At 32.7% G+C, this 57,671-nt stretch carries 59 protein-coding genes and 1 tRNA gene (2 of these 60 cut by a window edge); 34 read left to right on the top strand and 26 right to left on the bottom strand.

Annotated elements, in window-relative coordinates; genetic code table 11:
• On the bottom strand, positions 1 to 300 hold the 5' portion of the coding sequence (locus tag K7G76_RS10140) for a hypothetical protein (RefSeq protein WP_223034082.1). Its footprint begins 18 nt before the window's first position; 300 of the gene's 318 nt are visible here — the first part of the coding sequence; the start codon lies at positions 298 to 300; the stop codon falls past the left edge of the window.
• 189 nt (positions 301 to 489) lie between these two features.
• On the opposite strand from K7G76_RS10140, the gene K7G76_RS10135 reads away from it, so the two are divergent.
• The 7 genes from K7G76_RS10135 (at position 490) to K7G76_RS10105 (ending at position 6,736) form a co-directional block, all read left to right on the top strand.
• Positions 490 to 1,020, top strand: a complete 531-nt coding sequence (locus K7G76_RS10135; RefSeq protein ID WP_223034081.1) for a DUF1579 domain-containing protein — start codon at positions 490 to 492, stop codon at positions 1,018 to 1,020.
• 28 nt (positions 1,021 to 1,048) lie between these two features.
• Positions 1,049 to 2,692 carry a T9SS type A sorting domain-containing protein gene (locus K7G76_RS10130; protein WP_223034080.1) on the top strand — a complete coding sequence of 548 codons (1,644 nt, stop codon included), beginning with the start codon at positions 1,049 to 1,051 and terminating at the stop codon, positions 2,690 to 2,692.
• A 4-nt stretch (positions 2,693 to 2,696) separates the two neighbouring features.
• Positions 2,697 to 3,704 carry a family 43 glycosylhydrolase gene (locus tag K7G76_RS10125; RefSeq protein WP_223034079.1) on the top strand — a complete coding sequence of 336 codons (1,008 nt, stop codon included), beginning with the start codon at positions 2,697 to 2,699 and terminating at the stop codon, positions 3,702 to 3,704.
• A gap of 4 nt (positions 3,705 to 3,708) precedes the next feature.
• The gene (locus tag K7G76_RS10120) at positions 3,709 to 4,398 is read left to right on the top strand and encodes a TlpA family protein disulfide reductase (RefSeq protein WP_223034078.1); all 690 of its coding nucleotides are present in this window, start codon (positions 3,709 to 3,711) and stop codon (positions 4,396 to 4,398) included.
• 103 nt (positions 4,399 to 4,501) lie between these two features.
• Positions 4,502 to 5,185 (top strand): LolA-like protein, encoded by a 684-nt coding sequence (locus K7G76_RS10115; protein WP_223034077.1) that lies wholly within the window; start codon positions 4,502 to 4,504, stop codon positions 5,183 to 5,185.
• Positions 5,178 to 5,810, top strand: coding sequence for a TlpA family protein disulfide reductase (locus K7G76_RS10110; protein ID WP_223034076.1), 633 nt, complete (start codon positions 5,178 to 5,180; stop codon positions 5,808 to 5,810). The genes K7G76_RS10115 and K7G76_RS10110 overlap by 8 nt, the downstream gene beginning before the upstream one ends.
• Before the next feature lie 185 nt (positions 5,811 to 5,995).
• Positions 5,996 to 6,736, top strand: a complete 741-nt coding sequence (locus K7G76_RS10105) for a DUF1330 domain-containing protein (protein ID WP_223034075.1) — start codon at positions 5,996 to 5,998, stop codon at positions 6,734 to 6,736.
• A 217-nt stretch (positions 6,737 to 6,953) separates the two neighbouring features.
• Here K7G76_RS10105 and K7G76_RS10100 read toward each other — a convergent pair whose 3' ends face one another.
• The 13 genes from K7G76_RS10100 to K7G76_RS10045 form a co-directional block, all read right to left on the bottom strand.
• Positions 6,954 to 8,072 (bottom strand): helix-turn-helix domain-containing protein, encoded by a 1,119-nt coding sequence (locus K7G76_RS10100; RefSeq protein ID WP_223034074.1) that lies wholly within the window; start codon positions 8,070 to 8,072, stop codon positions 6,954 to 6,956.
• 77 nt (positions 8,073 to 8,149) lie between these two features.
• Positions 8,150 to 9,076 carry a S41 family peptidase gene (locus K7G76_RS10095; RefSeq protein ID WP_223034073.1) on the bottom strand — a complete coding sequence of 309 codons (927 nt, stop codon included), beginning with the start codon at positions 9,074 to 9,076 and terminating at the stop codon, positions 8,150 to 8,152.
• A complete protein-coding gene (locus K7G76_RS10090) occupies positions 9,070 to 9,747 on the bottom strand; it encodes a hypothetical protein (RefSeq protein WP_223034072.1) in 678 nt (225 codons plus the stop codon). The genes K7G76_RS10095 and K7G76_RS10090 overlap by 7 nt, the downstream gene beginning before the upstream one ends.
• Before the next feature lie 145 nt (positions 9,748 to 9,892).
• Positions 9,893 to 10,222: a hypothetical protein gene (locus K7G76_RS10085; RefSeq protein WP_223034071.1), complete on the bottom strand. Its 330-nt coding sequence runs from the start codon at positions 10,220 to 10,222 to the stop codon at positions 9,893 to 9,895.
• A gap of 11 nt (positions 10,223 to 10,233) precedes the next feature.
• A complete protein-coding gene (locus K7G76_RS10080; protein WP_223034070.1) occupies positions 10,234 to 11,244 on the bottom strand; it encodes an alpha/beta fold hydrolase in 1,011 nt (336 codons plus the stop codon).
• A 78-nt stretch (positions 11,245 to 11,322) separates the two neighbouring features.
• Positions 11,323 to 12,762, bottom strand: coding sequence for a hypothetical protein (locus K7G76_RS10075; RefSeq protein WP_223034069.1), 1,440 nt, complete (start codon positions 12,760 to 12,762; stop codon positions 11,323 to 11,325).
• A gap of 65 nt (positions 12,763 to 12,827) precedes the next feature.
• A complete protein-coding gene (locus K7G76_RS10070) occupies positions 12,828 to 13,673 on the bottom strand; it encodes a hypothetical protein (protein ID WP_223034068.1) in 846 nt (281 codons plus the stop codon).
• An 8-nt stretch (positions 13,674 to 13,681) separates the two neighbouring features.
• The gene (locus K7G76_RS10065; RefSeq protein ID WP_223034067.1) at positions 13,682 to 14,455 is read right to left on the bottom strand and encodes a GLPGLI family protein; all 774 of its coding nucleotides are present in this window, start codon (positions 14,453 to 14,455) and stop codon (positions 13,682 to 13,684) included.
• 25 nt (positions 14,456 to 14,480) lie between these two features.
• Positions 14,481 to 14,615: a VOC family protein gene (locus K7G76_RS15495; RefSeq protein ID WP_369412203.1), complete on the bottom strand. Its 135-nt coding sequence runs from the start codon at positions 14,613 to 14,615 to the stop codon at positions 14,481 to 14,483.
• 11 nt (positions 14,616 to 14,626) lie between these two features.
• Positions 14,627 to 15,487, bottom strand: a complete 861-nt coding sequence (locus K7G76_RS10060; protein WP_223034066.1) for a DPP IV N-terminal domain-containing protein — start codon at positions 15,485 to 15,487, stop codon at positions 14,627 to 14,629.
• A 247-nt stretch (positions 15,488 to 15,734) separates the two neighbouring features.
• Positions 15,735 to 17,192, bottom strand: a complete 1,458-nt coding sequence (locus K7G76_RS10055) for a serine hydrolase (protein ID WP_223034065.1) — start codon at positions 17,190 to 17,192, stop codon at positions 15,735 to 15,737.
• A 473-nt stretch (positions 17,193 to 17,665) separates the two neighbouring features.
• Positions 17,666 to 18,919, bottom strand: a complete 1,254-nt coding sequence (locus K7G76_RS10050; RefSeq protein WP_223034064.1) for a site-specific integrase — start codon at positions 18,917 to 18,919, stop codon at positions 17,666 to 17,668.
• Between the two features lie 203 nt (positions 18,920 to 19,122).
• A tRNA-Pro gene (locus K7G76_RS10045) sits at positions 19,123 to 19,197 on the bottom strand.
• A 142-nt stretch (positions 19,198 to 19,339) separates the two neighbouring features.
• Between K7G76_RS10045 and udk the strand changes: the two genes are divergently transcribed.
• From udk to K7G76_RS09995, 10 genes are all read left to right on the top strand, one after another.
• On the top strand, positions 19,340 to 19,948 hold the full coding sequence (gene udk, locus K7G76_RS10040; RefSeq protein WP_223034063.1) for a uridine kinase: 609 nt from the start codon (positions 19,340 to 19,342) through the stop codon (positions 19,946 to 19,948).
• Positions 19,949 to 20,275 (top strand): FtsB family cell division protein, encoded by a 327-nt coding sequence (locus K7G76_RS10035; protein ID WP_223034062.1) that lies wholly within the window; start codon positions 19,949 to 19,951, stop codon positions 20,273 to 20,275.
• Complete coding sequence (locus K7G76_RS10030) at positions 20,268 to 21,629, top strand: methylmalonyl-CoA mutase subunit beta (RefSeq protein ID WP_223034061.1); 1,362 nt, start codon at positions 20,268 to 20,270, stop codon at positions 21,627 to 21,629. Before K7G76_RS10035 ends, K7G76_RS10030 begins: the two co-directional genes overlap by 8 nt.
• Positions 21,630 to 21,697: 68 nt before the next feature.
• Positions 21,698 to 22,393, top strand: coding sequence for a hypothetical protein (locus tag K7G76_RS10025; RefSeq protein WP_223034060.1), 696 nt, complete (start codon positions 21,698 to 21,700; stop codon positions 22,391 to 22,393).
• 12 nt (positions 22,394 to 22,405) lie between these two features.
• Entirely contained in the window at positions 22,406 to 24,529 is a 2,124-nt protein-coding gene (scpA, locus tag K7G76_RS10020; protein ID WP_223034059.1) for a methylmalonyl-CoA mutase, read from the top strand.
• Positions 24,530 to 24,630: 101 nt separating this feature from the next.
• Positions 24,631 to 25,344, top strand: a complete 714-nt coding sequence (locus K7G76_RS10015; protein ID WP_223034058.1) for a class I SAM-dependent methyltransferase — start codon at positions 24,631 to 24,633, stop codon at positions 25,342 to 25,344.
• Positions 25,345 to 25,456: 112 nt separating this feature from the next.
• Positions 25,457 to 25,729, top strand: coding sequence for a hypothetical protein (locus tag K7G76_RS10010; RefSeq protein WP_223034057.1), 273 nt, complete (start codon positions 25,457 to 25,459; stop codon positions 25,727 to 25,729).
• Positions 25,730 to 25,877: 148 nt separating this feature from the next.
• Entirely contained in the window at positions 25,878 to 26,615 is a 738-nt protein-coding gene (locus tag K7G76_RS10005; protein ID WP_255572986.1) for an acetolactate decarboxylase, read from the top strand.
• Positions 26,616 to 26,706: 91 nt separating this feature from the next.
• Positions 26,707 to 27,213 (top strand): hypothetical protein, encoded by a 507-nt coding sequence (locus K7G76_RS10000; protein ID WP_223034056.1) that lies wholly within the window; start codon positions 26,707 to 26,709, stop codon positions 27,211 to 27,213.
• A 61-nt stretch (positions 27,214 to 27,274) separates the two neighbouring features.
• Positions 27,275 to 27,916 (top strand): YIP1 family protein, encoded by a 642-nt coding sequence (locus K7G76_RS09995; protein WP_223034055.1) that lies wholly within the window; start codon positions 27,275 to 27,277, stop codon positions 27,914 to 27,916.
• 87 nt (positions 27,917 to 28,003) lie between these two features.
• Here K7G76_RS09995 and K7G76_RS09990 read toward each other — a convergent pair whose 3' ends face one another.
• Positions 28,004 to 30,772: a M16 family metallopeptidase gene (locus K7G76_RS09990; protein WP_223034054.1), complete on the bottom strand. Its 2,769-nt coding sequence runs from the start codon at positions 30,770 to 30,772 to the stop codon at positions 28,004 to 28,006.
• 113 nt (positions 30,773 to 30,885) lie between these two features.
• Here K7G76_RS09990 and K7G76_RS09985 point away from each other — a divergent pair, with 113 nt between their 5' ends.
• The 8 genes from K7G76_RS09985 to K7G76_RS09950 all read left to right on the top strand — a co-directional run bounded on the left by K7G76_RS09985 (position 30,886) and on the right by K7G76_RS09950 (position 37,437).
• Positions 30,886 to 31,770 carry an SDR family oxidoreductase gene (locus tag K7G76_RS09985; protein WP_223034053.1) on the top strand — a complete coding sequence of 295 codons (885 nt, stop codon included), beginning with the start codon at positions 30,886 to 30,888 and terminating at the stop codon, positions 31,768 to 31,770.
• Between the two features lie 111 nt (positions 31,771 to 31,881).
• Positions 31,882 to 32,646, top strand: a complete 765-nt coding sequence (locus tag K7G76_RS09980; protein ID WP_223034052.1) for a ParA family protein — start codon at positions 31,882 to 31,884, stop codon at positions 32,644 to 32,646.
• 2 nt (positions 32,647 to 32,648) lie between these two features.
• Positions 32,649 to 33,554: a ParB/RepB/Spo0J family partition protein gene (locus K7G76_RS09975; RefSeq protein WP_223034051.1), complete on the top strand. Its 906-nt coding sequence runs from the start codon at positions 32,649 to 32,651 to the stop codon at positions 33,552 to 33,554.
• On the top strand, positions 33,544 to 34,134 hold the full coding sequence (locus K7G76_RS09970; RefSeq protein WP_369412200.1) for a DUF5683 domain-containing protein: 591 nt from the start codon (positions 33,544 to 33,546) through the stop codon (positions 34,132 to 34,134). Before K7G76_RS09975 ends, K7G76_RS09970 begins: the two co-directional genes overlap by 11 nt.
• Positions 34,135 to 34,136: 2 nt before the next feature.
• On the top strand, positions 34,137 to 34,838 hold the full coding sequence (dapB, locus tag K7G76_RS09965) for a 4-hydroxy-tetrahydrodipicolinate reductase (RefSeq protein WP_223034050.1): 702 nt from the start codon (positions 34,137 to 34,139) through the stop codon (positions 34,836 to 34,838).
• A 66-nt stretch (positions 34,839 to 34,904) separates the two neighbouring features.
• Positions 34,905 to 36,500 (top strand): signal peptidase I, encoded by a 1,596-nt coding sequence (gene lepB / locus K7G76_RS09960; protein WP_223034049.1) that lies wholly within the window; start codon positions 34,905 to 34,907, stop codon positions 36,498 to 36,500.
• An 8-nt stretch (positions 36,501 to 36,508) separates the two neighbouring features.
• Positions 36,509 to 37,132, top strand: a complete 624-nt coding sequence (locus K7G76_RS09955) for a WbqC family protein (RefSeq protein WP_223034048.1) — start codon at positions 36,509 to 36,511, stop codon at positions 37,130 to 37,132.
• The gene (locus K7G76_RS09950) at positions 37,129 to 37,437 is read left to right on the top strand and encodes a DUF6122 family protein (RefSeq protein ID WP_223034047.1); all 309 of its coding nucleotides are present in this window, start codon (positions 37,129 to 37,131) and stop codon (positions 37,435 to 37,437) included. Before K7G76_RS09955 ends, K7G76_RS09950 begins: the two co-directional genes overlap by 4 nt.
• Here K7G76_RS09950 and K7G76_RS09945 read toward each other — a convergent pair.
• The 8 genes from K7G76_RS09945 to K7G76_RS09910 form a co-directional block, all read right to left on the bottom strand.
• On the bottom strand, positions 37,426 to 38,451 hold the full coding sequence (locus K7G76_RS09945) for an endonuclease/exonuclease/phosphatase family protein (RefSeq protein WP_223034046.1): 1,026 nt from the start codon (positions 38,449 to 38,451) through the stop codon (positions 37,426 to 37,428). The genes K7G76_RS09950 and K7G76_RS09945 overlap by 12 nt on opposite strands.
• A gap of 2 nt (positions 38,452 to 38,453) precedes the next feature.
• Positions 38,454 to 39,338, bottom strand: coding sequence for a rhomboid family protein (locus K7G76_RS09940; RefSeq protein ID WP_223034045.1), 885 nt, complete (start codon positions 39,336 to 39,338; stop codon positions 38,454 to 38,456).
• A 1-nt stretch (position 39,339) separates the two neighbouring features.
• Entirely contained in the window at positions 39,340 to 40,113 is a 774-nt protein-coding gene (locus K7G76_RS09935; RefSeq protein ID WP_223034163.1) for a rhomboid family intramembrane serine protease, read from the bottom strand.
• Positions 40,114 to 40,124: 11 nt separating this feature from the next.
• Positions 40,125 to 41,978 carry a DNA mismatch repair endonuclease MutL gene (gene mutL, locus K7G76_RS09930; RefSeq protein ID WP_223034044.1) on the bottom strand — a complete coding sequence of 618 codons (1,854 nt, stop codon included), beginning with the start codon at positions 41,976 to 41,978 and terminating at the stop codon, positions 40,125 to 40,127.
• Positions 41,978 to 42,262 (bottom strand): riboflavin synthase subunit beta, encoded by a 285-nt coding sequence (locus K7G76_RS09925; protein ID WP_223034043.1) that lies wholly within the window; start codon positions 42,260 to 42,262, stop codon positions 41,978 to 41,980. The genes mutL and K7G76_RS09925 overlap by 1 nt, the downstream gene beginning before the upstream one ends.
• Positions 42,263 to 42,272: 10 nt before the next feature.
• Complete coding sequence (locus tag K7G76_RS09920) at positions 42,273 to 42,479, bottom strand: hypothetical protein (protein ID WP_223034042.1); 207 nt, start codon at positions 42,477 to 42,479, stop codon at positions 42,273 to 42,275.
• 130 nt (positions 42,480 to 42,609) lie between these two features.
• Complete coding sequence (ribH, locus tag K7G76_RS09915) at positions 42,610 to 43,095, bottom strand: 6,7-dimethyl-8-ribityllumazine synthase (protein WP_223034041.1); 486 nt, start codon at positions 43,093 to 43,095, stop codon at positions 42,610 to 42,612.
• A 25-nt stretch (positions 43,096 to 43,120) separates the two neighbouring features.
• On the bottom strand, positions 43,121 to 43,894 hold the full coding sequence (locus K7G76_RS09910) for a tetratricopeptide repeat protein (protein ID WP_223034040.1): 774 nt from the start codon (positions 43,892 to 43,894) through the stop codon (positions 43,121 to 43,123).
• A 133-nt stretch (positions 43,895 to 44,027) separates the two neighbouring features.
• On the opposite strand from K7G76_RS09910, the gene recF reads away from it, so the two are divergent.
• The 3 genes from recF to K7G76_RS09895 are packed head-to-tail and all read left to right on the top strand — an operon-like array spanning position 44,028 to position 45,830.
• Positions 44,028 to 45,107 (top strand): DNA replication/repair protein RecF, encoded by a 1,080-nt coding sequence (gene recF, locus K7G76_RS09905; protein WP_223034039.1) that lies wholly within the window; start codon positions 44,028 to 44,030, stop codon positions 45,105 to 45,107.
• Positions 45,088 to 45,519, top strand: a complete 432-nt coding sequence (locus tag K7G76_RS09900; RefSeq protein ID WP_223034038.1) for a hypothetical protein — start codon at positions 45,088 to 45,090, stop codon at positions 45,517 to 45,519. The genes recF and K7G76_RS09900 overlap by 20 nt, the downstream gene beginning before the upstream one ends.
• Positions 45,520 to 45,533: 14 nt before the next feature.
• Positions 45,534 to 45,830, top strand: a complete 297-nt coding sequence (locus K7G76_RS09895) for a DUF721 domain-containing protein (protein WP_223034037.1) — start codon at positions 45,534 to 45,536, stop codon at positions 45,828 to 45,830.
• Positions 45,831 to 45,886: 56 nt separating this feature from the next.
• Here K7G76_RS09895 and K7G76_RS09890 read toward each other — a convergent pair whose 3' ends face one another.
• On the bottom strand, positions 45,887 to 46,306 hold the full coding sequence (locus K7G76_RS09890) for a nucleoside-diphosphate kinase (protein WP_223034036.1): 420 nt from the start codon (positions 46,304 to 46,306) through the stop codon (positions 45,887 to 45,889).
• An 87-nt stretch (positions 46,307 to 46,393) separates the two neighbouring features.
• Between K7G76_RS09890 and K7G76_RS09885 the strand changes: the two genes are divergently transcribed.
• Genes K7G76_RS09885 through K7G76_RS09875 form a run of 3 tightly spaced genes read left to right on the top strand, consistent with a single transcriptional unit; the run spans position 46,394 to position 49,176 of the window.
• Positions 46,394 to 47,410 carry a DHH family phosphoesterase gene (locus tag K7G76_RS09885; RefSeq protein ID WP_223034035.1) on the top strand — a complete coding sequence of 339 codons (1,017 nt, stop codon included), beginning with the start codon at positions 46,394 to 46,396 and terminating at the stop codon, positions 47,408 to 47,410.
• Positions 47,407 to 47,946 carry a gliding motility-associated peptidyl-prolyl isomerase GldI gene (gene gldI / locus K7G76_RS09880; protein ID WP_223034034.1) on the top strand — a complete coding sequence of 180 codons (540 nt, stop codon included), beginning with the start codon at positions 47,407 to 47,409 and terminating at the stop codon, positions 47,944 to 47,946. The genes K7G76_RS09885 and gldI overlap by 4 nt, the downstream gene beginning before the upstream one ends.
• A gap of 48 nt (positions 47,947 to 47,994) precedes the next feature.
• Entirely contained in the window at positions 47,995 to 49,176 is a 1,182-nt protein-coding gene (locus tag K7G76_RS09875; RefSeq protein WP_223034033.1) for a peptidylprolyl isomerase, read from the top strand.
• A gap of 61 nt (positions 49,177 to 49,237) precedes the next feature.
• On the opposite strand, the gene K7G76_RS09870 is transcribed toward K7G76_RS09875, so the two are convergent.
• Entirely contained in the window at positions 49,238 to 50,698 is a 1,461-nt protein-coding gene (locus tag K7G76_RS09870) for an aminoacyl-histidine dipeptidase (RefSeq protein WP_223034032.1), read from the bottom strand.
• A 73-nt stretch (positions 50,699 to 50,771) separates the two neighbouring features.
• Between K7G76_RS09870 and K7G76_RS09865 the strand changes: the two genes are divergently transcribed.
• From K7G76_RS09865 to K7G76_RS09855, 3 genes are all read left to right on the top strand, one after another.
• On the top strand, positions 50,772 to 51,836 hold the full coding sequence (locus K7G76_RS09865) for a DUF3810 domain-containing protein (protein WP_223034031.1): 1,065 nt from the start codon (positions 50,772 to 50,774) through the stop codon (positions 51,834 to 51,836).
• Between the two features lie 81 nt (positions 51,837 to 51,917).
• Entirely contained in the window at positions 51,918 to 54,893 is a 2,976-nt protein-coding gene (locus K7G76_RS09860) for an amidohydrolase family protein (protein ID WP_223034030.1), read from the top strand.
• Positions 54,894 to 54,897: 4 nt separating this feature from the next.
• On the top strand, positions 54,898 to 56,202 hold the full coding sequence (locus K7G76_RS09855) for an amidohydrolase family protein (RefSeq protein ID WP_223034029.1): 1,305 nt from the start codon (positions 54,898 to 54,900) through the stop codon (positions 56,200 to 56,202).
• Positions 56,203 to 56,238: 36 nt separating this feature from the next.
• On the opposite strand, the gene K7G76_RS09850 is transcribed toward K7G76_RS09855, so the two are convergent.
• Positions 56,239 to 57,671: the 3' portion of a T9SS type A sorting domain-containing protein gene (locus K7G76_RS09850; protein ID WP_223034028.1), read on the bottom strand. Its footprint extends 46 nt past the window's final position; 1,433 of the gene's 1,479 nt are visible here — the last part of the coding sequence; its start codon lies beyond the right edge, outside the window — the gene reads right to left on this strand; the stop codon is at positions 56,239 to 56,241.

Genomic DNA, 57,671 nt, shown 5'->3' with positions numbered 1-57,671 from the left:
ATTTATGCCTATTTCAGTTGAGCTTTCGGTTTTCATATCAAATTTTTCTGTCAACTTTAGCTTACCGTTATTTGGGTCTACAGACAAAACACATTTAGACTTACCGTGGTCTAACTCTCCAGACAATCTAAATTGACAATAGGTGAATGTTAAAACTTTCTTTTGCAGAAAACCTATCAGATAACCTTTTTTAATTTTTCCTCCAGAATATTCTGCATTTACTATATTATTTCTTTGCTTAAACCTAAAAATTGTTTTTTCATTAACTATTCCGTTTGGGGCTGCTTGGATAACATTCATTATTAAATTATTGAGCATAGTTTAATTATCTAATTATTTTTCATTTTAAAGATTGAGCAATTATCCTAATTATAACTCTTTAAAAAAGAGAAATCTATTCCAACTTATAAAGTAGTACTAACCTCTTACGGTTAAACATTGCTACAGTTTCTAACTAATTTATTTTTGGTAGAAAAAAAATATAGAAACATGAAGCATTTAAAGACAACTCTTTTACTATTAACCCTTTTTATTTTATCACACTTACTTAACGCCCAGTCTGAAGGACTAAAAAAAATAGATTTTTTTATTGGAGAATGGTCCATTGAATCGGTTGATATTTTACCGAACGGCACCTATCAAAAAAGCAAAGCTAAATCTATTGTTAAATATATTCTTGATGGATATGCTATACAAGATGATTTTTTGAGTCTTGATAAAAATAATAATATTGTTTTTAGGGGTACTAGTATAAGAAGCTACAATCCTAGAACCAATAAGTATCAAATTGTTTGGATTATGCCAGGGTATAAAGGTATAACTGATATTTCAGCAGAGTTGAAAGATGGAAAATTGGTAAGCACTGGTAAAGGTTATGACTATCAAGGAGATTTTTTAGAGCGTTTTGAGTATTACGATATAAAGAACGATTCATATAAGTTTAAAATGGATAGGTCGTATGATAATGGAAAGACTTGGATTGAAAACTTTGGAAGGTTTACTGCTACAAGAATTAAATAGATTATTAAACACTAAAGCCAAACATCTTATGAAACATCTTTACTCAAATTTTAACAAACTATTTGTTTTTGTATTTTTCTTGACCTTCAATCTAACTTTTGGACAGGATTTTGTTGAGATAAAAAAAGCTGTTGCTCCAGATAGAGAATCACCTGATTTATTTGGTTATTCAGTTGCGATTGATAATAATTATGCAGTAGTTGGTGCTTATCAACAAAAATTGGACGTTAGTGGTTTAAATTCAATAACAAATGCTGGAGCTGCTTACATTTTTCAAAAAGATAATTCAGGAAATTGGAATCAAATTCAAAAAATTGTAGCATCAGACAGAGAGTCATCAGATCGCTTTGGTAGAAGTGTTTCAATATCTGGAGATTATATTGTAGTTGGGGCATACCAAGAAGATGATGATGTTAATGGTAATAATTCTCTTAATGGTGCTGGTTCTGCATATATTTTTAAACGTGATGTTTCTGATACTTGGATTGAAATTCAAAAAATAGTTGCTTCTGACAGAAATTCCAGTGATAGATTTGGACAATCAGTATCTATGGATGGAGACTATCTAATAGTAGGAGCAAATTTAGAGGACGAAGATGTAACGGGTAATAATACACTTTCATCATCTGGTTCTGCCTATTTATTTGAAAAAGATGGTTCAGACATTTGGAATGAAGTACAAAAACTTACAGCTTCAGATCGACAATCTGGTGACTTATTTGGATGGTCAGTATCTATTTCAGGAGATTATGCAGTAGTTGGAGCTTATAATGAAGATGAAGATGAATTAGGGAGTAATACCTTGAATAATTCTGGTAGCGCCTATGTTTTTGAAAGAAATGGTACTGGAATATGGAATGAAGTAAAAAAAATAGTAGCAAGTAATAGATCTGCTGAAGATAATTTTGGATATAGTGTTGCTATAGAAAATGACATAGTAGTAATTGGAAGTATTGGAGAGGATGAAGATGCTAGCGAGTTGAACACATTAATAAATTCAGGTGCTGTATATATTTTTAATAGAGAAAATTCTGGAGATTGGTTACTGAATGCTAAAAGAGTGGCTTTGGATAGAAGCGACAATGATTCTTTTGGTAACTCTGTATCACTTTCAGGTTCTTATTTGGCAGTTGGTGCAAATGACGAAGATGAAGATGGAAATGGCATGAATACTTTGAGCGATGCTGGTTCAGCTTATCTTTTTGAATTCATATCAGGAAATTGGCAGCAAGTTCAAAAATTAAATGCTTCAGATCGAGGAGCTGGTGACATCTTTGGTGCCGCTATATCCATTGATAATGAAAATTTAATTATTGGGGCTCATAGAGAAGATGAAGATGAAAATGGCATGAACACTTTGTCAAATGCTGGCGCTATATACTTTTTTGAAAATTCTGCCTCCTTGGGAACCCATAATGATTTTGTGAATAGCTTTTTAATATATCCTAATCCTACTCAAGGAAAGGTGTTTTTTAAACTAAAAGAAGCATCTGAATTAAAAACTATTTCTATTTATGATTTAACCGGAAGACTAATTACTGACAAGGTTTTAATGATAAATAGCAACTCACCTATACCATCTATGAATTTAGAAAAACTTCCAGCTGGAAATTATTTTATCGAGGTTAACACTAATAATGGCAAGTCTATTAAGCAATTAATCAAATACTAACAATATGAAAATTTATAGTAAACTTTTTCTTCTAATCATTTTTGTGTTTAATAGTCATAGTTATTTGTATGCGCAAAATGAAATAAAATTCACTCCCTTAAGTTCAACATCAAACTCAATAATTCCTAATATTAATAGCACATTTTTTGAAGGTAAATCCATTAGTTCTACCGAGTTATATTATGAAGATGAAATGTATTATCTCCTGATTAATGACTTGGTAGGTGGATGGCCTTGTAAGAAAATTAATGTAGGAGTACTACAGTCTAAAGATTTAGAAAATTGGGAATGGTTTGACAAACCTCTTTTTTCAAGTGAAGACTTACCGTATAAGCTAACTAAACCTAATGGTTTTGCAACAAGTATAATCAAACGTAAAAACATCTATTATTTATTCATGGATGTTCTTGATAATGATAGAAATATTGGTATAGGCTTGGCCACTGCTAAATCTTTAAAAGGGCCATGGAAAGTTCATAAAGAAATGGTTTTAAAACCACGCAAAGATTCCTGGGATTCATATTCTTTAGCCGGTGCTGATGTTATTATAAAAGGTAATGAATTTTGGTTGTATTATATGGGTGTTATGAATGATACCCCTAATGGAGAAACCGCTGTAGGATTAGCTAAATCTAAAGATGGTATAAATTGGGTTAGACAAAACACCCCAGTATTAAGTAAGTCCAAAACAGGTTTTGATAGCCATAAAATTGGAGTTCCAAAAATTATTGAAGATGATGAAAATTTATTAATGCTATATCGTTCAGATGATGGAGATGGTACTTGGGGAGGAAATTCAGCTTATGGTATGGTAAAAAGTAAAGATGGTCTTAACTGGGAACGATTTCAAGACAAACCTGTTTTAAGTGAAAATGATGTGCCCAATTGGTATACGATTTGGGCATGTGGATTAATTAAAGTTGAAAATACTTTACACTTATTTTTAGAGTATGATGGCCCACCTTATAGACATACAAGAATAAATCATGCTATTCATAAGGTAAACGATTGAAAATATGAATTTAGGATTAAAAATAAAGATTCTCTACTGTATTTTATTTATTGGTTTTCAGGCGTTTTCCCAGATAAGCTTCGATGACCCATTAACAGTTATTAAAGCCCCAGACGGCAAAGTTCTTAAGAAAGCCGATATGCAGAAAATAATGAAAAGTGGAAAGCAATTTTCTATGTATTCTGTTAAAAAAGGCGACACAACCGTTTATTATTTAGAATACAAAACAAAGGATGAAATTGGCAAAAAGAAACTTATAAGGTCTAACTTAAAGAGCACATTGCTCAATAAACCTTTATCAAGCTTCTCTTTAAGTAATATGGATGGTAAGACCATTAATAAAACAAAACTTTTAGGAAAAGTTACGGTTTTTAATTTTTGGTTTACGGGATGTGTACCTTGCATAAGGGAAATGCCAGAACTCAATGAATTGGTCAATGAATATGAGGACAAAGTCAACTTTATAGCGCCAACCTTCAACACCAAAGAGGAAGTGCAGAAGTTTTTGACAAAAAAACAATTTAAGTACGATATTCTTTATGATTCCAAGCAGTTGAATGAACTGCTAAATATTGAATCGTATCCAACTCATATTATTATTGATGAGAAAGGTGTGGTTCGTGAAGTCATTTTTGGTGCAAACCTAGGCATTAAGAAGCAATTGCAAACAGGAATCAAAAAACTCCTGGAATAGACTGTCAATATTATTATGATTAAACAAAATCTTATTTTTTGGAACCATAATTTGATAGGACTTCACTGCTAAATTAAACACGAACTAAAAATTAATTTATATTATGAATAACAGAAAATCAGTTTTGTTTTTTACAATAGCACTTTTTTTCATCTCATTCTTAAATGCTCAAAATGAGATTACAATAAATGAAGTATTACAAAAAACAAAAGAGGCTTGCCTATCTCTAAAATCAATTAAGTACGAAATACAACAGCGAAATGCAAAAGGAAAGTATGGTTTTCCAACAATTGAAGCAACCATAATTCAGCAAAAGGCTGATGCTATAAATATTGGTTTTGATAATGCTTATATTAAAGCAATAGGTACTATAAAAGAAAAAAGCGAGGTTGAAAACTTTAGTTATGCATACGATGGAGATAGCTTTACTTATCAAAAAGGGAGTAGTGACATAAAAAAAGTAAATAACCCCAAAAGAAAAACAGTAATGAGTATGCTACAACAACACCTTTTTATGTTGAGGTTTTTCCCTTTTACTCAAGAAGAACCATTTAAACCTCGTGGAAGTGGTTTATATACCTTTGAGGGGATAGAAAAGATAAATGGAAAACTATGCTATAAAATTATGAGTGTTACTGTTTTTAAAACGCAAAATCCAAGTCCTGAAACTAAAAAAAAGAGCCTTACAACAAAAGACATTTGGTGGGTCGATACCGAAACTTATTTACCAGTTGCATATTCTGATGGGTTTCTATATAAAGAAATAACCATTTTAAGTTATGAGTAATCACAACAAAACTATAGCGAGACATATTTTCTTTAGTTTAGTAATGTTTACTTTGGTTGCTATAATTCCTTTTTCTTCTTTTGGTCAAGAAAAAGAAAAGAAAGAAAAATCTTTTTTCACTATAAGCAGTGATAAAAGAGATACTAAAGAATATAGCACAGATGAAATTCAAAGAGAGCTTGATGAAAAAGAGGGTTTATTACGAGTTAATTCAAAAGCACCTGCATGGAAATTCATTTTAAACAATCAGTCAGTCTATTCATCAAAAAAGTTAGAAGGAAAAATATACGTACTTGATTTTTGGGGAAGTTGGTGCCCACCATGTAAAAAAGCAATGCCAACAATGGAAAGATTGCATCAAGTATATAAAAATCGAAAAGACATAGTAATCATAGGCATTTCTGCAAAAGAGAAAACCCTAAATTCTGCAAGAAACTATTTTGATAAAATGGACTTTAGCTATATTCATCTACCCAATGGTGATAAAGTTGCAGATGTTTTTAATGTAAAAAAATTTCCAACTGTTTTTATAATCAATAAAAAAGGTATTATAGTTGATGCTTTTATAGGGTTTCAAGAAGAAGGAGATTTTGAGCGTATTAAAAAAGTCATTGACAATCGATAATAGTAATATGGATCTTCATCAAAACAAAATCTTCGTAAGTAGAATAATTACTTGTTTTAAGATTAGCAAAATATTAATCAATTTTACTATCAATTAATAAAGCAAGATTTATCTGATAAAAATTTTTGCTTCAAAAATTTAACTACTTTCTATTTTAGTGCAATATAAATTGAAAAATAAAAATTATGAAAACATTTAAATTAAACTATTTTTTTTTGGCTTTAATAATCTTTACATGTCTTGGTTTTAGACCAAAAGAAGCCACCACTATTGATGTCGAAGATAAATATTATCAAGTAGTACTCATATGGGTAAAAGATCCATTGAAATTTAGAGAGTATGGTGAAAAAATGCGACCAATTGTTCAAAAATACGGAGGCTCTACAGAACGAATGATAAATCCTGTTACGTCAATTTATTCTGGTTCCTATGGCTCTAGCTTATCACAGCCAAATATTTTAAATATTGTTTATTACCATAATAAAGAAGCATATGAAAACTTTAATAAAGATCCTGAATATCAATCATTAATCCCTTTAAGAGATGAAGCGATAGATATTGTAGGTGTTGGTGGCAAATCAATTGAAGGTAAACTTATTAAAGGTGAGGCGTCAAAACGATTGTATATGATAGAATTTTCTTATTTCTCTGATTCTGATGGTTCAAAATATAAGTTATATAAGAAAAACAGTTTAGAGTTTTATAATAGAAATGGTGTTGAGTTAGAACGTAGTATCGCACCTTCTGAAGTCTTTGGGAATATTATAGATTTACCTAATATTGTAAATATATCATACATTAAATCAGGAGATTCATCTCAACTTCAAAAAGATTCAGAACACCACAGCATCCAAGGCGCTTTTAGACAGGCTGTAAGTAATACCGTATGGATAGAAGGAAAAGCAGCATTGTTTAATATGAAATAAATTTATAAAACAAGAAATCAGTATTTATAACTCAATTCTCTTTTAAACTAGAAAAAGTTAAATGCATTTATATCATGCATTTAACTTTTTCATTCTTCATCATCAATCAAAAAAAAGCAACCACTATACCAACCAAACTTGAGATAAACTTATTGTTTTATTTTCTTAATTAAGAAAAAAACAATTGGTTTTTTATCTTCATTTATAAAAGAGGAGTTTAATTATTTAATCTTTTGTATGCTCCAGGACTATGACCGGTAAACTTTTTAAATATTCTGTAAAAACTGGAACTACTTTTAAAACCATGATTTGCTGCCAAACCTTCTAATGAATAATTTTTTAAATCATGGCTGTTGACCATAGCCTTTTTAATTGAATTTACCCTAAACTCATTTATAAAGTCAAAGAAATTCTTGTTTAATAATTGATTAATTGCTTGTGATATATGGTGAGATTTTATACCCGATATTTCTGCTAAATCTGAAATTTTTAAATCTTGAGATTTAAATAGTTCTTTACTTTCAACTATTTTTGAAATCTTACTTACTATTTTTCTTAACTCGAAATCATTTAAACCTGATGTGGCATATTTTTCCTTACTATTCTGCAGAGTTATATAAGTTAACTTTGATCTGTTTTTAATTAACCAGTTATTTAAAAAAATTGTTGCAAAAGATATTACTAATATTTCTAAACCATTATAATTATAAAAATCTTTTATGTTAAGCATTAAAACTAAATCTAAAACCAAAGCAATTATAAATACTATATAAGCTAAAATAAATAGATAAATAATTACAAAGTCTTCTAATATGGTATTACTATGTATACTTTTATTATTTGTTACTTTTTTTTTAATCTTTTGTAAAGAAAGCACTGCATAAATAAGCATCTGAAATAAGAGAACATAATGCGACCAATTTAAATTAAATCCTCTAATCAACAATTTATTGTAAACAGACAGTTTAATTTCAGAAGGATATATATAAATATATTTTAAAGAAAAAGCAATTAATAGTATTGGTAAATAGTTCAGCAGTTCCCATTTTGTAAATTTCTCCTTAAGCAAAAAGACCTTAATTACATGATAAAATAGTGGTGCTATACTAAACCAAAGAGGCACTATCCACCACATAAAAATTGGTGCTTTAGAATACCAACCAAAAGCGATATATAAAAAATCTATATTAATTAAGAATACAATACTCAATAAAAGTACAGCGAATAATATAGTTCTTTCAATACCTTCATTATATTTATATATCCTATAGATGTTGACTAAAGATTGAACTACAAAATAACTACTAAAAATTATTATAATTTGTTGGAAAAACATTGAAGCCTATTTAGCATTTTCTTACTTTCAAAAAAATCGCATTATCAAGCTGTATTAACTATTAATTGTGAGTTTGCTCAATTTTTTCTTATTATCTCAATTGCTTTTGATAAAGCCTTTTCTTCTTCAACCTTTATGTCAGGAATTACACCTATACCTTCCCAGTTTGAGTTTGTAATTGGATTAATAGCTCTACCTATCGGAATTTTTGCCACAAGCCCATTGTCTAAAGGATAAAAGTTCACAGGATGCGCACCTCCACCAGTATTTTCACCAACTAATGTGGCCTTTTTATTTGCTTGCATTAAATAGGCAAAACCTTCGCCTGCTGAAAAGGTATAATTACTTGTAAGGATATATGTTTTTTTATCCAATATTCTTTCTATATCGGCATCTCCTAAAACATAGAAGTCATATTTTACATCATACCCTCTATATTCCACAGTATTTAGTAATTGGGTAGTATCTTTTTCAAAAAAATAACTGGATAACAATTGTACTCCTTTAGGTGCACCACCACCATTATTACGCAAATCGATAATTATAGCTTTACATTTTGCTATCTTCATTAATTGGGTTGACAGGTGATTCTTTAAGTCATCATTTGGCATCTGAAAGCCAGTTATTTCAATATATCCTATATTACCATCTAATACTTTTGATTCACTAATGGATAAATAATAACTTGGTATTTGTCTTCTCTGGCTTGTATTTCTTTTCGGCTGACCATAAGAAATTCTTAAATGTTTATCCTTTACAACTTTTTTTAAATCTTTATCTAAATGTACTGCTAACTCTTCTAGGTTTAGGTTATCATAATTTCTTCTTTCTAAATTTGACTTTAGCAAATTAGACATTTCTATCCCTTTATCTTTAAACACATATAAGTTTGAAAGACTATCGGCAAGTTGTATAATTGATTTGCTATTTTGGGCACATAAGCTTGTTGTAACACATAAAAATGTTAGAACTGCTAAAAATCTATTTATATTCTTAATTACCATGATGCAGATTTAAATGTTGCTGTGTTAAACAAACCTTTAGGCAGCTCATTAGGACTGTCAATATCATAATATTCTTCTTTCATGTATAATTTCCCATTTCTAAAGAATAAAACTTCAGGTGCAATCCAAGCTTGACCAAGCCTTTGATATTTGTTGAACTCTGTGACCATTTTATTATTATATCTATCGAAATATTCAACTTTATAAAACAACAATCTTTCTTTTTCAATCCATGCTTGTTTTTTCTCTGGATTGCCAATAACATAATACTTATCTAAATCTTTAAAATATGATAAATCGAATCCAGATGCTACAAGTTTATCAATTGTTTCTTCAGAAGTTTCGAAGTATACACTAAAACCTAAAACCAATAAATCATGTATTGTTTTCATCTTTCTGGTAACATCTCCATTAGTAAATACCATCATAGAGTCTTTCTTAAATATAAAGCCATTTCCACTATCCATTGAACCTGTTTTTACAATTAATCCTTCAGGCATTTTCATAGCTTCATACCATGTTTCTTCCCTTTGTAATGTGTCATTTTGATAAAAGCTGGTTTTCTGCTTAAAGGTTAAATTTGAATACCACTTATTATTATACATAGACTTCATACTTTCAACAATCTTTTTTGAAGAATTTATTTGTGAAAAAGATGATTGAAGTGCCATAAGTGCAGTTAGACATAATATAACTTTTTGATAATGCCGCATACGAGTTTTGGTTTTTAATGGTTTAATATTTTTTAAATACTTTAAACTTATCATCTGCTAAATGATTAAAGTTTTAATAAGGTTAAAATAAACTTACATATTCTCAATTTGTTTTTTTTGTAGAACGTTTAATCAAGTCTAATGCATGATCTTCTGTGAAACCTTTTTCAAGATGCCACTTTAATGTCATCCAGCTATGCAAATGATCCCATTGTGCAACTCTTTCTAAACCTTGCTTATCAGGATTTACAATGTATTCCGTATGCCCAAAACAGTGGAACATTGGTAATTCGTTTATATGATCTTTATGTGAAATATCCGTTTGACAAGGATCACATGAAGTGGGTAAAATTCGATGAGTATTTCCTGCCAAAAGCATTAAGAATAAAGCTAATGTTAAAGTAGTTAAAGCTATTTTGTTTTTTCGTTTCATGCTTTCTTTAATTATTTATAAAAATTATTTATTATTTCTAATGTTTGGGTATTAGCTTCAATATGTGGCATATGACCTATTTTTTCCATTAATTTCATTCTTGCATTTAGCATTTGGTCTACTATTTTTTGTGAGTAAATTGTAGGAATTGGGTCATATTCCCCATGAATCACTAATAATTCATTTTTTAATGACTTCAATTCTGGATAAAAGTTATAATCTTTGTCTCTTAACTCTTTCCAGATCATAGGATTTATCTTGCTTTGAAATTTAGCAGTATTGCTATCTAAATTTAGTTGTAGCGTGTCCAATATATCTTTATTCTTAACATAAGCCTTATACAGTATTTTGGCTTGTTTTTCTCTTAATGTAACTCTATTGGTATCGTTTATACTATTCTCAAGAGCCATAAAACTATCCACATCTGTTTGTTTCAATCTTTCATTTAGATTGTTATTCATACCTGCCAAAGACTCTTTTTCTAAACCAGCAGTCCCAATAAGAAGGATTTTATCAACCTTTTGCGGGTTTTCAATTGTATACATCATACTTAATAAGCCTCCCCAAGAAACTCCCAAAAGGTTAATTTTTTTAATGTCCAAACTATCTGAAACTACATTAATATCTTGTATGAACTTTGCGGTTTTAATTTCATTTTCATTTATCTCACAACTAGATTTACCCGTGCCTCTTTGGTCAAAAAATATGAGTTTGTAGTTTTTGCTTAAATCTTTAAGATATGGATAGTCGTGATTAAAATATCCACCAGGGCCACCATGTAAAACAATGATTGGTTTACCTTGACCTATTGTTTTATAAAATAAGTTTGCATTACCTGATTTAATAAAACCAGAGTCTATTTGTATTTCTTTTGTATTTATAAGTTCAGATTTTTCTGATACGTTATCATTTACAAAAGTCTCTTTATCATTTGTAGCTAAAAGCAACTTAACAGATATCACTATACCAATAAGGCTTAATATTATTAAACTAACTAAATCATATTTGTTATTAATTTTCATATTTTTAAATTATATTTTTCAAGTTTATTCTTTTTAAATAGTTATATCTTTATAGCTATAGTATTTTATTACACTTTATTAGTTAATCACTGAAATTTTCATAAAATTATCAGTGTTTTTAATTTCAACTTTTTTAAATAAAAAATGTAAAACATCACTCAATATCTCTCCATCATATAAAATGTTTTCCACTTTGCGTTTATATTTAATTTCTAATTTTTTTTCATCGATAATGGCTCTTAAATAAGAAAACCTTACTTTCATAATAGAATTTTTTGTTGTCAAGTAATTATTTGAGCCTATTTCTAACGTATCTAACCCATTTGGATATAAAGTTGAAATTCCGAGAGGATAAGAAATTTTTTTTGAGTCAATTTTTAAAAATGGTGCTATATTCCTAAAATCTAAAATAAGTTCCTTACCCTTTTGTTTTTCAAATACCTCAAACAAACTATCTCGTTTTTTAAATTGATTTTTATAGTATCTCCTTATATTATCAATTTCATATACTGTCTCAAGTCTATTTTTAAAGCCTTTATCTTTTACTTGACATTCCAAAGAAATTTTTTTGTCTAAAAAAATAGAATCTTGGTAGAACGTTTTTCTCCATTTAGGACTTAATCTATCTAAAATAAAAGCTTGAGCTGCTCCATAAAAATACTTTTTCGTAGATACATTAAACACCTCTTTGCTTTCATTTAATAATTCAGTATAAAAACTTTCTATAAATTCATTTTTATCTATAAAATAATTAAAGCTAGTATCTGAATTTTTATCTATAATAAACTTATCATCAGCAGACATGAAATCAAGTATTTTATACATTGTGTATTGTGGTAAGCCCTCATTGATTTCCTGTTCTGATTCTCCTTTAATTTGTTCTTGAGTCATTGAAGCTCGTTTTAGTTGGCGAGCTAAAATAAAATCGCTAACGTAAGTTTTAAAATTATCATCATTATGTTCCTTCAATGCTTTATGTAATGCTAAACCTTCTATATTGCTGTAAGTGAGGAAATCGACATTAGGCTCAACTATTTCGGGATTAGTGAATTCTATTTTTGATGTTTTATTTTGATGATCATGAAAAAACTCATGAATTATAGTCATGATTTGATATTCAGCTGTTCCAGATTCTCTGCCATAACTTTCTTTTTTTTCTCCCACTGGTGTCAGATCAAAATTAACCACATGAATTGGCCTATCGTTCAAGCTACCTAATTGGCTTAATGCACCAGCGTAACGATAATTTTGATTTTTATTTAAAACGGTTTCATCATTTTGCTTGAGATAGAGCTTAAATAACGGATTACTTAATTTTATAGGTTTATAATCTTTTAGTGGATTAGGGTGGTTTATTAGTAAACTAAAATTTGGATATTTTAAGTGAAATGGTAATTCTTTATAACCATTCCAATTATCCCATATTTTTTTTGCGTGTTTTTCCAATAGAATATATGCTTGCTCTATTCTTAAAAGATCTCTTTCGTAGGCTTTTTTACTTATGGATTGTGAATTCATTTTTAGAGATGAAAAAAACACAAAAAGTAAAATTAACTTAAGGCTTCTGTCATTTGTTATAAAAATCATAACTCTTCTATTGTATTAACTTTTATTGCTGTAGCCGGAATTCTGAAAAGATCTTCAGAAACTTTTTTAGTTTCAAATTTGATAAGTTTAAATTCTATCCAATAGCTTTCGGGAACTGGATTGGGCGGTATTATGGTTTGCTTTAATTGATAAAAAATTGAATTTGTAAACAGCTCATCTCTTAATAGTTGATTTAAATTTCTATCATCTAAAAAAATAAGGCTAGTTAGGTTTTTGGGAAAGGAATTTGAGTCTGTTGCTTTGAGCTTTAAAACTAAAGCTTTCAGGTCAATTTCAGAATATTTTGCAATTCCTTTGGTAGTAATTTTTTGATATTTATTACCAGCATTTATGGAATCTCCCAGTGTTTTAATATCTTCCCAATGATAGGTTGGTCTGTACCCTCTTGCCTTATGTATACTTGTGTTGAGGAAGTCTTTGTTAATACTTAATGGAAGTTCAACGTACTTCTTTTTATCTTCTGAAAAAACTATACGTTTTTTTTCTTTAAGCAAGAATAGTGTTGTCGTTTTTCCTTTAGAAATTAAAAGTTTACTTTTTGAAGACCACATTTCGATATCGTAAAGCTTTGAAACAGCACCAAAATAAGAGCGTTTAACCTCATATATTAAATGACTTTTTTGTGAATTTATTGAGTTATTATATTTGGATTTTCCATTGATTTCTTTGTGCTCTTTTTTATTTATTATTACACTTAAATGATCTTCTTTTAAAATTTCTTTTTGAGCTATCCCAGCCTGATACAATGCAAATGTGATTATGATTGTAATACATAATGATAACATTAAAATAACTAAAACATCTTTTTTATAAGCATTCATATTCTAAACTAATTATTTCTATCAGATTCAATTCCCATTAAATATATTTTAGCTCTATCTAGACCTTCCTTTCTTTTTTCCAATTCAATTAATTCAAATTCTTTTAGGTTAACTTTTTTTCCTCCTTTAGGTTCTTTTATATTAATCAATTCACCTGAATTCAACACAACTTTAGAACAAAGAATAGCATAGTCGTCGTCATTCACTTCTAAAATTAAACCTGGTAATCCATTATAATAACCTGGACCATTACCAATTGGTATTTGAAGAGTAAACCAAGCTTCTATTTTAACATCCTTAAGTACAATTTCTTTATCCTCTAACACTTTCTTCTTTATTACTGAAGTTGCTTTATAACATAAATAATTTCCAATATTTTTTGTTTCACTAGTTATACTCCAATTATACATTGAGATAGAATCTTTGATTAGGAAATTCTTACCTAACAATTCTTTACGATGTACAAACCTTTTACTTTTTAAATCTTTATATAATAGATCTAAACTTTCAGTAGTTTTATTAGTATTAGGGGTAGACAGATTACTTTCTTCTTTATAATTGGATTCTGTGGTATTGAAAATTAATAAGGAGGTCTTTTGAAACTGTTTTTCAAAAAAGCCAGATAACTTATTACGCATTTCTACATCATACTTCGTAGTATCTAATTTCATATCAAGCTTTTTTTTTGAAATATAGGTAGCTATACCTAGTAAATCTTGCGATTGTACTGTATTAACCAATATAAGTACTATTAACAACGGTAAAATTTTTATTCTAATCATTGCTGTGATTTTACTATTTAATTCTTCATTTATTATTATCAATTAAAAAGCAATCTAGATCTTCTATCATATAAACATCAAAACCTAATACTTCTGAATAATACTTCACTGATTTTTCTAAATCGAGAACTGTCAATACGCACCTAAACTTTTTTATCATGAAAAAATCATTTAGTTTGAAGAAATCCATTCAGGCTCACCGTGGTAGGCATCAGCTTTTGTTAATTGATTTTCATTTTTCCCGTTTATATCCATAATGTATAAATGGTGTTTACCATTTCTTTTGGCATGAAATACTATTTTTTTACCATCAGGTGAGACATCAATTTCTTGATAGAATTTTTTATCATTGGTTATTTGATGTTTCTTATTATTTCTGATGTTAATAGAAAAAATGTCGTTATGCTCATTATCCCTTTCATCAGAATAATGATAGGTATAGACAATTGTTTTAGAATCAGGCATCCATGAGGTGTATTTTTCACTTTTTTCAGAATCAGTCAACCTTTTTGTATTCCTTGAGTTCAGATCAAATACATACAATTCGTTGTTACCATCCCTATTCGAAATAAAACTGAAGTATTGCCCATTTGGTGACCAATCTGGTCGTCCGTTATAAGAAGAATCAATGATTAAAAGTTGATTAGTTTCCTTTTCTGGGTCAAAAAGTCCAATATATCTATTGTTATTATCCTTTAATGTGTAAAGCGCCTTTTTGCCATCTGGGGAAAGTATAAATTCTTCCATTCCCTTTGTGTCAAGGTTTTTTTCTATCCCATTTCTATCGATAGCATTAATAGAAAATTTTTTCAAAGTATCATTAGAATTATAGATAATAGCTTGTAAATGCTTATTCCATTTGGGCAACCAATCCCAACCCTTATTTGTAGTAAGCTGTTTTTGGTTTTTGCCATCCTCGTCAATTATGTAAATATCAAAGTTCCCTAACTGATTAGTTATATATGCAATACTATTTTGAGAAAAAAGATTAGAGCTTAAAAAAAATAGAATTGCAATAAAAGTATATTTCATTTTATGCAAATATTTAGCTTTTCAAAGCTACAAAAGTGGGCTTATCACTTTAAAAGAAATCCAGTTAAGTTAGTGCCAATTTATAAACTGGTAACAATTATATACTATCGCTTCTAATATTTAGTAGAGAGTGTGAATAAGCAAATTAATTATGCTAGCTTTGTTAAAGCTGATTTATTTAAAATATCTCTTAATGAATTAATGTCATAGCTTTCCTTTCTTATAATTGCAAAAACAAACGTCCAATTTAATTGCGTTTATTATTAGCATCAGTTTCATTAATTAACTTAATAATATTTTGATCATTTGGTTTTCTTTCTAATGAAAGCATCAAATATTTTTTTGCTTCCTCTATTTGTCCAGATTGTAGATAGTGTTGCCCCAATGCGAAATAGCCCAAATAGTTATCAGGAGATAAATGAATCATAAATCTAAAATAATTCAGAGCTTCCTCCTTTCTCCCAGAATTGTAAAGTTTAGATCCTTGATTAAAGAAATCCATATAATTTGGTATATCGAGAGCTTCTCTCTTCTCCTTGTCAATCTTTAGCTGACTCTTGATATTTTCAAAATCAATATTCTTTTCAAGCAACTGTTTATAGTAACCGTTTGCCACCGAAACTACTGGTTTAACAGGCAGGTCATTTAAAATCCTGATGATATAAGTTAAAACTAACGACCTCTCAATATAATCATGGTTACCTAGAATTATGACTACAAAATTACTTTCAAGATACCTCGTAAAATTGGAAGCGAACCCCCTTCCATCACCATTGTGCTCGACTCGTCTATTAAGTTCATTCTCTTTTTTAGAAAGGTTTTTGATCTTCCATCCATATCCATAATGCTCCTTATTTTGAACGTATAGCTTTTCGGTATGAATCGAATCCAAAATAATATGATTTCGAAGAGCCTGATCCCATAAATACAAGTCATGTGTTGTTGAATACATGCCCCCTGCACCAATGGAGTTTGAAATATCACTGAATTCAGGAATGGTTGGATATCCTGCAATTATAGAATAGCCACTAGCCATATTTTCAACTATTGAGGAGTTATTCATAAACCCAGTGTGCTCTAATCCAATAGGCTTTAGGAGCTTATTCTCTACAAGGCTTTCAAACTTCTTGTTAGTAACTGCTTCTGTAATTAAGTGTAGCAGATAATAACCTATATTACTATAACTAAAGTCGCTTCCTGGTTCAAAAAGCAAAGGGAATTCATCTATTTTTTCAATCTTCTCGGAATCGGTATGCTCAAACCTTAATTCTTCCTGCTCAAAAAATATTCTGCGTGGTAATCCAGAAGTATGCGAGAGTAGCTGATGAATTGTAATTTTCTCGAAGTGCTTTGATGATAGTTGTGGTATATAATTAACAATAGGTGTATTCAATTCCAATAAACCCTCCTGAACCAGACGCAAAATCAAAGTAGATGTAAATTGTTTAGAGATTGAAGCAATGTACATTTTGGTTTCAAGTGTGTTGGCTATTTTCCATTCGTAATTGGCAAGCCCAAAGCTTTCATGAAAAACAATCTTATTGTCTTGAGCTACTAATACATTTCCACTTAACATTCCGTTTTTCGCAAAGGAACTCAATGCACTTGAGAGATTTCTTGTTATTGTATCGTTAATAGTACTTTGAGGTTTCGCAGTGGTTGCTAAAAATAAATATGCGACTAGAAATAGTATTCTTAATTTCATAATGCTTATGGTTTAACAGTGTATAAAAATTTAATTTTGATATAATCTTCAATTTACTCCAATGGTCTCAATCATTATTTTGTTATGCCATAAAACCAAAGCAAATTACATCCAAATTCTATGTTGTTTTTATTAATCAACAATTTCTGGCATATTTATGAATTCATATACAATTATACTGAACCCAAATTTGGAGATTACCCTTCAGTATTAATGCAAATAAAAGTAACAACTCTATTATCAATATTAATCTTAATAAACTCATATTGTTTAGTTTCTAAATAATTAACTTAAATTTACTTTGGTCAAGTATGAAATTATATAATTGTAATACGCTCATAACTTAATGAATATTTCATATTTTAAAAATATAGAAGTATTATATTATTTAACCTTAACTCTTCAATTCATTGTTCCCAAGTTATAAGATGGCAATAAATGATTGAGGATAATCAAAAAAGCAAAGATTTTAATTAGTTGACCATACTTTTTTCAAATTTGTTCTTTTTCAGCAAAACATTTTTCAAAACACCCATATCCTCACTCACTTTTCTTTCAATTACTTTAGCATAAATTTGAGTAGTTGAAATTCTTGAATGCCCCAGAAGCTTTGAAACTGTTTCAATGGGAACACCATTGCTCAAAGTAACTGTTGTAGCAAATGTATGACGTGCTAAATGAAACGTTAAATTCTTTTTTATTTCACATAAATCGGCAATTTCTTTGAGATAGGCATTTAACTTTTGATTTGACATTTTAGGAAAAATTGTTCCATTGGCCAAGGCTCTTGGGTTCCTTTTGTACTTCATAATTATTCCCAAAGCTTTTGGTAATATTGGTATTCTTAATTGATTATTTGTTTTCTCACGTTTCATTGTTATCCAAAACTCTCCATCGATTCCATAATTGATATCATTTTCAGTAAGATTAACAACGTCGATATAACTTAAGCCCGTATAGCAAGCGAAAATGAATAAATCTTTTACTAGTCGTAGCCTTTCAATTGAAAAATATTTTTCCTCAATTGATAGTAATTCTAATTCTGTTAAAAAGCCTCTTTCAACTTTTTCAAACTTGGATTGAAAATTTATAAAAGGGTCTCTTTCAATCCATTCTAATTTATAAGCAAGCGTTATCATTTTTCTGAAGCGCTCAATGTGCTTCATCACCGTATTATTTCCCATCGGCTTTTGATGGTCAGTTGGTATGTAGCTTCTTAAATATTTCTCAAACCTCAAAATGAAGTTATAGTCCAACTGTTTTAAATACATATCTGTAACCTTATATTTAATGAAAATGAAATCTGCAATATATCCTTGTGTGGTGAAGTAGTTTTTTTGAGTACCCCATTTTAGTTTCCCTACCATATCTTCATTATGGTACTTTATAATATCATTTAAAGAGAAGTTTAGTTCATCTTCCTTTAAATACCTTGCTTTTACAGTTTGGGCCGAAATAATTTTGCCTTCGGATTTTAACTCATTTTTTGATTGATGAAGTTCTGAAGATACCTGATCTAAAAACTCATTAATAATCCTTGCCTCCTGATTTGTACCCTTGACTTTATTTTTGGCCGAGCTCCAGTACTCAATTTTGATTTTTCTTTTGAGGCTGATTTCTGCTCTTTTACCATTTACTGTAATTCGAGCATAAAGTGGTGCTTTTCCATTTTTGGCTTTTGAGAGTTTTAGCCAAAACAGAATACTAAACGTTGTAGAAGTTTTCATGTCTTTCGTCTTTAATTAAACATTTGTTTACTGACGAAAGTCAAATCAATAATTCGGTTACCTTTTTATTTGTTATTAAATGGTAACCGAATAGGTCACTTATTTAATCAAATAATATCAAATTTTATGATTTACTAAAAACCACAAAGCCTCGATAATCTTACGATTACCAAGGCTTTGATGTTATTTGATTATTAATTTAGTCGGGGTGGCAGGATTCGAACCTGCGACCTCCGCGTCCCAAACGCGGCGCGATAACCGGGCTACGCTACACCCCGAAACTTGGTTATCATTTTAGGACTGCAAATATATAGCTTTTCTTTAAAACAAAAATAAAATTACAATAAATTTAAAAGCTTTGCATCAAAGCCTTTCTTTTATTGGGTAAATAACTAAATTTGTTAAACAAAAAATGTTTGCATGCTAATTATTGGGATTGCTGGTGGAACAGGTTGTGGTAAAACAACCGTTGTCAATCAAATATTAAATCAATTACCTGAAGGTGAAGTGGGTGTCATTTCACAAGACTCGTATTATAAAGATACGTCGCATTTAAGTTTTGATGAACGTGTAAAAATAAATTTTGATCACCCAAGGTCAATAGATTTTGAATTATTGGAATCGCACCTCAAAGAATTGAAAAAAGGACAGACCATAGAACAACCAGTATATTCTTTTGTCAAACACAATCGTACAGGCGATACTATTTTAACACACCCAAGAAAGGTTATGATTGTTGAGGGTATTTTAATTTTAACAAACCCTGAATTACGAGACATGTTTGACATTAAAATTTTTGTGCATGCCGATAGTGACGAGCGCTTAATTAGGCGCTTAAAGCGTGATATTTCAGAACGAGGCAGAGATTTGGATGAAGTATTAAACCGGTACCAAAACACACTGAAACCTATGCATCAACAATTTATCGAACCTATGAAGGAGTATGCCGATATTATTATACCTAATAATAAATACAATACTGTAGCAGTTGATATTGTTAAGACCATAATAAATGACCGTTTACAATAAATGAAGTTTCTTAAAAACAAATACGTCAAACCATTCAAAAATATATTTGTAATTATTTTTGTGGGCTTTACTATTTGGATGTTATTTATTGATGCCAATTCCTGGTTTATCCATCACGAATTAAATTCTGAAATTGATGATCTTGAAGCCGAAAAAGAGTATTATAAAAGTGAGATTGAAAAAGATAAAAAGGCCATAAAAGAATTGAGTAACGAAGAAGGTGTTGAAAAGTTAGCTCGTGAAAAATATTACATGAAAAAAGCCGATGAAGAAATCTTCATTATTGAATATGAAGACAGCATTCCAAAAGAGGATAAAAATGACTAAAAAACTATTTAACAAATTTCCTAATGTTTCTGCAAAAGAATGGAAACAAAAAATTCAAGCCGACCTAAAAGGTGCCGATTATAATGACACCTTAATATGGCACACTAACGAAGGTATAGATGTTAAGCCTTTTTATCACCTAGAAGTATTTGAAACTTTAGAACAAGTTCCCGAAACAAAAGCAACTTCTTGGACCGTAGCTCAAACCATTTATGTAGACGATGTTACAATAGCTAATAAAATAGCTACAGATGCCCTTAACCGTGGTGCTGAAACTATTAAATTCATTATACCTAACGCTACAGTTTCCATAAGCCAATTATTAAATAATATAACGGCAAAAATCCTGTATTTTGAATGTTTGTTTTGTGACGCTAATTTTATAAAAACCATTCAAAATCACGATACAAAAGCAAGCATATACTTCTGCACAGATATTATTGGTCATTTAGCGCGTTCAGGCAATTGGTATAACAATCTAAAAGAAGACCACGCGCAATTTTCCAAAATAGCAAACAGTACAACACAATTTAGTGTTGATACAAGCTTATATCAAAATGCTGGTGCCAATATGGTACAGCAATTAGCTTATACTCTAGCTCATTGTAATGAATATTTAAATTATTTAAATTCTGAAAAGCCTTTACAAAATGAAAAGCTAACCCTAACCTTTAACGTTTCGGTTGGATCCAACTATTTTTTTGAAATAGCCAAACTTCGTGCCTTACGGACTCTAGTTGAGCTCTTGGCAGATGCCTATGAGTGTAAAATAGAAACCAACATTTTTGCTGTACCAACCAAACGCAACAAAACATTATACGATTACAATACTAATATGTTGCGAACCACAAGCGAATGTATGAGTGCAGTTTTAGGAGGTGCAAACAGTATTTGTAATTTACCTTATGATGCCATTTACCATAAAAACAATGAGTTCGGGGATAGAATTTCAAGAAACCAGTTATTAATACTGAAACACGAAAGTTATTTCAATATGGTAAATAATCCTGCAGATGGAGCCTATTATATTGAGACCCTTACCAAACAACTTACTGAAAAAGCATTAACATTATTTAAAGAAATAGAAACACAAGGCGGATTTTTATCACAACTTAAAGAAGGTATTATTCAAAGAAAGATTAAAGAATCAGCTCAAAAGGAACAAGAGCAATTTTATTCAGGAAAACTGGTTTTGGTCGGCTCGAACAAGTATCCAAACAATGATGACCGCATGAAGGATAATTTAGAATTATATCCTTTTGTTAAAACCAAACCGAGTAAAACACTCATCGAGCCTATTATAGAAAAGCGCTTATCTGAAACTATGGAACAACAAAGATTACACAACGAATAAATTTTAAAATTTCAAAAACTATGAAATCGACGATTAAAAACTACTTATTAAAAGGAAAATTAATATCCATGCAAAAAACCTTTTTAAAACTTACCATTCTAACCGTATTTTTAACAGTGTTAAGTTGTAAAAATGAAACCAAAACAGTTGATTTTAATTATAAGTATACTGAAACAGAAAATGCTTTAAACTGTCCTAATGTTGATACAAAATTAATTCATGAAGCACTTTTGTCTTTTGAAGATGATATTATGAAAACCTACAATACACGAAGTTCAGATGTGCGCGTTGCATACACCAATTTTTTTAGAGCAACACAAAGAAACGGTGTTAAGTATCAAGAAGTTGCAACACCACATAGTATGGAAGTTTTTAATGCACTTAAAAACCAATCTGAATTGTGGAACACTGATAACACTCTTAATTACAAGGCAGATATCTTTACTTGTATAGGAGACAACATGAAAGACAAAGGTCTTGCAACCACCTACAAAGCATTAATTTCCACAAATAGTATGCGTGCTGATATTTTTGGAGCACCTTTACTGAATAAAATCAAAACAGCAAATACAGATCGTTATTTAGCCGCTTTTATAGCCTTAGATTTATACTATTCTAAATTATTTGATGTTGACCCAACACAAGTAACTGAAAATAAAGTTCAAGAAAAAACGACCTACCGTACTGAACCAGGCAAGCCTTTAATTAAACAAAAGCCTGCTACAGAAGAAACTGATGACCATGCTGGGCATAATCATGATTAATAAAAAAACACAATGTCCAGAAAAAACATTCAACATATTAGCCTTAAAAATGGCACGAAAAACGAATTAGATAGTGATATTCTCTCACATAATACAGCTGAAGACATTCAGGTTAAATCCACCTATTCCAAATCGGATTTAGATGCTGTAGAGCATCTTGGCTTTGTTGCTGGAATAGCTCCCAACCTTCGCGGTCCTTATAGTACGATGTATGTAAGGCGACCTTGGACCATACGCCAATATGCCGGATTCTCAACAGCTGAAGAAAGTAACGCTTTTTACCGTCGTAATTTGGCAGCTGGGCAAAAAGGACTTTCCGTAGCTTTCGATTTGGCAACACATAGAGGTTATGATTCTGATCATGAACGTGTTGTTGGCGATGTTGGAAAAGCAGGTGTAGCTATCGATTCGGTTGAAGATATGAAAACCCTTTTCGACCAAATTCCTTTGGATAAAATGTCAGTTTCCATGACCATGAACGGAGCTGTTTTGCCTATTATGGCCTTTTATATTGTGGCTGCGGAAGAGCAAGGTGTAAAACCTGAACAACTAGCAGGAACCATTCAAAATGATATTTTAAAGGAATTTATGGTACGCAACACCTACATTTACCCACCTACTCCTTCCATGAAAATCATTTCAGATATTTTTGAATATACCAGTCAGAATATGCCAAAGTTCAACAGCATTAGTATTTCTGGTTACCATATGCAGGAAGCAGGTGCCACCTGCGATATTGAATTGGCATATACCCTAGCCGATGGATTGGAATACATTAGAAAAGGTTTGGAAGCTGGTATGGACATTGACACCTTTGCACCACGTCTTTCGTTTTTCTGGGCTATCGGTATGAACCATTTTATGGAGATAGCTAAAATGCGTGCAGCACGAATGCTTTGGGCGAAATTGGTTAAGCAGTTTAATCCTAAAAACTCGAAATCGTTAGCCTTACGAACGCATTGCCAAACCTCGGGTTGGAGTTTAACCGAGCAAGATCCGTTTAATAATGTAGCACGAACCTGTATTGAAGCTGCTGCAGCTGCCTTTGGTGGCACACAAAGCTTACACACTAATGCGCTAGACGAAGCCATTGCCCTACCAACTGATTTTTCGGCACGTATAGCCAGAAACACACAAATATATCTTCAAGAAGAAACCCAGATTACCAAAACCGTTGACCCTTGGGCTGGTAGTTATTATGTTGAAAAACTCACACATGACATTGCCAAAAAAGCATGGTCGCTTATAGAAGAGGTTGAAGAATTGGGTGGTATGACCAAAGCTATAGAAGCTGGCATTCCTAAAATACGCATTGAAGAAGCTGCTGCACGAAAACAAGCTCGTATAGATTCTGGTCAAGATATTATAGTTGGTGTCAATAAATATCAATTAGCAGAAGAAGCACCCATACAAACTTTAGAAGTTGATAACCAAACTGTTCGCAATCAGCAAATTGAGAGTTTAAACAGGATTAAGTCCAGTCGTGATACTGAAAAGGTGGAACACGCTTTATCAGCATTAACTAAAGCGGCACAAACAGGTGAAGAAAATTTATTAGCTTTAGCTGTTGAAGCAGCTAGAGAACGCGCCACTTTGGGGGAAATTAGCGATGCTCTAGAAACTGTTTTCGGAAGATATAAAGCACAAATTAAATCGTTTTCAGGCGTGTATAGTAAAGAAATTAAAAACGACGACTCGTTTAATAAAGCTAAGGCTTTAGCCGACAAATTTGCCGAGCAAGACGGTAGAAGACCACGTATTATGATTGCCAAGATGGGACAAGATGGCCACGATCGTGGTGCCAAAGTAGTTGCCACTGGCTATGCCGATGTAGGTTTTGATGTTGATATTGGTCCTTTGTTCCAAACACCACAAGAAGCCGCCAAGCAAGCTGTGGAAAACGATGTCCATATATTGGGTGTATCGTCATTGGCAGCAGGCCATAAAACCTTGGTACCGCAAGTTATTGAAGAACTAAAAAAATACGGTCGCGATGACATTATGGTTATCGTAGGCGGTGTAATACCCAAACAAGATTACCAATACTTATTTGATGCCGGTGCTGTTGCTGTTTTTGGTCCTGGCACAAAAATTTCTGAAGCAGCAATTAAGATTTTAGAGATTTTAATTGATTGATAGTAACATTAAAATGTACTCATATCTAAAATAGCAAGCGGTTTATTGATCGCATTTATAGTTATATAACAAGTTATCAGTAATAATGTTCAACTTCAAGAATGAAAGAAATCTACGAAGCAAAATTTGTTGAAAATCTATTTGACAAAATGAGTAGTTCGTATTCAAAAATGAATTACATAACCTCATTTGGATTTAGTGAAAGATGGAGACGACAATGTGTTGAAGAAATTGGGATTGAAAAAGGAAAAATTGTTGTTGACTTAATGACTGGTATGGGAGAATGTTGGAAACATATCCTCAAAAAATCGGATAACAATTCAAAACTAATCGGAATCGACTTTTCTACAGAAATGATTAATCGAGCTAAAAAAAACAAACTGAATTTTAGTGATTATGAGATTGAAATCCTAAAAGAAAATGTCTTTGAGAATTCTATTTCTAATGAAAGTACGGACTTTGTTATTTCTGGTTTCGGATTAAAAACATTTAATGACCAACAACTTGGAAAATTAGCGAATGAAATCCACCGAATATTAAAAGTGGATGGAAAATTTTCATTGATTGATGTTTCAGTTCCAAAAAAAAGTTTTTTAAAACCATTTTATATGTTTTATCTAAAAAAAATCATTCCGATTTTAGGGAAGTTATTTTTAGGCAGTCCTGAAACTTACAAAATGTTGGGCGTCTATACAGAGGAATTTGGAAACTCAAAAAATGTATTTCAAATTTTTAACCGACCTGAATTTAAAGTTGAATATGTGGAATATTTTTATGGTTGTGCAACTGGAATTAAAGGAATTAAAATAAAATAACTATTGGCAACAACATCGATAAATCATTGCTTGTTCTCACCTTCTTCCGAATTAATACAAACTGAATTTAAACATCATTATGATGAATATATTGAACTAATAAATACAAAATATGAGAAATATTAGATTAAAGTTAATTTTACTTTTTTTAGTTTCCTCTTTTGGTGTTGGAATATATGTTTGGGTTAATAATTTTAAACAAATTGATATATTTAGAACTAAAAATGATGGTATTACAAATTCTCAAATACATCAAATAAAGAATTCAACTGATATAGAATTTATTCGAGAAAATGCCATAAACTACATTAATTGGAATAAAAAAAATAGATATAGTAAAAACAGTGATGCTGTTTCACAATCAAAACTAATTTTATTACAATAGATTTTAATTCTACTATCTCTAATTTTAAGTGTAACATATATTATAAAACAAAAAAACGAAGTACAACAACATGTGTAATTAATCCTACAGATTCTTTGGCACTATATCGAAACCTAAATTGTCAATTAATATTTAATTAAACAAAAAAATGATTTCAAATATAAAGCGAATAGTATTCGGGCTTCTAACAATCGGGCTATTAAGCTGCAACTCGACACAAAAAGAAAACCATACCAAAAACACAGAAACCTACCCAGATATTAAAATTGTAGGTGCTATGAAAAATGTAATGTGGAAGGGCGAATTAGGAGCCAGTATAAACCTTGATACTATTTCAAATAAAAATGGACTTTATGGGCTAGGGCCCGAAAGCTACCTCACTGGAGAGTTGTTAATTAACAAGGGTGAAAGTTACGTTTCAAAAGTAATTTCCGATTCTACAATGATCGTTAAAAAACAGATTGATGTTACAGCACCATTCTTTGTTTATGGTAACGTAACCGAATGGAATGAAATTAACTTGCCTGCTTCGATTAAAACCATTCAAGATTTAGAAAACTTTATTGATACAAATACAGCTGATTTTAAAAGACCTTTTGTTTTTAAGTTAGTAGGACAAGCTACTAGTGCTATTATACATATCCAAAACCTTCCGGAAGGGACAAAAGTATCCTCTCCAGATGAAGCTCACCAAGGGCAAACCAATTATAAATTAAAAAATGAAGTTGTAGAAATAGTCGGTTTTTTCTCAACCGAACACAAAGGTGTTTTCACACATCACGATTCATTTTTACATATGCATTTAATTACAATCGACGAACGTAAAATGGGACATCTAGACGAACTAGAAATTGGAAATATGAAATTGTACTTACCTGAAAAGTAGACGCTTACAAAAGCATGGGTTGGAATATTAGTAATGCCGTGCAAACTCAATTTAAAAACAGTAACTTTAAACCCCATTTCAAACAAACACAATGAGCAGAACCCTTTGGATATTAATCCTTACACTTGTTTCAACCTTTTCTTTTTCACAAACTGAAAATGCCCACCTAAATACTCAACTTGCAGAAATGAAAACATTCTTCTTAACAGAAGATTACGTAAGCTTTAGTAATTATACACATCCAAAAATTATAGATATGATGGGCGGTAAAGCTAATGTTGTTAAAGCTACAAAGGAAGGCATGCAAAAAATGAAGAGCGAGGGTTTTATTCTTACAGACTTGAATTTTAAAAATGCTTCTGATTTTTTTAAAAAAGATGGGGAATTACAATGTTCTTTAACCCAAATAATAACAATGCAAACTCCAAAGGGAAAAATTGTTTCTGAATATACCTTAATAGGAATATCAGATGATGATGGACAAAACTGGACATTTATAGATACTTCTGGAAAGAACAAAGAAACTATGCTAAAGTACTTTCCAAACTTGCATCGAGACATTGTAATAAAAACAAAAAAACAAAAAATGATAGACTGAAAATCGCTTTTTCAGCATTATTTATATATACTTACAATTAACAATAAACAACCAACCATCAATGAACGACCAATTAAACTTTTGGAAAGCATTACTAATTACACCCAAACAATTTTTTATAAACGAATTTTCAGATAAAACCAAAGTCCGTTTTTTTAATACTGCTATTGTAATATTCTGTTTAGGTTATGGCATAGATCAAGCTAATAGACAATTAACCCGATTTGATATAAAAGGTAAACTAGACCAAATTGCCTTTGTAAACGATTGGATTGGCTTTTGGATATCAGCTGTAATTGCGGGTGCTATCGGAGGCTATATTGTCTATTTAATTGGTGGCTGGTTTTATGATGTTAGGCTAAAATGGGCAAAAGGCTCTGGCAATCTTGATCTGTCCAGACGACTTTATCTGTATTCCAATTTTTACTTAAATCTGACTATCATTTTTATATGTATAGTTGAAACCATAAAAAATAGAAAACCGTACGACCCATTTGAAGACTTTCAGTTATTTGATGCCGTTTCTATTTTATTTTTGTTGTTTTTTATATTCCACTCTATTTATTTAAGTTTTACAGGTGTTACAACCCTAACCGATGTTGACAAAAAACTAGCAACTGTTTGGTTTGCCATATTACCAACCTTGTTATACATTTTCTTGTTTGGAGCTTTGATAATTTTATTTGCTAGCTATTTTAGTTAGAACTTAAAGCTATAAGATTTACCTTTTAGATATAAAAAAGCCAACTTGTTATTAACGCGTTGGCTTTTTAAAACTGTAAAAAGAACTTTAATCGACTTTTTTATCTTCTTTTTTAATCTCTAAACTTTCAAAGTCTCCAGCATTGGTAACTGTCCACTCTTCATAATTTTTAAAGTACTTTTTAATAGCTGCATTTACATCATCTACAGTTAAACTTTTTACTTGTTCTTCTATATTTTTTTGGAAAGTCATATCACGATTGTAATATAAATTACTACCAATTAAACCAGCAAGCTCATTGTCTTTAGCACGTGATACGCTTTGTGCTTCAACCCAACCTTTAACTGTTGTTTCCAATTCTTCTTGCGTAATACCTTCAGCTATAAAGCGGGCAATTTCCTCTTTAAAGCCTTGCTGCACTTTTGCTGCATTTTCAGGCGCATAAATAGCATATACAAAAGCTGATGAGTTTTTCTCCTTACTATTGTTATCTACATTTACAGCGCCTCCTGCTCCATAGCTCACACCATCTTGTTGGCGTAATCTGTTGGCAATTCTAGACGATAAGAATCCGCCACCTAAAATTTCACCTGCAACCTGAAGTGCTGCATAATCTTTATCTTCTCGACTAACTTCCATAGCCAACATACCAAACGAAATAGCATTCTTTTTATCTGGAGTTATTATACTCTCATTGGCTGCTGTGTTCTTAGTATACACATCTAAAATAGGTTCATAATTATGACTATTTTTAAAGTCGCTGAAGTTTGTATTGAAATAGGTTTTCAACACTTGCTCATCAATATTACCAATTGATACTACCGTAGCATTATCTGAAATACCATAAAATTCTTTATGATACGCTTTTAAATCGTCTACAGTAACCGCTTTTATAGCTTCAATTTCTTCATCAATAGTCATGTTGTATAACGGATGACCTTTAGGGAAAGTTTGATTGAGTAACCCCATTTCACGAATGGCTAAAAATTGCGGATCGGTTTTATTCTGCTCTAAACTCGCTAAATCTTGTGTTTTTAGCTTCTCTAATTCAGCTTCATCAAAAATAGGGTTCTTTAGCATATCGGTCATAACATCTAAAGTTGCGATTAAGTTTTCTGCAGTTGAGTTTACAGAGGCGTTAATACGACCGTTTGAACCACCAATATAAACCGATGACTTTAAAGCACTTAATTCGTCTTCAATATCTTGTCTTGATTTTGTTGTTGTGCCTTTGTTAAGCATACGACCCGTATAGCTGGCTATTTTACCTTTATTCATAAAATCGTCAACATTACCATTTCTAATGGTGAAATTTAACATGACGGTCTCACCACGGTTATTCTTTTTAATAAAGCCATACTCAATTGGTGCTTGCCCTAAAACTCCAGAATCTAAACGGTTTTGAATATTATCATAAGATACATCAAAAGATTCACCAGCATCAAATCCTTCTTTTCCTTTATAATTTGACACAAGATCTTCAAGACCTTCGGTATGTTCTATACCAACACGAATAGGATTCTTTGTTGGCTTAAACAGTCCTACAGTTCTGTTAGTATTAATTAAGTAGCGCTGTACTGCTGCATTAACTTTATCTAAAGTCATATTCTCAATACGGTCACGATGTATAAACATTAATCGCCAATCGCCAGCACCAATAAACTCACTTGTGTAGGTGCCTAAAAATGAAGAGTTTCTCGATATCTGATCAATTTGTTTTAATAGATTAGCTTTAGCTCGTTTAAGTTCGTCTTCTGTTACAGGCTCTTTTGAGAAATTATCCAACACACTCAATAGGGTTTCTTCGGCTACCTGTAAAGACTTATCTGAAGGCACATTTACGTTTACATATAAGAATGATGGTTCTTTGGTAAATGGCGAGAAAGAGTATAAACTGGAAGCCTTTTTCTCATCAACCAAAGCCTTGTACAAACGCCCTGAAGGGTTATCGGTCAAAACTTCTTCCGCAATTGCCATAGCAGCATAATCTTCATGAGATCCTGCTGGTATGTGGTATAATGCCGAGGCAATTTGTAAATCCCCTACACGGCTTAACTCCACACGTCTTTCACCATCTTGTGGTGGTTCAATGGTTGGAATATCTCTTAATGCAACAGCAGGATTTTCTAATCCACTAAATTTCTCCTGAATTAATGCTAAAGTCTTGTCCTTATCAAACTTACCTGTTACCATAAGCACGGCATTATCTGGACGGTAATATTTTTTGTAAAAAGCCTGTAAATTTTCAATCGGCACACGCTCAATATCTGAACGGTTTCCAATGGTCGATTGTCCGTAATTATGCCATAAATACGCTGAACTAATTACATTTTTCATTAAAACTCCAGACGGTGAGTTTTCTCCACTTTCAAACTCGTTTCGTACTACCGTAAATTCTGATTGCAAATCTTCATTAGCTATATAAGAATTCACCATTCTGTCTGCTTCCAAATCTAATGCCCACTCCAAATTTTCATCAGTAGCATTAAACGTTTCATAATAGTTGGTACGGTCATACCATGTGGTACCATTAGGTCTGGCACCATGTGCTGTTAATTCTTCTGGAATGTTAGGGTGGTTAGGTGTACCTTTAAAAACCATGTGCTCCAATAAGTGAGCCATACCTTTCTCGCCATAACCTTCATGTCTTGACCCTACTTTGTAGGTAATGTTCACTGTAATGGTTTGAGCTGAATTATCTGGAAACAGTAAAACTTTTAAACCGTTATCCATCATATATTCAGTAATACCTTCTACACTTGCCGTTTGTTTAATTTGAGCATTTCCATCAACAGAAACACTAAACAACAACAGAACAACTAGTAAGCTTTTGAATAGATTGTTTAATTTTTTCATAATAGATTATTGATTAAGACTATAAAGATAAAACATCTCGTTTGTATTTTTTTGAATTTTAAAAACAATCTTTTTAATCAATAAATAATTACATTTACATAAATTGAAAACTTATGGATTACAAAGGGAAAATGCTACGAGATGATGCCTTAAAAGGAAAAACAATTATCGTTACAGGTGGAGGTAGCGGATTGGGAAAAGCCATGACCAAATATTTTTTGGAACTTGGTGCTCAAGTTGCCATTACGTCTAGAAACCTCGAAAAACTTGAAAATACTGCTGCCGAATTAGAAAAAGAAACTGGAGGAGTTTGTCTCCCATTACAATGTGATGTTAGATATTATAATGAGGTTGAAAACATGCGTGATGCTGTTATTGCCAAATTTGGACAAATTGATGTACTTTTAAATAATGCTGCCGGAAATTTTATTTCGCCAACAGAACGCTTATCGGCCAATGCTTTTGATACCATAATAGATATTGTTTTAAAGGGCACAAAAAACTGTACACTTGCTATTGGGAAATATTGGATTGACACAAAATATACCAATACCACTGTACTTAATATTGTTACCACATATTCTTGGACGGGTTCTGCTTACGTTGTACCTAGCGCCGCAGCAAAAGCAGGAGTTTTAGCTATGACCAGAAGTTTAGCTGTTGAATGGGCAAAATACGGCATGCGCTTTAATGCTATTGCACCTGGACCATTCCCTACAAAAGGTGCTTGGGATAGGTTATTGCCCGGCAATTTAAAAGATAAGTTTGACATGGCTAAAAAAGTGCCCTTAAATCGTGTAGGTCATCATCAGGAATTAGCTAATTTGGCTGCCTATCTCGTTTCCGATTTTTCAAGCTATATCAACGGAGAGGTTATCACTATTGATGGCGGTGAATGGCTAAAAGGTGCAGGAGAGTTTAACTTGCTAGAAGATATACCACAAAACATGTGGGATCAACTGGAACAAATGATTCGCAGTAACAAGAAAAAATCGTAGTTTAAAACTAGCTAAATATTAAGCCACAACAGTTTAACGTTTGTTAACAACTTACGTTTTCTAAACCCACAAATAATTGTATTTTTACGCGTATTTAAACCAAATCGATTAATGGGTAAAATAATAGCAATTGCTAACCAAAAAGGAGGTGTTGGAAAAACCACCACTTCTGTAAATTTAGCTGCTTCACTAGGTGTACTCGAACAAAAAGTATTACTAATAGATGCCGATCCTCAAGCCAATGCGACATCGGGTTTGGGCATAGATGTTGAAACCGTTGAAATTGGAACCTACCAGTTATTGGAACATACCAATAACGCCAAAGAAGCCATTGTACAAACCTCTACTCCAAATCTAGATATCATACCTGCTCATATAGATTTAGTAGCTATTGAAATTGAGCTAGTTGATAAAGACGAACGCGAGTATATGCTTAAAAAGGCACTAGAAGACATTAAAGAAGATTACGATTATGTATTAATTGATTGCGCACCTTCTTTAGGTTTATTAACTTTAAATGCCTTGACAGCTTCTGATGCAGTAATTATACCTATTCAATGTGAATATTTTGCATTAGAAGGGTTAGGGAAATTGTTAAACACTATAAAAAGTGTACAAAAAGTCCATAATCCAAAGTTGGATATTGAAGGGTTATTGCTAACCATGTACGATTCGCGTTTACGCCTTTCTAATCAAGTTGTAGAAGAAGTGCAAAAGCATTTTAACGATATGGTTTTTCAAACCATAATTCAGCGCAATGTGCGTTTAAGCGAAGCTCCAAGTTATGGTGAAAACATTATAAATTACGATGCCAGTAGTAAAGGTGCCAGTAATTATTTAAGTTTGGCTAAAGAAATTATTAATAAAAACTCCTAATTATGGCGAAGGCAACGAAGAAACAAGCATTAGGACGTGGACTTTCAGCATTATTAAAAGATCCATCTAACGACATAAATTCTGCTCAAGACAAAAATGCCGATAAAGTTGTTGGCAATATTGTTGAGTTAGATATTGATAGTATTGAAATAAATCCGTTTCAACCACGAACGAACTTTAATGAAGAAACTTTAAGGGAATTAGCCTCCTCAATTAAAGAATTAGGTGTTATTCAACCTATAACGGTAAGAAAACTGGAGTTCAATAAATTTCAATTAGTTTCTGGAGAGCGTCGTTTTAGGGCTTCAAAATTAATAGGCCTCGAAACCATTCCGGCTTACATAAGAATTGCCAACGATCAGGAATCGTTAGAAATGGCCCTTGTTGAAAATATCCAGCGCCAAGATTTAGATCCTATTGAAATTGCTTTATCCTATCAGCGTTTAATAGACGAAATTAATCTGACTCAAGAACAAATGAGTGAACGTGTTGGAAAAAAACGTTCAACTATAGCTAATTATTTGCGCTTACTAAAGTTGGATCCCATTATCCAAACAGGCATGCGTGATGGGTTTATTTCAATGGGTCATGGTCGTGCCATTATAAATATTGAAGACCAAAGCACACAACTAGATATCTACGAACAAATTATTACAAATAAATTATCTGTTCGAGATACAGAGGCTTTGGTGCGATCACTTCAGAATGATGAAAACCCTAAAAAACATGAAAAGAACACTGTTGAACCTCCTAAATTTGTAAAAAAAGGTATCAAGGAATTTTCAGATTTTTTTGGTCATAAAATTAGCATTAAAGCTTCTGCCAATGGAAAGGGCAATATAAGTATACCGTTCCATTCAGAAGAAGATTTTAATCGTATAATAAAACTTATTAAGCGTGCTAAATAGATTCGCAATAGCAATTGTTTTCATGTTGTTTTGTTCTCTTCCTTCTTTTGCACAAGATGGTAAAGAGGATAAAAAACAAAAAAAATCTAATGAATCGCTCGTTGTGGAATCTGGAACTGTTGTTACAGACCCAATAGACCCTTTAGCACCTTCACGAGCAGCTTTCTATTCTGCGGTAATTCCTGGTTTAGGACAAGCCTATAATAAAAAGTATTGGAAAATACCTATAGTTTATGCAGCGCTTGGTACGGGTCTGTATTTTTATTTTGATAATGGTAAAGAGTATGACCGGTATCGCGACGCCTATAAAAGGCGTTTAGCAGGTTTTACTGATGATGAGTTTTATGGCACCATTACAGATTCCGGCTTAATAGAAGCCCAAAAAACCTTACAGCGAAATCAAGAAATTTCATTGTTGGTAACCATTGGTATTTATGTATTGAATATTATTGATGCTAATGTTGATGCCCATTTATTACAGTTTAACGTAGACGATAATTTATCGTTTAAACCACATTATAAAATCAACGAATTTGATAATAGTGGTGATTTAGGATTAACCTTTAATTTTAAATTTTAAACATGAAAATTGCATTGTTAGGCTACGGTAAAATGGGCAAAACCATTGAAAAAATTGCAATAAGTCGCGGACATGATATCGTTATTAAAACCTCTGAAGAAGGTGGATATGATATTACTCAAGCAGATATTGCCATAGACTTTAGCGTACCTGATGCAGCCTTTTACAATATTATAAATTGTTTTAAGCATAATATCCCCATCGTTTCAGGAACAACAGGTTGGCTTCATAATTATCAGGATGCCCTACGTTTTTGCCGCGAACATGATGGTGCTTTTATTTATGCTTCTAATTTTAGTTTAGGCGTTAATATTTTTTTCGAACTCAATAAACAACTGGCCAAAATGATGAATGGCTTATCTGATTATAAAGTTTCAATGGAGGAAATTCATCATACCCAAAAATTAGATGCGCCTAGCGGTACTGCCATTACTTTAGCCGAAAGTATTATTAATGAGCATGACGACTACTCCAAATGGAGTTTGGAATCATCTGAAGAAAAAGCCTTACCTATTAATGCAAAACGTATTCCTGATGTACCAGGTACTCACAGTATTAATTATAGTAGCGAAACCGATAGTATAAAAATAGAACACGTGGCCCATAATAGAGAAGGTTTTGCATTAGGTGCTGTTATTGCTGCCGAATGGTTATTGGGTAAAACTGGTGTGTTTAGCATGAAAGATGTGTTAAACATTGGTTAATTAAACATAAACTTGTAACAATTGGTTGCTTAAGCAAACTAATTATAACAATAAAAATAAACGAATATGACATTTACTGAATTGTTAATCGTATTTATAAGTATTCAAATCATACATGGTTTAGGAACTTGGAAACTCTACCAAAAGGCCAATCGTCAAGCTTGGGAAGCATTTGTACCGATATATAATGCGGTAGTACTAATGAAGATTATTAATCGCCCTTGGTATTGGACTATTTTATTATTCCTTCCTATTGTGAACCTTATTATGTTTCCCGTAATATGGGTTGAAACCGCTAGAAGTTTTGGTAAAAATTCTACTACCGATACTATTCTCGCTATTATAACATTAGGCTTTTATAACTACTACATTAACTACGCTCTAGATGTTGAACACGTAAAAGATAGAAGTTTACACCCTCAATCTGCAGCTGGAGATTGGGTAAGCTCTATTCTATTTGCCATTGTAGCCGCTACTATTGTACATACCTATTTTATTCAACCGTACACTATACCGACATCGTCGCTAGAAAAATCATTATTGGTAGGTGATTTCTTATTTGTAAGTAAGTTTCATTATGGTGCACGAGTGCCTATGACAGCTGTTTCAGCACCTATGGTACATGACACGATTCCTATTTTAAATAAAAAATCGTATTTATATGATGATGATGTGAACAAAAAGAATACTTCGTTTATCAATAAATTCTCATTACCCTACATGCGTATGCCTGGGTTTCAGGAAATCGAGCATAACGATATTGTAGTGTTTAACTGGCCTGTAGATACCTTATACAATATGTACAAGCAAGCCGATAGAAATTATTACAAACCTATAGATAAAAAAACCAACTATGTTAAGCGCTGCGTAGGCTTACCTGGAGATTCGCTTGAGGTTCGTGATGGTTATGTTTATATTAATGGTAAGCAAAACGTATTGCCCGATCGTGCCAAGCCTCAATTTTCATATAAAGTAGAAACAAAAAACGGGCCATTTAATAACTATTTATTGGCTAACCGCTATAATATTACAGACTTTCCACAGTACAATCAGGATTATTCCATGAGTTACTTTCCAGGTATTTGCCAAGAAAGTCTTGATAAATTTAAAAATCATCCTAATGTAAAAAGTATTGAGCCTTTAAAACGTGAAAAAGGTGAACGCGAAACAAGTGTATTTCCTCACGACCCAAATTACAGTTGGAATAATGATTGGCTAGGTCCGCTTTATATACCAAAAGCAGGAGTTACCGTAAAACTCAATTTAGATGTGCTCCCACTCTATAAACGCATTATTACGGAATACGAAAACAACACCTTACAAGTTAAAGGCAATCAAATATTTATTAATGGTGAATTGGCCAATTCTTATACGTTTGAAAAAGACTATTACTGGTTAATGGGTGATAACCGCCACAACTCTTTAGATGCAAGGTCTTGGGGATTTGTACCATTCGATCATGTTGTGGGTAAGCCTGTATTTATTTGGATGAGTTGGAATACAAACGGCAAAGGTATTAAAGAAAAAATTCGTTGGGAACGCTTGTTTACCACAGTAAATGGTAGTGGAAAACCAACATCTTACTTTATTCCATTTTTAATCTTACTAGCGGGTTGGTTTGGTTTCAGCAAATGGCGTAAACATAAAAAAGCGAATAGCTAATTTGTTATATGGATATACTCATCCATCCAACTTATTTATCCAATATAGCACACTTTGCTGCTATTATACAAGCTGATACGGTTTGTTTTGAAATGGATGACAACTTCCAGAAACAGACGTATAGAAACCGTGCGTATATTTATGGTGCCAATGGCAAGTTATCGCTCAATATTCCTGTAATCCATACACAAAAGAAACGTCAAAAATATCGCGATGTCAGGGTTTACAATGCTGAAAAATGGCAATTAAACCATTGGAAATCGCTAGAGTCTGCATATCGCACCTCCCCTTTTTTTGAATTTTATGAAGATGACATTGCTCCACTTTATCAAACCCAGGTTGAGTTTCTATTAGATTTTAACTTAAAGTGTTTTAAAACTATTTGTGACTGCCTACAACTTGAATTATCTATTTCAAAAACAGAAGTGTATGAAAAAACAGTGGCTAACAAGTTAGATTATCGTCATCTGGTGAATGCTAAACAGGAAAAGCCAAAACATTTTGAACCCTATACTCAAGTTTTTAATGACAAGCATGGCTTTATTAGCAATTTAAGTATCCTTGACTTATTGTTTAATGAAGGACCAAATACGTTAAATTACTTGCAAAACCAGTCACTTTTAGAACTATGACACAGGTTTTAGTTCACTACGGTTTACATGTTTTACTTCCGCTATTTATAGCTTTAAAATTTTATCCCAAGAAAGTTATCATGGCTTATGCGATTATGATTGCAGGCATGTTGATTGATTTAGATCACCTTTTGGCCACCCCTATATTTGACCCGAATAGATGTAGTATTAATTTTCATCCCTTACATTCATATTGGGCGATAGCAATTTATATTCTACTATTATTCCCAAAACAAACCCGATTAATTGGACTAGGTTTGGTTTGCCATATTATTGCCGATACAGCCGATTGTTTATTGATGTAATTGTAAAGTGGCTGAAATGGGATAATGATCAGAATAGTGTTCGTCAAATGTTTTGAAGTCTTTAACTTCAAACGATGGATCGCTTAAAATAAAATCAATTCGAATGGGAAAAAATTTAAAATCATAAGTTCTTCCAAATCCATTGCCAGATTCCTTAAATGTGTCAACCAAATCGCCACGAATGGCATTGTAAACATAGGAAAATGACGTGTTATTGAAATCACCACAAATTATCATTTGATATGGACATTTAGTCTTGTGCTCTAAAAACAATTCCGCTTGAGATTGCTGCATTTCAAATGTACGTTCAACACGTTTAAATAAGCGTTCAGAATCTTCTTGTTTTAACTTGTCAACATTAGCATCTATACGCATAGATTGCAAGTGTATATTATATATTCGCAAGGTATCTTCATGTTTTACAATATCAATAAATATAGCATTATTGGAGGTGTTTGGAAATTCTATAGAACCCGAATTAATTATAGGATACTGCGAAAAAATGGCCTGACCATATTTGACCTTTTTACCAGAAAGCTTTTCAAATTTATACTTGAAAAACGATAAATCTAAATCATTATGCGGATGAAACTCCTGAATGCTTAAAACATCTGGGTTTTGTTTTTTTATAAGATTGGTCATTTCACCTACCATATCTTTCTCTGGAATCCAATCGTATAAATTGAAAAGTCGGACGTTGTAATTCATCACTTCTAAATCATTACTGCTTTTTGCATATTCAGAATTTGAAAACTTATAAAGTGATCCGAAAGCGAAATAGCCTATTAGCAGTACCACAAAAGAAATAGATAGCTGTTTTTTTAGTTTAACTAGCCAATAGAAGAAAAAAATAATGTTTATAATAATAAGAAATGGTACACCCAAACTCAATACAGACAGTATGGGGAAAGTTTTTGGAGGAACTAACGGCAAGCAATACGATAACAATAACATAAATGCCAACAGACCGTTAATAAGGTAAATAATTTTGTCTATTAGCTTTAAGTTTTTCATACTTACTTACCAGCTTTAAATAAGAATTCCTTCTCATCAGCAGTCAAACTATCATAACCGCTCTTACTTATCTTATCTAAAATTAAATCAATCTTCTTTTGCTTATTAAACTCGTTAAATTCCGCTTTAGTATAGCCTGCTACCTTTCCAGGTTTTTTACGATGAACTGTTTTTAAATTTGACTTCTCACGTTTTTTAAAGAGGCTAGACAGGCTATCCATCATTTTTTCAAAACCTTTGCCTATATCCTGACCTTTCAATAGCTGCTTGGCATAAAAATAACCCAACAACGCACCTCCAAGATGTGCTAAATTGCCTCCTGCATTGCCTAATATTGGATCTTTAATTCCGGCAAACACGCCCAAAACATCAAAAATGACAATTGCAACACCTATATACCATAGCTTTATATTGAATGTAAAAAACCGAACTTCCATTTTAGGCATATAGGCACAAAGGAATATTAATAATGCTCTTACAGCAGCCGAGGCACCAACCAATCGCGATTTATTTGGAAATAGGTCTGGAAACATATTATACCCTAAAAGAAAAAGTAATCCGCCAAAAATGGCTCCCAAAAAATAAACATTCAAGCCCATTTTGGCATTAAACAAATTGGAAAACATATTGCCTATAAAATACAGCCACAGCATATTGAAAGCAAAGTGCCAAAAATCGTAATGTACAAAGGCGTATGTAACAACTGTCCAAGGTTGCAAAATAAAATCGCTAAAAGCACTAGGTAGTTCAAACCAATTAAGACTTAAGCTGAAAACATTTCTTAACAACAAGGCTATAATAAACACAACCAAGTTGACCACTATAAGCTTTTCAAAAACATTAAGGCGTTTTAATTTGTCTTGTATGTCGTGATTAAGCGATGTCATATTAATTCCATCTATTTTTATTAAACTGCGTTTTCTTCCAATACCACATAATTAAAAATCCGGTTAATGCACCGCCAATATGTGCCATATATGCTGTGTTGCTTGGGCTGAAAAACGATTGACCTGTAAGTGCCGAAATCAAATCTAACCCAATAATACCAGGAATAAAATATTTCGCTTTTATGGGAATTGGTAAAAATATGAGCATAAGTTTAGATTCTGGATAGAGCATTCCAAAGGCCACTAAAACACCCATAATAGCTCCAGATGCACCAACCATAGTACTATTAAAAACACCAACAAAGTTCTGCAGTTGCTCTTGGCTTAAATGTTGAGTCCAACGTGTATCATACATATTATATCCCGATTTTAAAGTACTCATAGTTTGTGCTTGGTCAAGACCAGCTTCATTTAACACAGACATACCGGAATAAAACTGAAAATAGTAATACCCAATCATTAACAAGGCTGCACCAAGTCCAGAGGATATGTAGAAAAACAAAAACTTTTTACTACCAAATCGCTGCTCAACAGCTGTACCAAACATCCATAAAGCAAACATATTAAAGAAAATATGCATAAAACCACCATGCATAAACATATGTGTTATAATTTGCCAGGGCTTAAACATTTCGTTTTGTGGAAAATGCAAGGCAAACCACTCGTAAAACAACTCGTTACTACCAATTGGCGCACCTCCAACAGTTAGTGTACCAATAAACATAACAACATTTATTATAAGTAAGTGCTTTACGGTATCTGTCATTGAATTCATCATATGCTTTACTAAATAAATTTATTTTCTAATTCATTCATATCCATCGTAATAAACGTAGGCTTGTTGGTAGGAGACATATTAGGTTCCTTACATCCAAACAAACTATTAACCAAATGTTCCTGCTCTGTTCTTGTTAATTGTTGACCCGCCTTTATAGCCAAACTTTTGGACATAGATTTGGCTAACAAATCTGTTGCACTAAAATTTGTATCTGGCACTTCATTTTGAATGTCACTTATTAAACGTTCCAATATTATTGAAACCTCCTGTGCAGGTACATTAACAGGTATACCCGAAATTTCAATATGGTCATCCTTAAAATGGGTAAACACAAAACCTGTGTGTTCCAAATCTTGTTTTACTTGTTCAATACAATTAATCTCTTCTGGCGAAAAGAACACCTGAACAGGAAATAACAATTGTTGACTCACACTCTCTTTTATGGTTATGTGCTTTAAAAACTCTTCGTATAGAACCCGTTGGTGAGCTCTATTTTGGTCTATTATTAGCATACCTGATTTTATAGGGCTAATAATATATTTTTTATGAAGTTGATATGTAGTATGTTTAGATTCTAACTTAGAACTGTCAGTAAACATACTGGGTGTATGCTCTTCACTTTCCAATTGAATTTCGCTAAAGTCTTTTGGGGACTTTGTGCTTTTTGACTCTAAATCTACATATAAACCCTCCCAACTTGCTACTGGTTGTTTGGTGTAGTTCGATCTAGAGGTGGTTTTTGAAACGGATTCTTCCTGAAAGGGGTTAAACGACCTATCGACTTCTACACTTGGCGTTTGTACTGATTTATTTTTATACGAATACGGTGTATCTAAATTTGCATCACGATCAAAATCCAATACAGGAGCAATGCTAAACTGACCTAAACTATGCTTTACAGCTGAACGCAATAATGCATAAAGTGTATGTTCATCATCAAACTTAATTTCTGTTTTAGTTGGATGGATATTTATATCAATAGATTTAGGGTCAACTTCTAGATTCAAAAAATAACTGGCATGTGTTCCCTCTCGTAACAAACCATCAAATGCTGAATTTATAGCGTGATTTAAATACGCACTTTTGATAAAACGATTATTGACAAAGAAAAACTGTTCGCCACGTGTTTTTTTGGCATATTCAGGTTTCCCTACAAAACCAGATATTTTTAACACTTCGGTATCTTCATTTACGGGTACTAATTTTTCATTAGTCTTATTCCCAAAAATATTTACAATACGTTGCCTATAATTGCTTTCGGGTAGATTAAAAACCTCACTTCCATTATGATACATAGTAAACCCAATAGTAGGATGTGCCAATGCAACACGATGAAATTCATCAATCACATGGCGCAATTCTACAGGATTTGACTTTAAAAAGTTTCGTCTAGCTGGAATATTATAAAACAAATTCTTTACTGCTATAGAAGTTCCTACAGGAGTTACTACAACATCTTGAGACTTCACCTCACTACCCTCAATTTCTATTTGCGTACCCACCTCATCATTTTCTTGACGCGATTTAAGTTCAACATGAGCAATAGCAGCAATACTAGCCAGAGCCTCACCACGAAATCCTTTGGTATGCAGTTGAAATAAATCTTCAGCCGAGCGGATTTTTGATGTAGCATGTCGCTCAAAACTCAACCGCGCATCGGTTACACTCATTCCGCAGCCATTATCAATAACTTGCACAAGTGTTTTTCCAGCATCTTTAATTAGCAATTTAATCTGTGTCGCCCGTGCATCAATAGCATTTTCAAGTAGTTCCTTAACTACAGAAGCTGGACGTTGAACCACTTCTCCTGCAGCAATTTGGTTAGCAACATGATCGGGTAATAGTTGAATGATATCTGCCATTAGTTATTTGAAAAGAAAATTGACAAATCGAATCCAATAAATACTAAAAAGAGAAGAACAAGAACCGCTATGATTATTAAAACACGCTTATTTGCAGTTTTATCTGAATTATGACGATAATCGTTTAAAGCATTATTTAATTTGGCCTTTAATCCTTTATTACTGCCTACTGTTGTTCTAAAATCGTCAAACTTATGCTTTATTTCATAAGGATTTCCATCGCCTTGGTAGTGCCGTGGTGTATAACTAAACTTTTTATTTTGTCGTGTTTTAAAAATCCCCATGATATTAGTTTTATTCGTATTGGCTTAAAATGTAAATTAATACCAACATAGCAATCAAAAACAAGACCAAAAACAATGGCGATGTCAAGAAACTGTTTTTACGCTTACGCGTTTGTTTTAAATCTTGCCATTTTGTCTGCAAATCGGCTTGATCTATATCGTGATTTTTATCTTGAAATCTAGGTTTATAATTAAAACTTCGTTTTTGCTTTGCCAATGGTAACTATTTAAGCAGATACCTTTCAAAAATACTGAAATTACGGGCAAACATAAAGTTCAAACTGCCAAAAATTGTTAACAACAGGAAGAATTGCTTAAACTAGGTATTGTAAACAGAAAATTGAAGTTTAGTTATTCTGATTTAAATGGGCCATTTTAATGGCGGCAACAGCAGCTTCGGTTCCTTTGTTTCCGTGTTTACCTCCAGAGCGGTCTATAGCTTGTTGCATGGTGTTGTCTGTCAACACACAGAAAATAACCGGAATGTTGTGTAGCACGTTTAAATCTTTTATACCCTGCGAAACGGCATCGCAAACAAAATCGAAGTGCTTTGTTTCTCCTTGAATAACGCTACCTATAGCAATAACAGCATCGACATAGTGTTGTTGCATTTTCTTGCAACCAAAAATTAGCTCATAACTTCCTGGCACATTGGCACGTGTAATATGCTCTGGTGGAACACCATGTTTGATCAACGTATTGTAAGCGCCTTGATAAAGGCCTTCGGTTATGGTATCATTCCATTCAGAAACAACAATCCCAAACCGAAAATTTTTCGCATTTGGGATTGTTGTCTTATCGTAATCTGATAAATTTTTATTTGCAGTTGCCATATATACTTGCCGAATACTCGGTAAATTATTTGCTGGCCAACGCTTTAGCTTTTCCTATAAATACATCAATATTTGCAGCCTCGGTTGACTCTGGGTAATTTTCCTTAATATTTTCAAAGTGCTTAAGGGCAGCATCTGTTTTACCTAACTCCATAGCCACAATTCCAGCTTTGTATAAATACATTGGCGTTGTAAAATCGTTAGAACGCATGGATGCAGCTTGCTCATAATAGCCCAAAGCATCTTCTTGTTGGTTTAATTGCACAAAGGCATCACCTATTCCACCTTTTGCCATTGGTGCTAAAACTTCATCATCGCTAGAAAAATCACCTAAATATGATACTGCATTTTTGTAGTCTTTCATGTTTAAATAAGCCATTCCAGCATAGTAGTTTGCAATGTTAGCAGCTTGTGTACCATTGTATTCAGAAATAATATCCAACATACCAAACTTACCTTCACCTCCATTTAAAGCTAAATTGAATAAAGAATCTTTATCGGTAGGATTCGTTATAGCTTGGTCGTAGAATTTTTGAGCACGGAACATATCGTTCATGGCCTCACTTTGCTTTGGTTTTGCTATAAATTCGTTATAACCTAAATAACCTAGAACCACAGCAGCCACCACACCAATAATTACAAAAATGTACTTTTGGTTTTTAATAACCCAATCTTCAGTTTTTGAAGCTGTTTCATCTAGTGTGTTAAATACTTCAGCCGTTGTTGAGTGATCTTCAATCTCATGCTCTTTCTCAACTTTGGTTTTAGGTTTATATCCTCTCTTCTTGTACGTTGCCATGTATTTAAAATTTATGCGCCGCAAAAATATAATTTTTCTTTAGATTTAAAAGGGTATTTATTTGTTATTTTTCAATAATTTGCACAACCGTTTACCGAATTTTCTAAAAATTGCTTCAATTAGTTCTAGATTCATGATTTTAAAATCGTTATCTCTTCTTAACTATAAAAACTTTGATAGTGTTTCATTCACTTTTAATGATAAAATAAACTGCTTTGTTGGAAATAATGGTGTTGGAAAGACTAATGCATTAGATGCCATTTTTCATTTATCCTTTGGTAAAAGTTATTTTAATCCGGTGTCATCCCAAAATATTAAACACGATGAATCCTTTTTTGTAATTAATGGTGAATACGAAAAAAACGATAGTACCGAAAAAATTGTTGTCAGTCTAAAGCGGGGTCAAAAAAAAGTTATAAAACGTAACAATAAAGTTTACGATAAGTTTAGTGACCATATTGGTTTTTTACCTTTGGTAATCATTTCTCCTGCCGATCGCGATTTAATAATTGAGGGCAGTTCTACTAGACGAAAATTTATAGACAGTGTTATTTCACAAAGTGATAAAGTATATCTGGAACACTTAATTAAATACAACAAAACGGTTTCGCAACGTAATGCCCTATTAAAGTATTTCGCTGCTAATCAAACCTTCAACACTGATACTTTAGCTGTTTACAACGAACAATTAAACATCTTTGGACAGCACATTTTTGAAAAAAGAAAACGGTTTTTAAAAACCTTTATCCCTATTTTTAAATCACGTTACGAGGCTATTAGTGGAGGTAAGGAATCTGTTAACTTGATTTACGAAAGCGATTTAGAACACGATACACTTGATAAGCTTTTAAAGGAACAGATTTCTAAAGATCGTGCCCTACAATATACATCAGTAGGAGTTCATAAAGACGATTTAAATTTTCAGATTGCCGAACATCCCATTAAAAAATTTGGAAGCCAAGGGCAGCAGAAATCGTATTTAATAGCTCTAAAATTGGCGCAATTTGATTTTATTAAAGCACAAAAAGGCACAAACCCAATTTTGCTATTAGATGATATTTTTGATAAATTAGATGAAAATCGTGTTGCACAGATTTTAAAATTAGTCGACGATGAAAATTTTGGTCAACTTTTTATAAGTGATACTCATGCCGACCGTACAGAAGAAGCCGTAAAACACGTTCACCAGTCCTATGAAATATTTAAACTTTAAGCAAACCGTTTTTATCGTAGCATTGAGCTTAATGGCTAGTTGTTCATTAAAAAACAATGTTGATTTATCACATCTGGATGGCTATTGGGAAATTAAATCGGTTACCTTTAAGGATGGCACAAAAAAGGAATATACGTTTAGTGACACCGTAGATTTTTTATCTTTAACCGATAGCGTATTTGGTATTAGGAAAAAAATGAAGCCTAATTTTAGTGGCTATTTTGAAACCTCAAAAGATTCTGAACGCTTTGAAATTAAATTGGAAAACGATAGTGTAAATGTATATTATCAAACTCCTTTTGATTCGTGGAAAGAAACGATTTTGAAATTATCTGAAAGCGAATTAGTTGTTAGCAATAAAAGAGGAGCTATTTATTCCTACGTACGGTATCAACCCATAAACATCGAGTAAAACACATTACAAAAATGGCAAAACGCAACAATGATAATTTAAATATGGCTGAAGCCCTTAAAGAGTTTGTTGAAACCAATAGACTGGAAAAAGGTTTAGATGCCGTAAATGTTCAAGATGCCTGGAAAAACATGATGGGAAATGGTGTAAATAATTATACTACGGCTATTCAGCTAAAAGGTGATATTCTTTATGTTCAGTTAAGTTCCAGTGTTTTGCGTGAAGAATTAAGCTATGGCAAACAGAAAATAATTGAAATGTTAAATGAAAGTTTAGGTAAAATATTAATTAAAAAACTGGTGCTACGTTAAACTAAAAAAGCCTGAATAAATTCAGGCTTCTTCGTGTATTGAATATTTTATAAGTCTTAAAACATCTCGCGCCCTGCAAAATGAAACGCACCTTCAATAGCTGCATTTTCATCACTATCACTACCATGTACAGCATTTTCTCCAATAGAAGCTGCATATAATTTTCTAATAGTTCCTTCAGCAGCATCAGCAGGGTTAGTAGCCCCTATTAATGTTCTAAAGTCTTCAACAGCATTGTCTTTTTCTAAAATAGCTGCTACAATAGGACCACGAGTCATATATTCTACTAGTTCACCAAAAAAAGGACGCTCTTTGTGAATTGCATAAAACTCCTGTGCATCTGCAGTTGTCATTTGTGTTAATTTCATAGCTACGATTCTGAAACCTGAAGCTGTAATTTTTTCTAATATTGCACCAATGTGTCCTTTTTCAACAGCATCTGGCTTAAGCATTGTAAATGTTCTATTTGTTGCCATTTGTTTTTTTAATTTGAGTGCAAAAGTAATGCATTTCTTAAGAAAAACAATATTAAGCGATATTAAAAAATTGTATATTCGTGCCCTATGACAGAACAGGCAATACAAGAGGTAAAGGTTTTATTACAGTCGCCAAAACAAATCGTGATTGTTCCACACAAAAACCCTGATGGTGATGCTATGGGCTCTACGTTGGGACTATACCATTTTTTAAAAAAATTCAATCATGATGTAACAGTAATTGCACCAAATGATTATCCCGATTTTTTAAAATGGTTACCTAGTGATAATACCGTTCTTAAATTTGATACGCAAGCTAATGTTTGCAACAAACTTATTGAGCATGCTAATATCATTTTTACTTTAGATTTTAATGCACTTAACAGAGCCGGTGATATGGAATTTGCACTGCAAGAAAGTCGTGCCATTAAAATTATGATAGATCACCATCAACAACCAGACGATTATGCTCAATATATGTACTCTGATGTTGCTATGAGTTCTACCTGCGAAATGGTTTACAACTTTTTTGAAATGCTTGGTTATACTGACAAAATTGATGCTGATATCGCCTCTTGTCTTTATACTGGTATTATGACCGATACAGGTTCCTTTAGGTTTCCATCTACAACAAGCCAAACCCATCGTATTGCAGCAGCACTTATAGATTATGGTGCTAATCACGCCGAAATTCACAATGCCATTTACGACACCAACTCTTATGACCGTTTACAATTATTAGGTTGTGCGTTAACAAATTTAAGAGTCATTCCAGAGTTCAAAACAGCCTACATTACCTTATCGCAAGAAGAATTAAATAAATATAACTTTAAAAAAGGTGATACCGAAGGTTTTGTTAATTATGGTTTATCACTGAATAATATAATTTTTGCAGCCATTTTTATTGAGGACCAGCAGCAGAATATCATAAAAATCTCGTTGCGTTCTAAAGGTGATTTTTCAGTAAACGAATTTGCACGAGCTCATTTTGATGGTGGCGGACATACCAATGCAGCTGGTGGACGAAGCGAATTGGATTTACAAAAAACCATTGAAAAATTTATTAGTATATTACCAAACTATAACAATGCCCTAAATTCATGAAACCTTTAACATATATAATATTGTTACTTCTAGTTTTTACTGCCTGTAAATCTCCTGAAGCACGTAGGCCTATTTCTGCTAAATCAGGGTCGTTTATCGATAAATCGGTCGCACGTAATATTCAACTTAATGAGAGAGAAGAACTCATGTTTCAAGACCTAATGGAAGCAGATACGACTAAAAATTACGAAGCTTCAGAAAATGGGTTTTGGTATAGTTTTAAAAATCGTGTGAGCGATTCCTTAATAACACCTTCATTTGGAGATACAGTAGTTTTCGATTATAATGTAAAAACCAGTAATGGAGAAATTATCTATTCTAAAGGCGACTTAAAAACGCAGCGCTATATAATGGACAAACAAGAATTATTTAGCGGTTTACGCGAAGGTTTAAAGCTTATGAGGGCTGGCGAATCGGCCACTTTTCTATTCCCTTCACAAAAAGCTTATGGCTACTATGGCGATGAAAATAAAATAGGCACCAATGTTCCTATAATTTGTGATGTAACCGTACATACAATTAACCCAAATAAATAAACCTATTCAAATAATTAATTTATCAGTATGAAATTACTCAAACAAACAATGAAATTACTAGTCCTAACACTCTTGTTAAGTCTAACATCATGCGGACAAGAAAAATATCCAGATTTAGAAGATGGCTTGTATGCAGAAATAGTAACTAACAAAGGCACTATGGTTGCCAAACTGTTTTACACAGAAGCACCTGTAACGGTTGCCAATTTTGTATCCCTTTCAGAAGGCTCACATCCAAAAGTTGCCGACTCATTAAAAGGAAAGCCTTTTTACAATGGTTTAACGTTTCATCGTGTTATGGATAAATTCATGATTCAAGGTGGTGATATTTTAGGCACAGGAGCTGGCGGACCAGGTTATACATTTGGAGATGAGTTTAGCCCAAATTTAAGACACGATAAGCCAGGTGTACTGTCTATGGGAAATAGAGGTGTAAACACGAATGGGAGTCAGTTTTTTATTACAGAAGTACCAACACCTTGGCTAGATGGTTTAGACGCCAATGGAAGTTTAAAGAATTGTGAAAACCCAAGGGTTGGCTGTCATAATGTTTTTGGAGAATTGGTTATAGGATTAGAAGTACAAGATACCATTTCAAATGTAGAAGTTAATAAGTCCAATAACAAGCCTATTGAAGATGTTGTTATTCAAGAAGTAAATATTATTAGAAAAGGTGCCGATGCTAAAGCTTTTGATGCACCAAAAGTTTTTACTGAAGAATCAGAAAAACTAGCAGAAAAATTAGCAGCAATTAAAGCTGAAGCCGAGCAAAAGGTTAAAGAATCTGCAGCAAAAGCGGCAGAAGCTTTTCTTGAAAACAATAGTGATTTACCTGGACCAGTTAAAAAACTAGACACAGGTGTAATTATGATTTATATAAACGAAAGCAACGGTGAAAAGCCAAGTAGTGCAGATCGTGTTTTACTGAATTATGCAGGTTATTTTGAAGATGGCCGTTTGTTCGACACAAGTTGGGTAGATGTAGCTAAAGAGAACAATGTATATAACGAACAGCGTGACAAACAAGGTGGCTATAAACCACTAGAAGACGCCTATAATGCAACTTCCAGAACAGTTCCTGGGTTTAGGGAAGCTATGCTTAATATGAATGTTGGTGATAAAGTTCGTGTGTTTATTCCATCGTATTTAGGTTGGGGAGCACAAGGTTCAGGACCAATTCCGCCTAATGCCAATGTTATTTTTGATATTGAATTGGTTGGTATAAAATAACTAAAATCAAAATCATAAAAAAAGCAGCTCGTTGAGCTGCTTTTTTTATTTAACCTCTGTATTACTTTTTCGGAATTTGTTTTAAAATTTCTAAAACAAAGTTCCAATATTTTTGAACCGATGATATTTGTGCGCGTTCATCAGGTGAGTGAGCCCCTTTAATGTTAGGTCCAAAGCTTATCATATCCATATCTGGGTAGTTTTGTCCCAAGATACCACACTCTAATCCTGCATGGCAAGCAGCCACATGTGGTTTCTCATTATTCATTTCTACATAAATACGCTCTAGAACTTTCAAGATTTTAGAATCCATATTCGGTTTCCAACCTGGATAATCTCCTGAAAATTCTACTTCGCAACCCGTTAATTCAAAAGTAGCTCGAAGCATATTGGCCAAATCCCATTTCGAACTTTCAACAGAAGAACGTGTTAAGCATTCAATCTTAATATCTCCTTCTTTAATAGACACCTTTGCAATATTATTCGATGTTTCCACCAAATCAGAGATATCTGCACTCATTCTAAATACACCATTACAAGCCGCATACAAGGCTCTGGTAACACCTTCCTGAACACCTAAATCCATAATTGTTTTTGGCGTATCGCATTTAGAAACAATGATTTCCAAATCAGGTTCCATGGTTTGAAATTCTGCTTTAATAGTTTGTGATAGCTGTGCCATTTCCATAATAAAAGCGTCTTCATGAATAGCATCAATAGCTACAATAGCATGACTTTCGCGTGGTATAGCATTTCGCAAACTACCTCCATTAATTTCAGAAATACGCAAACCAAAATTCTCAAAACCATCAAACAACATACGGTTCATTATTTTGTTGGCATTACCCAACCCTTCGTGTATTTGCATACCTGAATGCCCACCTTGTAGTCCTTTTACGGTTATGGCATAACCAATTTTGAATTCAGGTGTTTCCTCTTCTTTATAAGTTCTGGTAGCAGTAACATCTACACCTCCAGCACAACCCACTCCTATTTCGTCATCTTCTTCTGTATCTAAATTCAGTAGGATGTCACCTTTCAACAAACCACCTTTTAACCCCATAGCTCCTGTCATTCCCGTTTCTTCGTCAATAGTAAACAAAGCTTCAATTGCAGGATGCTCAATATCTTTGCTTTCTAAAATGGCCATAATTGTGGCAACACCCAATCCATTATCAGCTCCTAAAGTTGTTCCTTTGGCACGAACCCAATCACCATCAACATACATATCAATTCCTTGGGTATCAAAATCAAATTGGGTATCATTATTTTTTTGATGGACCATATCCAGATGCGATTGCATAACAACTGTCATCTTATCTTCCATTCCAGAAGTTGCTGGCTTTTTAATAATGACATTACCTACTTCATCTTCAATAGTCTCCAAACCCAATTTGGAGCCAAATTCTTTCATAAAGGCAATTACGCGCTCTTCCTTTTTTGAAGGTCTTGGCACCGCATTTAAATCGGCAAATTTATTCCATAAAGTTTTAGGTTCTAATTCTCGTATAGCTTCATTCATTCGTCTAATTTTTTAAGTCGAACAAAGGTAATTAATGTATAGCGTATTACAAACATTTCGCTATTTTTGAATTATGCGAAGAAACCCAAAACTATATATTGCACTTGCTTTAATTCCGCAGCTCATAATCATAAAAATTCTGACCTACTTTCCTGAGTTTATTGAAACCTACTATAGCAATGGATTGTACCAATGGATTTCGAAACTTTCACGATTTATATTTGGGTGGTTACCTTTTTCTTTTGGCGATGTTTTTTATACTCTTTCGATTATTTATATTATAAGATGGCTCGTAAAAAATCGTTGGCGACTTGTTAAGGATTTAAAAGGTTGGATAGTTGACGTTGTTTCAGCAATTTCTATTATTTATTTTGCCTTTCATTTTTTATGGGCTTTAAACTATTACAGACAACCTTTACATAAGAATTTAAATCTGCAAGCAGACTATACAACAGAACAATTGCTTGAAGTTACTAGAATACTCATCAATAAATCGAATGAATATCAATTATCTATTGCTGATAATGATACCCTTAAGGTTGAAATGCCTTTTTCTAAAAACACTATTTTAGAAATGACACCCATAGGTTATCAAAACCTGCAAAAACATTATCCCCATCTAGCCTATACGCCATATAGTTTAAAAAAATCACTGTTTAGTTTGCCTTTAACTTATATGGGATTTAGTGGGTATTTAAATCCTTTAACCAACGAAGCACATATTGATAAACTTATTCCAGCTTATAAGTTTCCAACAACAGTTTCGCATGAAATAGCCCATCAATTAGGATATGCAGCTGAAAACGAAGCTAATTTTATTGGTGCTCTTGCTGCCATATCTCATGATAATATTTACTTTAAATACTGTGGTTACACCTTTGCATTAAGACATTGCTTGTTTGAAGTATACAAAAGAGATCAGGATTTATACTATGAATTAGTTGAGACCCTAAATAAAGGTATTATAAAAAATTATCAGGAAGTTCAAATCTTCTGGGACTCTTATCAAAACCCATTGGAACCGTTTTTTAAAAAAACGTATGATAGTTTCTTAATTGCAAACAATCAAAAAAATGGTATGCAGAGTTATAGCTATGTTGTGGCTTTACTTGTAAACTATTTTAATCAACCGTCATAAATGTTAAAAATACATGGAATGGTTTTTTGTAGCCTGATGATTACTTATCTTTAAGCTTCAAAAATTTCTAACCAACATTATATGATCAAAAAAATTCTATTCTCAATTTTTGTTTTGTGCTTATATTATACTTCAGCACAGGACTATGTTCCCAAAAACGATGGTGTAAAAGCTGAAAACACCAACTATGTGGCATTTACTAATGCTACCATACATACCACTCCAACCGAAGTAATTTCAAATGGTACACTTTTAATTAAAGATGGCAAAGTAGTTTCTGTTGGAACAAATGTAAGCATTCCTAAAAATGCGGTTGTGCATGATCTTTTAGAAAAGCATATTTACCCGTCATTTATTGATGTATACTCTGAATTTGGCGTAAAAAAACCACAACGTGCCGAACGCTCTAACGCACCTCAATATGATGCAAGTAGAGAAGGCTATTACTGGAACGACCATATCAGGCCTGAACAAAATGCCATTGAGCATTATAATTTTGACTCAAAAAATGCTGAAGAATTACGCAAAGCCGGTTTCGGTGTAGTTAATACGCATATTGCTGATGGGATTATTAGAGGTACTGGTAGTTTAATTGCATTAGCACCTAACACCAATGATGCTGAACGTATATTAGATGATAGGTCTGGGCAATACTACGCACGAAGTAAAAGTGTTACTTCAAATCAAGCCTATCCTACATCATTAATGGGTAAAATAGCTTTACTTAAGCAAGTGAATTACGATGCCGAATGGTATGCCAAAGGGCTTTCTGAAGTAACAGATCGTTCATTAGAAGCATTCAATAACAATAAATCTTTAGTACAATTTATGGATGCTGGCAATAAAATGAACGCTTTACGGTTTGATAAAATTGGTGATGAGTTTAACACCCAATATGTAATTATTGGTGGTGGTGATGAATATGAAATGATTAAAGATATAAAAGCCACTAATGCCACATTTGTAATTCCAATAAACTTCCCTGACGCTTATGACATGGAAGACCCGTTTCTTTCCCAAGCGGTCAGTTTATCAGAATTACGTGAGTGGAATCAAAGACCTAGTAACCCAAAAGTTCTTCATAAAAATGGTATTTCGTTTGCTTTAACCTTACACGACTTAAAAGCACCAAAAGAGTTTAAAAATCAACTACTAAAAGCCATAGAATATGGTTTTGATGAGACAGCTGCACTTGAATCTTTAACAACTATTCCTGCCAAAACATTAGGCAAGGAAGATAGTTTAGGGAAATTAAAGCCTGGGTATTATGCCAATTTCCTAATTACTTCTGGTGAAATTTTTGACAAAAAAACAACCTTATATGAAAACTGGGTAATTGGTGATAGGCATGAAATAACACCAATGGATGCCATAGATATGCGTGGTGATTATGAGTTTAACGTTGCTGGGCAAAAGTATGATGTATCCATTTCAGGCGAACTCAATAAGCCTAAATCTAAAGTAAAAACGGCAAGCCATGAACTTGGCTCTAAAGTCATGGTCAACGATGATTGGGTGACGCTTATTTTTTCTAGTATAGATTCAACCAAACAAGATTATACTCGACTGACTTCCAAAATCACTTCCACAAATAATTTTAATGGCGTTGCTATTTTACCAAATGGAAATGAGTCGACATTTTATGCAACTAAAAAAGAGGGCAATAATACTTCTGAAGAAAAAAAAGCCGATAAGGTCAATGATAAAGATACTCCAAAAGTATTCCCAATAACCTTCCCTAATGAAGCCTATGGTTTTTCTGAATTACCAAAGCAAGAAACTCTATTATTTAGAAATGCTACCGTTTGGACCAACGAAGCAGATGGTATCCTTGAACAAACAGATGTTTTGATTAAAGATGGAAAAATTGTTAAAATAGGTCAAAACTTGAACGCAGGAAACGCCAAAGTAATTGATGCTACAGGCAAGCATTTAACAGCTGGTATTATAGACGAGCATACACATATTGGAATTTCTGGTGGTGGCAATGAAGCCGGTCAAAATTCTTCTGCCGAGGTAACCATTGAAAGCATTGTTAACTCTGAAGATGTCAACATATACAGAAACCTTGCTGGCGGTGTTACTTCAGCACAAATTTTACATGGTTCTGCAAACCCAATTGGAGGACGCTCTGCCATTATTAAACTTAAATGGGGAGAATCACCAGATAACTTAATTTATTCCAATTCGCCAAAATTCATCAAGTTTGCATTAGGCGAAAATGTTAAGCAATCCAATTGGGGTGATAATGTTCGTTCACGTTTTCCGCAAACGCGAATGGGAGTTGAACAGGTTTATATAGATTATTTTAATCGTGCCAAAGCTTATGATGCTGCTAAAAAAAGCGGCAAACCTTATCGTAAGGATTTAGAATTGGAAGTATTGGCTGAAATATTGAACAAAGAACGCTTTATCACTTGTCACTCTTATGTACAAAGTGAAATTAATATGTTGATGAAAGTAGCTGATCAATTCAATTTTAACATCAACACTTTTACGCATATTTTGGAAGGTTACAAAGTTGCTGATAAAATGAAAACTCATGGTGTTGGTGGTTCAACCTTTAGTGATTGGTGGGCATACAAATATGAAGTTAATGATGCCATTCCTCAAAATGCTGCCATTATGCACAATCAAGGTGTAGTGGTTGCCATTAATAGTGATGATGCCGAAATGTCTAGACGTTTAAATCAAGAGACTGCCAAATCCGTTAAATATGGAGGCGTTAGTGAGGAAGATGCTTGGAAATTTGTAACACTCAATCCTGCAAAGTTACTGCATATTGATGACCGTGTTGGTAGTATTAAAGTTGGTAAAGATGCTGATGTTGTTCTTTGGAACACTAATCCGTTATCAATATATGCCAAAGCTGAAAAAACCATTGTTGACGGTATTGTTTATTTTGATATTGATCTGGATAAACAAATGCGTGATGCCATAAAGCGTGAGAAAAACGAATTAACAACTATGATGCTTCAGGCTAAAAATAAAGGTTTAAAAACTAAACCTATTGAAAAGAAAGAGCGTGAAGAATTTCATTGTGAAACCATAAACTAGAAAGATGAACATTACAAAACTATATACTATTATTGCTTGTTTTTTGGCAACAAATATCATTCAGGCACAACAAACACCCGCTCCTAAACAGCAAAAAGCAATTGCTATTGTGGGAGCTACTGCGCATATTGGAAATGGTAAGGTTATAGAAAATAGCATAATCATTTTTAAAAATGGTAAACTTGAAACAGTAGCCGATATGTCTGCTATTCGAATAAATACAACTGATATGGAAACTATAAATGCCCAGGACCAGCATGTATATCCCGGTTTTATTATTCCAAATTCAACATTAGGGCTTGTAGAAATAGATGCTGTTCGCGCTACTCAAGACAGTGACGAGGTAGGACAAATGAACCCAAACATTAGAAGCTTAATTGCTTATAATGCGGAATCTAAAATCGTAGAATCCATGAGACCAAATGGTGTTTTAATGGGTCAGATTACCCCTAGAGGCGGTCGTATTTCTGGAACCTCATCAATAGTTCAATTTGATGCTTGGAACTGGGAAGATGCAGCAATAAAAGCTAATGATGGCGTGCATTTAAATTGGCCAAGCCCATATTCAAGAGGGCGCTGGTGGTTAGGAGAACCCAATGTTTTAAAGCCAAATACAAATTACAACAATCAAGTAACAGAGTTAACAGATTTCTTTTCAGCCTCTAAAGCCTATTTAAATGGTGATAAAGAAACTGATAATCTTCAATACGAAGGTTTATCTGGTGTGTTAAGTGGTTCTCAAAAACTTTTTGTTCATGTTAATGATGAGAAAGGTATTACAGATGCTGTTGAATTTGCAAATAGCCTTAAACTAAACATTGTTATTGTTGGAGGCTACCAGGCTTATAAGGTTGGCAGCTTACTAAAACAGCACAATATACCTGTAATTTTAAATCGTGTACATAGTAGACCTAATAGCGATGATGAAGATTATGATTTACCTTTCAAGGTTGCAAGACTTTTAGTTGAACAAGGTGTTTTGGTTGGTTTACAAGCCAATGGTGATATGGAACGTATGAATTCCAGAAACCTGCCATTCTATGCCGGAACCTGTGTTGCTTATGGATTGGATAAGGAAGACGCTTTAAAGCTCATTACATCAAATACCGCTAAAATTTTAGGCATTGATGATTTTTGCGGTACGCTTGAAGTTGGCAAAGACGCTACCCTTTTTATTAGTGAAGGTGACGCTTTGGATATGCGAACAAATATTCTGACTAAAGCTTTTATTCAAGGACGCAATATTAGTTTGGAAACCCATCAAACAGAACTGGCAAAACGGTATTCTGATAAATACAAAAACCAATAACAAAAAAAAAGCCTCAATTAATTTGAGGCTTTTTAATTATTCTATAATTAGTTTTTCAGTAGTTGAAAAGGATTCGCCTTTCAACTGAATAAAATACAACCCACTTTTTAGTTGTGAAAGATCAAGTGAAAAGCTTCTGGAATCCAAACCATACTCTTCATCCAATACCAATTTACCTTGCAAATTAAATATTGATACTGATATAGAGTTGTTTATAGCACTATTAAATTGAATGTTTACAATATCTTTGGTAGGATTTGGATATATAAGATAATTGGTTGCACTATAATTTTCAACGCTTAAAGTAACAACGCTTTCCAGATAATCTGGTATACCATTGGTATTGGTATCATCATCAGTTGGGTCTCCATTATTGTTATAATCTTCATCAATAGTCAATAGACCATCTCCATCATCATCATCGTCTAGATAGTTTTCTATTAAATCGCCATCGGTATCCACAAAATCATGCATGGTTCTTCCTTCATTTATATTTATTTCAACCGAAGTAGGTACACTATCTCCATCATCATCTGTGTCTAGGTAATTAGGAATGGTATCGTCATCTGTGTCATCATCATCTAAATTTCCATTGTCATTTATATCTTCCTCTGAATCTATGACACCGTCATCATCGGAATCTAAACAATCAACAGCAATGAGTTCTAACTCTACAATGTTATAACAACCATTAACTAAATCTTCTCCCCTAACATATAGTATTTGATTAGCTACAGAGTTAACGTAGGTAAGAGAGAGTGCGTTAATATTGTTTATTGCATCGCTGTAAGTTTCATGAAAAGTAAGTGTGACATCGACGGTACCATTAAGAATTTCCATAACTTTAGAACTTAAATCAAACTCTGTAAAGCCAACATCCATACAGGCTTCTAAAGGTGATGGCTCAACAATATCAATATAAGCTACCGTAAAGCATACAATGCTCGAAACAGTATTAGAACCTGAAAGTGTATATTCTACACAATACGTCTCACCAGGAATACCATTAGTAACTACACCAGTTATTGGATCAATTGTTACTGCATCACTGGGTGTTGGGTTAAATGTAAACGTCCCTCCAATATCACCTGTAATTGTTGCTACAGCACCATCGCAGGTTGGTGTCATATAAAATGAAGGATCAGCACAAGAAAAAATGAGTTCATAGGTTTGAAAAGCCAATACCGCATGAGTCGTTGAATTTAAAGGCTCTGCTCTCATAAATATGGCTTGTGCGTTTGTACCTTCAAATGTTTCTGGATTAGCTATGGGGTTTGCCCCTGTATCAGCATCTTGTTGGGTTAAATGATGGGTTGGTGCATAATAATCATTATTATCAGCATTAATCATACAATACGGATAGACATCATCCAAAACTGTAAGATCAAAAATGGCTAATCCATCAGTATTGTCATCACAAGCTAATAATTCCGTAATACCACATGGTGTTTGTGCATAAACAGTATTTA

The sequence above is a fragment of the Hanstruepera marina genome, from assembly GCF_019880635.1.
GTDB classification, from domain to species: Bacteria; Bacteroidota; Bacteroidia; order Flavobacteriales; family Flavobacteriaceae; genus Hanstruepera; species Hanstruepera marina.
The sequence above is the reverse complement of the archived record's forward strand: the minus strand, read 5'-3'. Positions and strand labels throughout refer to the sequence as shown.

Excerpts from the sequence above, each read along its gene's own strand:
- K7G76_RS10135 (WP_223034081.1), top strand. The coding sequence starts at position 490 with ATGAAGCATTTAAAGACAACTCTTTTACTATTAACCCTTTTTATTTTA.
- K7G76_RS10130 (WP_223034080.1), top strand. The coding sequence starts at position 1,049 with ATGAAACATCTTTACTCAAATTTTAACAAACTATTTGTTTTTGTATTT.
- K7G76_RS10125 (WP_223034079.1), top strand. The coding sequence starts at position 2,697 with ATGAAAATTTATAGTAAACTTTTTCTTCTAATCATTTTTGTGTTTAAT.
- K7G76_RS10120 (WP_223034078.1), top strand. The coding sequence starts at position 3,709 with ATGAATTTAGGATTAAAAATAAAGATTCTCTACTGTATTTTATTTATT.
- K7G76_RS10115 (WP_223034077.1), top strand. The coding sequence starts at position 4,502 with ATGAATAACAGAAAATCAGTTTTGTTTTTTACAATAGCACTTTTTTTC.
- K7G76_RS10110 (WP_223034076.1), top strand. The coding sequence starts at position 5,178 with ATGAGTAATCACAACAAAACTATAGCGAGACATATTTTCTTTAGTTTA.
- K7G76_RS10105 (WP_223034075.1), top strand. The coding sequence starts at position 5,996 with ATGAAAACATTTAAATTAAACTATTTTTTTTTGGCTTTAATAATCTTT.
- K7G76_RS10100 (WP_223034074.1), bottom strand. The coding sequence starts at position 8,072 with ATGTTTTTCCAACAAATTATAATAATTTTTAGTAGTTATTTTGTAGTT.
- K7G76_RS10095 (WP_223034073.1), bottom strand. The coding sequence starts at position 9,076 with ATGGTAATTAAGAATATAAATAGATTTTTAGCAGTTCTAACATTTTTA.
- K7G76_RS10090 (WP_223034072.1), bottom strand. The coding sequence starts at position 9,747 with ATGGCACTTCAATCATCTTTTTCACAAATAAATTCTTCAAAAAAGATT.
- K7G76_RS10085 (WP_223034071.1), bottom strand. The coding sequence starts at position 10,222 with ATGAAACGAAAAAACAAAATAGCTTTAACTACTTTAACATTAGCTTTA.
- K7G76_RS10080 (WP_223034070.1), bottom strand. The coding sequence starts at position 11,244 with ATGAAAATTAATAACAAATATGATTTAGTTAGTTTAATAATATTAAGC.
- K7G76_RS10075 (WP_223034069.1), bottom strand. The coding sequence starts at position 12,762 with ATGAATTCACAATCCATAAGTAAAAAAGCCTACGAAAGAGATCTTTTA.
- K7G76_RS10070 (WP_223034068.1), bottom strand. The coding sequence starts at position 13,673 with ATGAATGCTTATAAAAAAGATGTTTTAGTTATTTTAATGTTATCATTA.
- K7G76_RS10065 (WP_223034067.1), bottom strand. The coding sequence starts at position 14,455 with ATGATTAGAATAAAAATTTTACCGTTGTTAATAGTACTTATATTGGTT.
- K7G76_RS15495 (WP_369412203.1), bottom strand. The coding sequence starts at position 14,615 with ATGATAAAAAAGTTTAGGTGCGTATTGACAGTTCTCGATTTAGAAAAA.
- K7G76_RS10060 (WP_223034066.1), bottom strand. The coding sequence starts at position 15,487 with ATGAAATATACTTTTATTGCAATTCTATTTTTTTTAAGCTCTAATCTT.
- K7G76_RS10055 (WP_223034065.1), bottom strand. The coding sequence starts at position 17,192 with ATGAAATTAAGAATACTATTTCTAGTCGCATATTTATTTTTAGCAACC.
- K7G76_RS10050 (WP_223034064.1), bottom strand. The coding sequence starts at position 18,919 with ATGAAAACTTCTACAACGTTTAGTATTCTGTTTTGGCTAAAACTCTCA.
- udk (WP_223034063.1), top strand. The coding sequence starts at position 19,340 with ATGCTAATTATTGGGATTGCTGGTGGAACAGGTTGTGGTAAAACAACC.
- K7G76_RS10035 (WP_223034062.1), top strand. The coding sequence starts at position 19,949 with ATGAAGTTTCTTAAAAACAAATACGTCAAACCATTCAAAAATATATTT.
- K7G76_RS10030 (WP_223034061.1), top strand. The coding sequence starts at position 20,268 with ATGACTAAAAAACTATTTAACAAATTTCCTAATGTTTCTGCAAAAGAA.
- K7G76_RS10025 (WP_223034060.1), top strand. The coding sequence starts at position 21,698 with ATGCAAAAAACCTTTTTAAAACTTACCATTCTAACCGTATTTTTAACA.
- scpA (WP_223034059.1), top strand. The coding sequence starts at position 22,406 with ATGTCCAGAAAAAACATTCAACATATTAGCCTTAAAAATGGCACGAAA.
- K7G76_RS10015 (WP_223034058.1), top strand. The coding sequence starts at position 24,631 with ATGAAAGAAATCTACGAAGCAAAATTTGTTGAAAATCTATTTGACAAA.
- K7G76_RS10010 (WP_223034057.1), top strand. The coding sequence starts at position 25,457 with ATGAGAAATATTAGATTAAAGTTAATTTTACTTTTTTTAGTTTCCTCT.
- K7G76_RS10005 (WP_255572986.1), top strand. The coding sequence starts at position 25,878 with ATGATTTCAAATATAAAGCGAATAGTATTCGGGCTTCTAACAATCGGG.
- K7G76_RS10000 (WP_223034056.1), top strand. The coding sequence starts at position 26,707 with ATGAGCAGAACCCTTTGGATATTAATCCTTACACTTGTTTCAACCTTT.
- K7G76_RS09995 (WP_223034055.1), top strand. The coding sequence starts at position 27,275 with ATGAACGACCAATTAAACTTTTGGAAAGCATTACTAATTACACCCAAA.
- K7G76_RS09990 (WP_223034054.1), bottom strand. The coding sequence starts at position 30,772 with ATGAAAAAATTAAACAATCTATTCAAAAGCTTACTAGTTGTTCTGTTG.
- K7G76_RS09985 (WP_223034053.1), top strand. The coding sequence starts at position 30,886 with ATGGATTACAAAGGGAAAATGCTACGAGATGATGCCTTAAAAGGAAAA.
- K7G76_RS09980 (WP_223034052.1), top strand. The coding sequence starts at position 31,882 with ATGGGTAAAATAATAGCAATTGCTAACCAAAAAGGAGGTGTTGGAAAA.
- K7G76_RS09975 (WP_223034051.1), top strand. The coding sequence starts at position 32,649 with ATGGCGAAGGCAACGAAGAAACAAGCATTAGGACGTGGACTTTCAGCA.
- dapB (WP_223034050.1), top strand. The coding sequence starts at position 34,137 with ATGAAAATTGCATTGTTAGGCTACGGTAAAATGGGCAAAACCATTGAA.
- lepB (WP_223034049.1), top strand. The coding sequence starts at position 34,905 with ATGACATTTACTGAATTGTTAATCGTATTTATAAGTATTCAAATCATA.
- K7G76_RS09955 (WP_223034048.1), top strand. The coding sequence starts at position 36,509 with ATGGATATACTCATCCATCCAACTTATTTATCCAATATAGCACACTTT.
- K7G76_RS09950 (WP_223034047.1), top strand. The coding sequence starts at position 37,129 with ATGACACAGGTTTTAGTTCACTACGGTTTACATGTTTTACTTCCGCTA.
- K7G76_RS09945 (WP_223034046.1), bottom strand. The coding sequence starts at position 38,451 with ATGAAAAACTTAAAGCTAATAGACAAAATTATTTACCTTATTAACGGT.
- K7G76_RS09940 (WP_223034045.1), bottom strand. The coding sequence starts at position 39,338 with ATGACATCGCTTAATCACGACATACAAGACAAATTAAAACGCCTTAAT.
- K7G76_RS09935 (WP_223034163.1), bottom strand. The coding sequence starts at position 40,113 with ATGAATTCAATGACAGATACCGTAAAGCACTTACTTATAATAAATGTT.
- mutL (WP_223034044.1), bottom strand. The coding sequence starts at position 41,978 with ATGGCAGATATCATTCAACTATTACCCGATCATGTTGCTAACCAAATT.
- K7G76_RS09925 (WP_223034043.1), bottom strand. The coding sequence starts at position 42,262 with ATGGGGATTTTTAAAACACGACAAAATAAAAAGTTTAGTTATACACCA.
- ribH (WP_223034041.1), bottom strand. The coding sequence starts at position 43,095 with ATGGCAACTGCAAATAAAAATTTATCAGATTACGATAAGACAACAATC.
- K7G76_RS09910 (WP_223034040.1), bottom strand. The coding sequence starts at position 43,894 with ATGGCAACGTACAAGAAGAGAGGATATAAACCTAAAACCAAAGTTGAG.
- recF (WP_223034039.1), top strand. The coding sequence starts at position 44,028 with ATGATTTTAAAATCGTTATCTCTTCTTAACTATAAAAACTTTGATAGT.
- K7G76_RS09900 (WP_223034038.1), top strand. The coding sequence starts at position 45,088 with ATGAAATATTTAAACTTTAAGCAAACCGTTTTTATCGTAGCATTGAGC.
- K7G76_RS09895 (WP_223034037.1), top strand. The coding sequence starts at position 45,534 with ATGGCAAAACGCAACAATGATAATTTAAATATGGCTGAAGCCCTTAAA.
- K7G76_RS09890 (WP_223034036.1), bottom strand. The coding sequence starts at position 46,306 with ATGGCAACAAATAGAACATTTACAATGCTTAAGCCAGATGCTGTTGAA.
- K7G76_RS09885 (WP_223034035.1), top strand. The coding sequence starts at position 46,394 with ATGACAGAACAGGCAATACAAGAGGTAAAGGTTTTATTACAGTCGCCA.
- gldI (WP_223034034.1), top strand. The coding sequence starts at position 47,407 with ATGAAACCTTTAACATATATAATATTGTTACTTCTAGTTTTTACTGCC.
- K7G76_RS09875 (WP_223034033.1), top strand. The coding sequence starts at position 47,995 with ATGAAATTACTAGTCCTAACACTCTTGTTAAGTCTAACATCATGCGGA.
- K7G76_RS09870 (WP_223034032.1), bottom strand. The coding sequence starts at position 50,698 with ATGAATGAAGCTATACGAGAATTAGAACCTAAAACTTTATGGAATAAA.
- K7G76_RS09865 (WP_223034031.1), top strand. The coding sequence starts at position 50,772 with ATGCGAAGAAACCCAAAACTATATATTGCACTTGCTTTAATTCCGCAG.
- K7G76_RS09860 (WP_223034030.1), top strand. The coding sequence starts at position 51,918 with ATGATCAAAAAAATTCTATTCTCAATTTTTGTTTTGTGCTTATATTAT.
- K7G76_RS09855 (WP_223034029.1), top strand. The coding sequence starts at position 54,898 with ATGAACATTACAAAACTATATACTATTATTGCTTGTTTTTTGGCAACA.